At 67.2% G+C, this 56,951-nt stretch carries 50 protein-coding genes (2 of these 50 running past the window's edge); 27 read left to right on the top strand and 23 right to left on the bottom strand.

Annotated features, from left to right (window positions below):
- The 3 genes in view from hemH to ACWPMX_RS14160 are tightly spaced (at most 3 nt apart) and all read right to left on the bottom strand, a layout consistent with a single transcriptional unit that may run on beyond the window.
- On the bottom strand, positions 1–753 hold the 5' portion of the coding sequence (gene hemH, locus ACWPMX_RS14170; protein WP_455700639.1) for a ferrochelatase. Its footprint begins 270 nt before the window's first position; the window shows 753 of its 1,023 coding nt (coding positions 1–753); the start codon lies at positions 751–753; its stop codon lies beyond the left edge, outside the window.
- A complete protein-coding gene (locus tag ACWPMX_RS14165; protein ID WP_455700638.1) occupies positions 750–3,029 on the bottom strand; it encodes a molybdopterin cofactor-binding domain-containing protein in 2,280 nt (759 codons plus the stop codon). Before ACWPMX_RS14165 ends, hemH begins: the two co-directional genes overlap by 4 nt.
- 3 nt (positions 3,030–3,032) lie before the next feature.
- Complete coding sequence (locus ACWPMX_RS14160; RefSeq protein WP_455700637.1) at positions 3,033–4,019, bottom strand: Mrp/NBP35 family ATP-binding protein; 987 nt, start codon at positions 4,017–4,019, stop codon at positions 3,033–3,035.
- 75 nt (positions 4,020–4,094) lie between these two features.
- On the opposite strand from ACWPMX_RS14160, the gene hflK reads away from it, so the two are divergent.
- The 3 genes from hflK (at position 4,095) to ACWPMX_RS14145 (ending at position 7,816) form a co-directional block, all read left to right on the top strand.
- Positions 4,095–5,327, top strand: a complete 1,233-nt coding sequence (hflK, locus tag ACWPMX_RS14155; RefSeq protein ID WP_455700636.1) for an FtsH protease activity modulator HflK — start codon at positions 4,095–4,097, stop codon at positions 5,325–5,327.
- The gene (gene hflC / locus ACWPMX_RS14150; RefSeq protein ID WP_455700635.1) at positions 5,327–6,175 is read left to right on the top strand and encodes a protease modulator HflC; all 849 of its coding nucleotides are present in this window, start codon (positions 5,327–5,329) and stop codon (positions 6,173–6,175) included. Before hflK ends, hflC begins: the two co-directional genes overlap by 1 nt.
- A 99-nt stretch (positions 6,176–6,274) precedes the next feature.
- Positions 6,275–7,816: a Do family serine endopeptidase gene (locus ACWPMX_RS14145; RefSeq protein ID WP_455700634.1), complete on the top strand. Its 1,542-nt coding sequence runs from the start codon at positions 6,275–6,277 to the stop codon at positions 7,814–7,816.
- Positions 7,817–7,891: 75 nt separating this feature from the next.
- On the opposite strand, the gene ACWPMX_RS14140 is transcribed toward ACWPMX_RS14145, so the two are convergent.
- The 7 genes from ACWPMX_RS14140 to ACWPMX_RS14110 form a co-directional block, all read right to left on the bottom strand.
- The gene (locus ACWPMX_RS14140) at positions 7,892–8,344 is read right to left on the bottom strand and encodes a PilZ domain-containing protein (protein ID WP_455700633.1); all 453 of its coding nucleotides are present in this window, start codon (positions 8,342–8,344) and stop codon (positions 7,892–7,894) included.
- Positions 8,345–8,354: 10 nt separating this feature from the next.
- Entirely contained in the window at positions 8,355–8,672 is a 318-nt protein-coding gene (locus tag ACWPMX_RS14135; RefSeq protein ID WP_455700632.1) for a hypothetical protein, read from the bottom strand.
- A 123-nt stretch (positions 8,673–8,795) separates the two neighbouring features.
- Positions 8,796–10,979, bottom strand: a complete 2,184-nt coding sequence (locus ACWPMX_RS14130; protein WP_455700631.1) for a transglycosylase domain-containing protein — start codon at positions 10,977–10,979, stop codon at positions 8,796–8,798.
- Positions 10,980–11,048: 69 nt separating this feature from the next.
- Positions 11,049–11,465: a peptide-methionine (R)-S-oxide reductase MsrB gene (gene msrB, locus ACWPMX_RS14125; RefSeq protein ID WP_455700630.1), complete on the bottom strand. Its 417-nt coding sequence runs from the start codon at positions 11,463–11,465 to the stop codon at positions 11,049–11,051.
- A gap of 46 nt (positions 11,466–11,511) precedes the next feature.
- Positions 11,512–12,183, bottom strand: a complete 672-nt coding sequence (locus ACWPMX_RS14120; protein ID WP_455700800.1) for a glutathione S-transferase family protein — start codon at positions 12,181–12,183, stop codon at positions 11,512–11,514.
- A gap of 69 nt (positions 12,184–12,252) precedes the next feature.
- A complete protein-coding gene (locus ACWPMX_RS14115) occupies positions 12,253–12,678 on the bottom strand; it encodes a hypothetical protein (RefSeq protein WP_455700629.1) in 426 nt (141 codons plus the stop codon).
- Between the two features lie 92 nt (positions 12,679–12,770).
- A complete protein-coding gene (locus ACWPMX_RS14110) occupies positions 12,771–13,124 on the bottom strand; it encodes a hypothetical protein (RefSeq protein WP_455700628.1) in 354 nt (117 codons plus the stop codon).
- A 98-nt stretch (positions 13,125–13,222) separates the two neighbouring features.
- On the opposite strand from ACWPMX_RS14110, the gene ACWPMX_RS14105 reads away from it, so the two are divergent.
- The 3 genes from ACWPMX_RS14105 to ACWPMX_RS14095 all read left to right on the top strand — a co-directional run bounded on the left by ACWPMX_RS14105 (position 13,223) and on the right by ACWPMX_RS14095 (position 15,599).
- Positions 13,223–14,644, top strand: a complete 1,422-nt coding sequence (locus ACWPMX_RS14105) for an NAD-dependent succinate-semialdehyde dehydrogenase (RefSeq protein WP_455700627.1) — start codon at positions 13,223–13,225, stop codon at positions 14,642–14,644.
- Between the two features lie 68 nt (positions 14,645–14,712).
- Positions 14,713–15,087: a VOC family protein gene (locus ACWPMX_RS14100; protein WP_455700626.1), complete on the top strand. Its 375-nt coding sequence runs from the start codon at positions 14,713–14,715 to the stop codon at positions 15,085–15,087.
- Positions 15,088–15,095: 8 nt separating this feature from the next.
- Entirely contained in the window at positions 15,096–15,599 is a 504-nt protein-coding gene (locus tag ACWPMX_RS14095) for a prolyl-tRNA synthetase associated domain-containing protein (protein ID WP_455700625.1), read from the top strand.
- Positions 15,600–15,709: 110 nt separating this feature from the next.
- On the opposite strand, the gene rpoC is transcribed toward ACWPMX_RS14095, so the two are convergent.
- Together rpoC and rpoB are read right to left on the bottom strand one after the other, a co-directional pair.
- On the bottom strand, positions 15,710–20,035 hold the full coding sequence (rpoC, locus tag ACWPMX_RS14090) for a DNA-directed RNA polymerase subunit beta' (RefSeq protein ID WP_455700624.1): 4,326 nt from the start codon (positions 20,033–20,035) through the stop codon (positions 15,710–15,712).
- 67 nt (positions 20,036–20,102) lie between these two features.
- Entirely contained in the window at positions 20,103–24,293 is a 4,191-nt protein-coding gene (rpoB, locus tag ACWPMX_RS14085; protein ID WP_455700623.1) for a DNA-directed RNA polymerase subunit beta, read from the bottom strand.
- A gap of 411 nt (positions 24,294–24,704) precedes the next feature.
- Between rpoB and ACWPMX_RS14080 the strand changes: the two genes are divergently transcribed.
- The 7 genes from ACWPMX_RS14080 to ACWPMX_RS14050 all read left to right on the top strand — a co-directional run bounded on the left by ACWPMX_RS14080 (position 24,705) and on the right by ACWPMX_RS14050 (position 27,809).
- Positions 24,705–24,830: a hypothetical protein gene (locus tag ACWPMX_RS14080; protein WP_455700622.1), complete on the top strand. Its 126-nt coding sequence runs from the start codon at positions 24,705–24,707 to the stop codon at positions 24,828–24,830.
- Positions 24,831–24,859: 29 nt separating this feature from the next.
- Complete coding sequence (locus ACWPMX_RS14075) at positions 24,860–25,405, top strand: DUF2975 domain-containing protein (protein ID WP_455700621.1); 546 nt, start codon at positions 24,860–24,862, stop codon at positions 25,403–25,405.
- Positions 25,405–25,632 carry a helix-turn-helix domain-containing protein gene (locus ACWPMX_RS14070; protein ID WP_455700620.1) on the top strand — a complete coding sequence of 76 codons (228 nt, stop codon included), beginning with the start codon at positions 25,405–25,407 and terminating at the stop codon, positions 25,630–25,632. The genes ACWPMX_RS14075 and ACWPMX_RS14070 overlap by 1 nt, the downstream gene beginning before the upstream one ends.
- Positions 25,633–25,778: 146 nt before the next feature.
- Entirely contained in the window at positions 25,779–26,117 is a 339-nt protein-coding gene (locus ACWPMX_RS14065) for a hypothetical protein (protein WP_455700619.1), read from the top strand.
- A 339-nt stretch (positions 26,118–26,456) separates the two neighbouring features.
- Positions 26,457–26,972 (top strand): 50S ribosomal protein L10, encoded by a 516-nt coding sequence (rplJ, locus tag ACWPMX_RS14060; protein WP_455700618.1) that lies wholly within the window; start codon positions 26,457–26,459, stop codon positions 26,970–26,972.
- 68 nt (positions 26,973–27,040) lie between these two features.
- The gene (gene rplL / locus ACWPMX_RS14055; RefSeq protein ID WP_455700617.1) at positions 27,041–27,415 is read left to right on the top strand and encodes a 50S ribosomal protein L7/L12; all 375 of its coding nucleotides are present in this window, start codon (positions 27,041–27,043) and stop codon (positions 27,413–27,415) included.
- A gap of 244 nt (positions 27,416–27,659) precedes the next feature.
- On the top strand, positions 27,660–27,809 hold the full coding sequence (locus tag ACWPMX_RS14050) for a hypothetical protein (protein WP_455700616.1): 150 nt from the start codon (positions 27,660–27,662) through the stop codon (positions 27,807–27,809).
- A gap of 19 nt (positions 27,810–27,828) precedes the next feature.
- Here ACWPMX_RS14050 and ACWPMX_RS14045 read toward each other — a convergent pair whose 3' ends face one another.
- From ACWPMX_RS14045 to ACWPMX_RS14035, 3 genes are all read right to left on the bottom strand, one after another.
- Positions 27,829–29,586: a monovalent cation:proton antiporter-2 (CPA2) family protein gene (locus ACWPMX_RS14045; protein ID WP_455700615.1), complete on the bottom strand. Its 1,758-nt coding sequence runs from the start codon at positions 29,584–29,586 to the stop codon at positions 27,829–27,831.
- On the bottom strand, positions 29,586–30,032 hold the full coding sequence (locus tag ACWPMX_RS14040; protein WP_455700614.1) for a c-type cytochrome: 447 nt from the start codon (positions 30,030–30,032) through the stop codon (positions 29,586–29,588). The genes ACWPMX_RS14045 and ACWPMX_RS14040 overlap by 1 nt, the downstream gene beginning before the upstream one ends.
- A 63-nt stretch (positions 30,033–30,095) precedes the next feature.
- Positions 30,096–30,629 (bottom strand): acyloxyacyl hydrolase, encoded by a 534-nt coding sequence (locus ACWPMX_RS14035; protein ID WP_455700613.1) that lies wholly within the window; start codon positions 30,627–30,629, stop codon positions 30,096–30,098.
- A gap of 108 nt (positions 30,630–30,737) precedes the next feature.
- Between ACWPMX_RS14035 and ACWPMX_RS14030 the strand changes: the two genes are divergently transcribed.
- The 4 genes from ACWPMX_RS14030 to ACWPMX_RS14015 all read left to right on the top strand — a co-directional run bounded on the left by ACWPMX_RS14030 (position 30,738) and on the right by ACWPMX_RS14015 (position 35,512).
- Positions 30,738–32,129 carry an MATE family efflux transporter gene (locus tag ACWPMX_RS14030; RefSeq protein WP_455700612.1) on the top strand — a complete coding sequence of 464 codons (1,392 nt, stop codon included), beginning with the start codon at positions 30,738–30,740 and terminating at the stop codon, positions 32,127–32,129.
- 155 nt (positions 32,130–32,284) lie between these two features.
- The gene (locus ACWPMX_RS14025; protein ID WP_455700611.1) at positions 32,285–32,572 is read left to right on the top strand and encodes a co-chaperone GroES; all 288 of its coding nucleotides are present in this window, start codon (positions 32,285–32,287) and stop codon (positions 32,570–32,572) included.
- A gap of 53 nt (positions 32,573–32,625) precedes the next feature.
- Positions 32,626–34,269, top strand: a complete 1,644-nt coding sequence (gene groL / locus ACWPMX_RS14020) for a chaperonin GroEL (protein ID WP_455700610.1) — start codon at positions 32,626–32,628, stop codon at positions 34,267–34,269.
- A gap of 223 nt (positions 34,270–34,492) precedes the next feature.
- Positions 34,493–35,512 (top strand): serine hydrolase, encoded by a 1,020-nt coding sequence (locus tag ACWPMX_RS14015; RefSeq protein WP_455700609.1) that lies wholly within the window; start codon positions 34,493–34,495, stop codon positions 35,510–35,512.
- 147 nt (positions 35,513–35,659) lie between these two features.
- On the opposite strand, the gene ACWPMX_RS14010 is transcribed toward ACWPMX_RS14015, so the two are convergent.
- Positions 35,660–35,911, bottom strand: coding sequence for a hypothetical protein (locus ACWPMX_RS14010; protein WP_455700608.1), 252 nt, complete (start codon positions 35,909–35,911; stop codon positions 35,660–35,662).
- A 202-nt stretch (positions 35,912–36,113) separates the two neighbouring features.
- On the opposite strand from ACWPMX_RS14010, the gene polA reads away from it, so the two are divergent.
- From polA to ACWPMX_RS13995, 3 genes are read left to right on the top strand one after another with little or no spacing between them, the layout of a single operon-like run.
- Positions 36,114–38,957 carry a DNA polymerase I gene (gene polA, locus ACWPMX_RS14005; protein WP_455700607.1) on the top strand — a complete coding sequence of 948 codons (2,844 nt, stop codon included), beginning with the start codon at positions 36,114–36,116 and terminating at the stop codon, positions 38,955–38,957.
- Positions 38,958–38,997: 40 nt separating this feature from the next.
- On the top strand, positions 38,998–40,302 hold the full coding sequence (locus ACWPMX_RS14000; protein ID WP_455700606.1) for a sensor histidine kinase: 1,305 nt from the start codon (positions 38,998–39,000) through the stop codon (positions 40,300–40,302).
- Positions 40,303–40,345: 43 nt separating this feature from the next.
- Positions 40,346–41,395 carry a mechanosensitive ion channel family protein gene (locus ACWPMX_RS13995; RefSeq protein ID WP_455700605.1) on the top strand — a complete coding sequence of 350 codons (1,050 nt, stop codon included), beginning with the start codon at positions 40,346–40,348 and terminating at the stop codon, positions 41,393–41,395.
- 7 nt (positions 41,396–41,402) lie between these two features.
- On the opposite strand, the gene ACWPMX_RS13990 is transcribed toward ACWPMX_RS13995, so the two are convergent.
- Positions 41,403–43,748, bottom strand: a complete 2,346-nt coding sequence (locus ACWPMX_RS13990) for a CDC48 family AAA ATPase (protein ID WP_455700604.1) — start codon at positions 43,746–43,748, stop codon at positions 41,403–41,405.
- 319 nt (positions 43,749–44,067) lie between these two features.
- Here ACWPMX_RS13990 and ACWPMX_RS13985 point away from each other — a divergent pair, with 319 nt between their 5' ends.
- From ACWPMX_RS13985 to ACWPMX_RS13960, 6 genes are all read left to right on the top strand, one after another.
- Positions 44,068–44,775, top strand: a complete 708-nt coding sequence (locus ACWPMX_RS13985) for a CoA transferase subunit A (protein WP_455700603.1) — start codon at positions 44,068–44,070, stop codon at positions 44,773–44,775.
- Complete coding sequence (locus tag ACWPMX_RS13980) at positions 44,772–45,650, top strand: hypothetical protein (RefSeq protein ID WP_455700602.1); 879 nt, start codon at positions 44,772–44,774, stop codon at positions 45,648–45,650. The genes ACWPMX_RS13985 and ACWPMX_RS13980 overlap by 4 nt, the downstream gene beginning before the upstream one ends.
- Before the next feature lie 41 nt (positions 45,651–45,691).
- The gene (locus ACWPMX_RS13975; protein ID WP_455700601.1) at positions 45,692–46,327 is read left to right on the top strand and encodes a CoA transferase subunit B; all 636 of its coding nucleotides are present in this window, start codon (positions 45,692–45,694) and stop codon (positions 46,325–46,327) included.
- A gap of 11 nt (positions 46,328–46,338) precedes the next feature.
- Positions 46,339–47,316, top strand: coding sequence for an NAD-dependent epimerase/dehydratase family protein (locus tag ACWPMX_RS13970; protein ID WP_455700600.1), 978 nt, complete (start codon positions 46,339–46,341; stop codon positions 47,314–47,316).
- Entirely contained in the window at positions 47,304–47,981 is a 678-nt protein-coding gene (locus tag ACWPMX_RS13965) for a glutathione S-transferase family protein (RefSeq protein ID WP_455700599.1), read from the top strand. The genes ACWPMX_RS13970 and ACWPMX_RS13965 overlap by 13 nt, the downstream gene beginning before the upstream one ends.
- Positions 47,982–48,072: 91 nt before the next feature.
- Complete coding sequence (locus ACWPMX_RS13960) at positions 48,073–49,308, top strand: spinster family MFS transporter (protein ID WP_455700598.1); 1,236 nt, start codon at positions 48,073–48,075, stop codon at positions 49,306–49,308.
- Here the strand turns inward: ACWPMX_RS13960 and metK are convergent.
- The 6 genes from metK to hisS form a co-directional block, all read right to left on the bottom strand.
- On the bottom strand, positions 49,305–50,522 hold the full coding sequence (gene metK, locus ACWPMX_RS13955) for a methionine adenosyltransferase (RefSeq protein ID WP_455700597.1): 1,218 nt from the start codon (positions 50,520–50,522) through the stop codon (positions 49,305–49,307). The two genes, ACWPMX_RS13960 and metK, sit on opposite strands and share 4 nt — an antisense overlap.
- A 56-nt stretch (positions 50,523–50,578) precedes the next feature.
- The gene (gene lnt / locus ACWPMX_RS13950; protein WP_455700596.1) at positions 50,579–52,165 is read right to left on the bottom strand and encodes an apolipoprotein N-acyltransferase; all 1,587 of its coding nucleotides are present in this window, start codon (positions 52,163–52,165) and stop codon (positions 50,579–50,581) included.
- A gap of 28 nt (positions 52,166–52,193) precedes the next feature.
- Positions 52,194–53,132 (bottom strand): DUF4167 domain-containing protein, encoded by a 939-nt coding sequence (locus ACWPMX_RS13945; protein WP_455700595.1) that lies wholly within the window; start codon positions 53,130–53,132, stop codon positions 52,194–52,196.
- A 248-nt stretch (positions 53,133–53,380) separates the two neighbouring features.
- The gene (gene prmC, locus ACWPMX_RS13940; RefSeq protein ID WP_455700594.1) at positions 53,381–54,202 is read right to left on the bottom strand and encodes a peptide chain release factor N(5)-glutamine methyltransferase; all 822 of its coding nucleotides are present in this window, start codon (positions 54,200–54,202) and stop codon (positions 53,381–53,383) included.
- Complete coding sequence (gene prfA / locus ACWPMX_RS13935) at positions 54,199–55,269, bottom strand: peptide chain release factor 1 (RefSeq protein WP_455700593.1); 1,071 nt, start codon at positions 55,267–55,269, stop codon at positions 54,199–54,201. Before prfA ends, prmC begins: the two co-directional genes overlap by 4 nt.
- Positions 55,266–56,486: a histidine--tRNA ligase gene (hisS, locus tag ACWPMX_RS13930; protein ID WP_455700592.1), complete on the bottom strand. Its 1,221-nt coding sequence runs from the start codon at positions 56,484–56,486 to the stop codon at positions 55,266–55,268. The genes prfA and hisS overlap by 4 nt, the downstream gene beginning before the upstream one ends.
- A 94-nt stretch (positions 56,487–56,580) precedes the next feature.
- Here hisS and ACWPMX_RS13925 point away from each other — a divergent pair, with 94 nt between their 5' ends.
- Positions 56,581–56,951: the 5' portion of a M61 family metallopeptidase gene (locus ACWPMX_RS13925; RefSeq protein ID WP_455700591.1), read on the top strand. 1,552 nt of this gene lie beyond the right edge of the window; 371 of the gene's 1,923 nt are visible here — the first part of the coding sequence; the start codon lies at positions 56,581–56,583; its stop codon lies beyond the right edge, outside the window.

The following is a 56,951-nucleotide window of genomic DNA, read 5'->3' as shown; positions in this document are numbered from 1 at the left end:
GCTCTGGAACGTGGTCACGACCCGCAAGCCTGGCCGCGCGAGCGCCGCCTCGAACAGGCGCGCGGTCTTGCGGCAGTGGCAGTGATAGGGATCGCCGAGGTCGAGCGTGCGCTGCGGCATCCCGTGGAAGCTGAGCAGCAGCACCTCGGGTACGAACGCCAGCGCATCGAGTTGCGCGCCGATATCGCTTGCGAGCGCGGCGATATAGGCGGGGTCGTCGTGATACGGCGGCAGTGTGCGCAGCGCGGGTTGCCAACGCATTGTCCGCAGGGTGTCCGCAGCCTTGTCCACAACCGTCGCGGTCGTCGCGGCGCTGTATTGCGGGTAGAGCGGCGCGAGCAGGATCCGTTCGCACCCTTCGTCCATAAGCGCGCGCAGTTCGGCGTCGATCGCCGGGCGGCCATAGCGCATGGCGTGGCGCACCCGCACCCCGCCGCCGAGCCGCTCCTGCAACGCCTTGGCCTGCGCGGCGGTGATCGCGGCGAGCGGCGATCCCGCCTCGGTCCAGACCTGCGAATAGGCGTGCGCGCTCTTCTTCGGGCGCGTGTTCAGGATGATCCCGCGCAGGATCGGCTGCCACGCGATCGGCGGTATCTCGACCACGCGACGATCGGAGAGGAATTCGGCAAGGTAGCGCTTCACGCTCCGCGCATCGGGCGCGTCGGGCGTGCCGAGATTGACCACGAGCACGCCAACCCGGCCGCTCTGCACCGGCGAGTGGCCCTCGGGCAGCGATTGGGGCGTCCAGGTCATAGTCCCTCCGACAGGAGCGGCAGGCGGCGCAGGCGCAGCCCGGTCGCCGAATGCAGCGCGTTGGCGATCGCGGGCGGGGCAACCGCGACCCCGATCTCGCCCGGATCGGCGGGCTCGCCTTCGCCGGGGATCACCTCCAGCGCGATCTCTGGGCAATCGGACAGGCGCGGCAGGTTCAGGCTGGCGAGACGGCTCGCGGCCGGCAGGCCGGCGGCATACTGCAGCGTCGAACCGGTGGCCAGCGAAGTGCCGAACACCAGGCCGCCCTCGACCTGCTGGCGCACGAGATCGAGATTGACCACGCGGCCAAGGTCGACCGCGACCGAAAGCTTCTCCACGCGCACCCCGCCTTCGCCCGCGCGGGCGGTGGCGACGCAGGCGATCCGCGCGACTGGGCCTCCGCTGGCGGGATCGCCGATCCGCCAGCAGGCGATGCCGTTGCCGCTCTGCCCGGCACCGCCGTCCCACTGGCCGAGCCGGGCGGCGCGCTGCAAGCATTCGGCAAGCCGCGCGTCCTCTCCCAGCAGCGCCATGCGGAACGACAGCGGTTCGCGGCCCACGCGGGTCGCCAGTTCGTCGATGAAGCTTTCGGTGATGAAGGCGAGGTACGCGTGGGCATTGCCGCGCATCCGCCCGCTGGGCAGCCCTACATCGACCGGCACATGGTCGATCGCGATGTCGGGAATGGAATAGGGGCCGAGCGCGCCTTCGAACGCCAGCGGGTCCGGCGCGGAAGCGGCGGCGCGGCGGGCGGCAAGCGCGGTCTTGTTGCCGAACAGCCGGGCGCCGAATTCGGCTGTGGTCGAAGGCATCGCCACCCGCAAGCGCAACGCGGTGGGGCTGCCGTCTTCCTGCGCGGTCCACGCGCTCGCGAGGCAAGCAAGCGGCGCGCGGGAACGACCGGCGACGTGTTCCTGCCAGCGCGACCAGACGAGCTGGACCGGCGCGCCGACCTCGGCCGCGATCACCGCCGCCTCGATCACATGATCGTGCTCGAGCCGCCGGTCGAAGCTTCCGCCCGCCGCGACCGGATAGAGCACGGCATCCTCGGCGGAGAGTCCGACGGCCTTCGCCGCTGCCGCCTTCGCGTGGCCGGGCGCCTGAGTCGCCGCCCAGAGTTCGAGCTTGCCATCGGCGAGGCGCGCGGTGGCGGTCGCGGTCTCGATCGTCGCATGGGTCGCCGGGGCGATCTCATAGCGGAACGTGGCGGCCGCATCTCCCTTGTCGCGGTCGCCCGTGCCGCGCGTTGCGATCCGGCTCGCCTCGCCGTCGGTCAACGCCGCGTCGAGCGCGCCCGCCACGCGGTCGCTGCTCGCCCTCCCGGTCGTCTGCCAGATCGGCGTCATCGCCTTGAGCGCTTCTTCCGCTGCCCACCAGGTATCGGCCACCGCCGCGATCCAGCCGCGCGACCTGACCACGTGGCGAAGACCGCGAACCTGCCCGCCCGCCTCTTCATCGAAGCCCTGCAGTTCGGTATCGCCGATCGGGCCGTGGCGGATTGCTGCATAGAGCATTCCGGGCAGGCGGATATCGCCCGCGAAGGGGAAAGAGCCGTCGACCTTGGCCGGCAGGTCGAGCCGGGGGTAGCGGATGCCCGCGGCCTCCTCGACTGGGTCGGGGACCTCGCCGTAAGGCGCGCTCCGGAGCGGTGGGGGATCGGGCGGATCGTATTCGGCGGCCTCCTCGGCCAGCGACGCAAAGCTCAGCGCCTTGCCCTGGTGGAGCACGAGACCGTCGCGAACCTCGCATTCTTCCCAGCCCACGCCCCAGCGGTCGGCCGCCGCCATGCACAGCATCGCCCGCGCCGCCGCCGCCGCCGCGCGCGCGGGTGCCTCGTAGGCGGGAAGCGTCGTCCCGTCGGCGGTGACGGTGAAGCCCGTTCCCTCGGCCCAGCGGCGCGCGATAAGCTTGCGCGGATCGTCGGCGAGGCCGGGGACCATCGGCATCCACAGCGCCGCCCATTTCGCGGCGAGCGGCACGTTGGGATAGGCGCCCGACACCGGCGCCGGTTCGACCGCGACCTGCCGCCAGTCCGCACCCATCTCCGCCGCGACGATCTGCGGCAGCAGCGTGGTCACGCCCTGGCCCATCTCGAGCTGCGGCACCGCCACCGTCAGCACCCCGTCCCGGCCCAGCTTGAGCCACGCGGAATAAGCCCACTCACCCCGCCCGGCGGCAAGCGGCGTACCGTATTCGCGTGGCCACAAGCCCCAGGCGACCAGCAGGCCGCCGCCCACCGCCGCGCCGGCAAGGAGGCTCCGGCGGCTGACGTGCACAGTCTAGGCCTTAATCCTGTCGAGCCAGTCGGCGACCTGCGCGGCGATGGCCCTGAAAGGCTCCGCCGCCGGACCGTCGCCCGCGGCAGGCGGTTCGCCGGCATCGCTCGCCTCGCGGATGGCGAGGGTCAGCGGGATGCGGCCGAGGAACGGGATGCCGGCGTTCGCCGCGACGTCCTCCACCCCGCCGCGCCCGAACGGGTCGCTCACCTCTCCGCAGTGGGGGCAAGTATAGCCCGACATGTTCTCGACCAGCCCGATCACCGGGACCGGACCCTTGGCGAACAGCTCGGCCGCGCGTTGCGCGTCGATCAGCGCGAGATCCTGCGGGGTAGAGACGATCACCGCGCCCGCAGGACGGTGCTTTTGCAGCATGGTGATCTGCACGTCGCCGGTGCCTGGCGGCAGGTCGAGGAGCAGCACCTCGACATCGCCCCAGTGCGCATCGACGAGCTGGCCGAGCGCGCCCGAGGCCATCGGCCCGCGCCACGCCAGCGCCTTGCCGGGCTCCACCAGGTGCCCCATCGACAGCATCCGCACCCCGAAACGGCTCTCCACCGGAACGAGCTTTTCGCCCTCTGCGGTCGGCTTGCTGCCCTCGGTGTCGAGCAGGGTCGGCTGGCTCGGGCCATAGATGTCGGCATCGACGAGGCCGACCTTGCGGCCCATCCGCACCAGCGCGACCGCTAGATTGGCGGTGAGCGTCGACTTGCCGACGCCGCCCTTGCCCGACCCCACCGCGATGATGACGGGCCCGACGGGAGCAGGCGCCTCGGGCGCCTTGTCGGCCATCACCGCGACGCGAACCTCGCTCACTCCGTCAGCACCGCCGAGCAGATCATTGACCGCCGCTTCGAGGTCGGTGCGGCCCTGCGGGTTGAAACCCGATCCGTCGAGGATGGCGGTGACGACGCCGTCGCGCACCTTCAGCGACCGCACGCGCGCCGCAATCGTTTGGGGCAGGCGGGCCAGAAGCGCGTCGTCGTTCATATACGCGTGCGCCCTAGCAGCAAATTCGGGCCTGCAACCCCTGTTTTTCCGCGTCCGGCTTCCTATAAGTGGCGCATGGATATGAAGGATGGGCCAGAGGATGGTTCGGAACGCGTGATCGGCCTCGCGATGGCTGCAAAGAGCCCGTGGGGCGGCGGGAAGAAGCCGGGCGACGAGCCCGAGCCCGACGTTCCCGCCGACGACGAGCCGCCCGCGCCCACCGAAGAGGAACCCGCCGCGAGCAAACCGCGCACCGTGAAACCGAAGGCGGACAAGCCCACGTCGGACAAACCATCCGGCGAGCCGCCCAAGGGCCCGCGCAATCCGTGGCTGCCGCCGTCGGACGAAACGCGCCGCTCGGCCAGCATCGAGGATATCTTCAAGAACCGCGGCCCCGAAGGTCCGCGCCGCAGCGGCGGCGGGGGCGGTGGCCCGAACTTTCGCCTGCCCCAGCGCCCCGGCGGCAAGAGCTGGTTCCCGCTCGCGATCGGCGCGATCGTGGCGGTGTGGCTGGGCGTGTCGATGGTCCACCAGGTCGGCCCCAAGGAAGAAGGCATCGTCACCACCTTCGGCAAGTATTCGCGCACCCTGACCCCGGGCCTCAACACCACGCTGCCGTGGCCGATCCAGCAGGTCGATATCGAGGAAGTCAGCCAGTTCCGCGACGAACAGTTCCCCGAAGGAACCGCACAGAAACTGATGCTGACGGGTGACCAGAACCTCGTCGACCTGTCGTACAACGTGCGCTGGTCGATCAAGGACCTCAAGCAGTTCCGCTTCCAGCTCGCCGATCCCGAAGGCACGCTGCGCGACGTATCCGAGGCGGCCATGCGCGCGTCGGTCGCGACCAAGAAGCTCGACGACGTGTTGTCGGGCTCGGGCCGTGCCGATATCGAAGGCGCGGTGATGGCGCGGATGCAGGGCATCCTCGACGCCTATCGCTCGGGCATCGCGATCCAGGGCGTGCAGATCCGCAAGACCGACCCGCCCAAGGAAGTCGAGGAGGCGTTCAAGGACGTGTCCGCCGCGCAGCAGGATGCCGACGCGGAGATCAACCGGGCAGAGGCGTACGCCCAACAGATCCTCGCCCGCGCGCAAGGTGACGCGGCGAGCTTCGACAAGATCTACGAGCAGTACAAGCTCGCCCCCGAGGTGACCCGTCGTCGCCTCTATTACGAGACCATGGAACGCGTGCTGCGCAATAACGACAAGACGGTCGTCGAAACCAACGGCGTCCAGACCTACCTGCCGCTTCCCGAACTCAAGCGGCGCGCGGATACCGCCAACCCGCCTGCGGGAGGCCAGTGATGGACACCCTCTGGGATACCTACAAAACCACGATCATCGCGGTCGCGCTCGCCCTCGTGGCGGCGTGGTCGAGCATGGTCGTCGTGCCCGAGACGCAGGAAGCGGTGATCATCCAGGCGGGTCGCCCCGACCGGGTCGCGAACCGCTTCCAGCCCGACGCGCCTTATGGCGAAACCGGCGCGGGCATCATCTTCCGCTTGCCGTTCTACGAGCGGGTCGAGCGGATCGACAAGCGCGTGCTGAGCGTCGACATGGAGACGCAGACCGTCCTGTCGACCGACCAGTTGCGGCTCAACGTCGATGCCTATGCCCGCTACCGCATCATCGATCCGGTCAAGATGGTCCAGACCGCCGGCACGCTCGTCACGGTCGAAAGCCAGCTGTCGCAGATTCTCTCCTCGGTCGTTCGGCAGGAGCTCGGTCGGCGCAGCTTCGCTTCGTTGCTCACCGCGGAACGCGGCACCACGATGAGCAACATTACCCGCAAGCTCGATGCGCAGGCGCGCAAGTACGGCGCGCAGGTGATCGACGTGCGGATCAAGCAGGCCGACCTGCCCGACGGCAGCCCGCTTACGTCCGCCTTCAAGCGGATGGAATCGGCGCGCGCGCAGGAGGCCGCGACGCTTCGCGCGCAAGGGCAGAAGAACGCGCAGATCATCCGCGCCGAGGCCGACGCGCAGGCCGCGAAGATCTACGCCGAAGCCTATGGCAAGGACCCGCAATTCTACGACTTCTACCGTGCCATGCAGAGCTATGACGCCACCTTCGCGCCCGACGGCAAGTCGTCGAGTTCGATCATCCTGTCGCCCGACAACGAGTATCTGCGGCAGTTTCGCGGGGCTCGCTGACGACTACGGCTGTGTTCAAACGCGGTTAAGCCCCTGGAGCGAGAATCCGCGCCCGGGGGACCGCAAGACGAATTACTTTACGAAGAGGACCCAACGCGCGTGCGATATTCCTATGGATTGACCTCTGCGCTGCTGCTCGGCGGCGCTGCCCTTTCGCTGGTGACCGGATTTCCGGCGGGCGCGCAGGTCGCGCAGAACGATGAAGGCCAGATGGCCCGCGTCGTGCCCCGCGCCGGGGCACCGGAAAGCTTTGCCGACCTGACCGCGCAGCTCCAGCCCGCGGTCGTCAACATCTCGACCCGCCAGCGGGTGCAGGTCCAGCAGGGCGGCAACCCCTTCGCCGGCACGCCGTTCGAGGGCCTGTTCGGCAATCGCGGCGGCAATGGCGCCCAGCCGCAGACGCGCGAGGCGCAGTCGCTCGGCTCGGGCTTCATCATCTCGGCCGACGGCTATGTCGTCACCAACAATCACGTCATCGCGCCGCAGGGCCGCGGCGAGGTGGAGGCGATTACCGTAACCCTGACCGACGGCACCGAGCTGCCCGCCAAACTGATCGGCAACGACGCTTCCTCCGACCTGGCGGTGCTCAAGATCGAGCGGCGCGAGCCTTTCCCGTTCGTGAAGTTCGGCGATTCGCGCCAGGCCCGCGTGGGCGACTGGGTGATCGCGATCGGCAACCCGTTCGCGCTCGGCGGCACGGTCACCTCGGGCATCGTCTCGGCGGTCTACCGCAACACCGGTTCGGGCGGCGCGTACGATCGCTACCTGCAGACCGACGCGAGCATCAACCGGGGCAATTCGGGCGGTCCGCTGTTCGACATGCAGGGCAACGTGATCGGCATCAACAACGCGATCTTCTCCCCCTCGGGCGGCAGCGTGGGCATCGGCTTCGCGATCCCCGCCGAGATCGCCGCGCCGATCGTGGACAAGCTGCGCACGGGCCAGGAAATCGCCCGCGGCTACCTCGGTATCCAGATCCAGCCGGTCAACGGCGACCTCGCCGACAGCCTCGACCTGCCGCAGAACCGCGGCGAGTTCGTCCAGTCGGTCGAGCCGGGCCAGGCCGCCGACCAGGCCGGCATCAAGCCGGGCGACGTGGTGACCAAGGTCAACGGCAAGGATGTGACGAGCGACCAGACGCTGTCGTTCATCGTCGCCAATATCGCGCCGGGTACGCGCATCCCGATCGAGCTCTATCGCGAAGGGCAGCGCCGCACCGTCACCGCGACCGTCGGCAAGCGCCCGAGCGAGGAAGAGCTTGCGCAGGCGCAACGGTTCAACAACGACGGCGCGCAAGGGCAGGACGATCGCCCGACGCCCGACGCCAGCAGCGGCGAGGCACTGGCACAAAGCCTGGGGCTGCAAGTGACGCCGCTGACCGCGCGCTACGCCCAGCAGCTCGGCGTCGCGACCGATACCGCCGGGCTAGTGATCCTGGGTGTCGATGCCAATGCGGATGCGGGTCAGAAGGGCCTGCAAGCGGGCGACATCGTCGTCACCGCGAACTACCGCCCGGTCAACGCGGTCGCCGATCTCGAGAGTATCGTCTCGCAGGCGAAATCGGCGGGGCGCGAAAGTGTGCTGCTGCGCATCCAGCGGCGCGGCCGCCCGCTGACCTACGTGCCGGTACGTCTGCGCTGACCTGACACAGGCTAGCCTGACAAAGGAAGACCCCGCCCGGCGCAGGCCACGGCGGGGTTTTTCGTGAAGTCGGTCTCAGGCCGCGCGCTTGAGCAGGCGACGGATCCAGTGGGGGATGAGCTTCGCCGGTCCTACAGGCTCGGGCGGAGGGGCATTCTCGACCTCAACCAGCGCGGCGGGTTCCACGCCCAGCAGAGCGGCCATCGCGCCCGATAGCGGGCGCGCGAATCGCACCCCGGCGGACCGAGGTTCGGTCCACATCACCATGCCGGTGACCTTGCGCCCGGGACCGAATTCCATGTGAACTGTCGAGCCGACCGGCACGTAGAGTCCATCCGAGATGCGGATGCGGCACCCGGTCTTCGACACGTCGATCACTGTCGCGCGATGCGGACTGGCGGGGACGCGGCAAATCGTCGACATGCCGGATTCGATCCGTTCGTGCGCGCGGCGGTCGCGCGGATCGCTCGATGCGCGCGGGTGGTCCGGTTCGTCGGTAGCAAGTCTGCAAGGCATGCTGTCGGCCATGATGGTTGCTTCAATCGCCGCGCGGCTTGTTGCGTTCGACCAGATGATCGAACACCGCCGGGTGCAGCGGCCGTTCGAAGCGGAAGCCCGCGTCGGTCCGGCCCGCCCAGCGCAATTCGGCGCCGAGCGGCTCCAGCCCGCCCAGGTTCACTTCGAACCCCGTCGAATCGAGCACCGCATTATGGCCCAGCTCGGCACTGAAGCCCGCCGTCGACAGATCGACGATGTCGACCGTCATGCGCGATCCCCGGTCCGATTCCAGCGTTCCGCGCATTTCGGTCGGCTTGCGCACTGCATCGCGGCGCTCTTTCTTGCTGTCAGTCAGCATCGTTCGCTTGATCCCATGAGAGGAGATGAAGAACGACCTTGTTGTTATTCCGCTGTTCTGGGCGAAATGTATTTACATAATCTTAGTGCGCGAATGGGCGCAAAACCGGCCAAGTAAAACCGGTCAATTCATCGGGCGCGGCGCCGGGTTGGATTGCGGCGGTAGCGCGGTCTGGCGCGGTCGCGGCTGCGCCGGTGGCGGTGCCGGCGCTGCGGGCCGCTGGCCGGTGGCCCGGTCCAGGAAATCGTCGCTCGCCGCCTGCGAATCCTCCTCGCCGGGATAGCGCCGGTCGGGCTGCTCGCCTTCGACCGGGAACGGATCTTCCCCTGTGCCCTGGCCAGGTGCAGGACGCTGCGGTTCGACCAGGTTGCCCTGTTCGTCGATATAGTAATACTCGTCCGGGTTGCCCTCGAACATGTACTCTTCGTCGGGTTCGAGCTGCCAGTCGGGCAGCTTGAGGTCGGTTTCGAATTCTTCGACCGGACGGTTCTTCACCGCGAACCGCATGTATGCGGCAAATGCACGCGCGGGGGCGGTGCCGCCCTGCAGGCCGGGCACGGCCTTGGCATCGTCGCGGCCCATCCATACCCCGGTGGTGATCCCGCTCGAGAAGCCGAGGAACCAGCCGTCCTTGTTGGACGTGGTCGTGCCGGTCTTGCCCGCGACTGGCCGTCCGATCTGCGCGGCCCGGCCCGTGCCGGTGCTGACGGCGGTCTGGAGAAGATCGGTCATGCCCGCCGCCACGTAATCGGGCACCAGGCGGGTCGGGTTGCGCGCTTCGTGCTGGTAAAGCAGTTCGCCGTCGGTCGTCGTGACCTTGACGATGCCGAACGGCTCGAGGCTGATCCCGCCCGACGACACGCTGGCGAACGCGCGGGTCATGTCGATCACGCGGGTTTCCGAGGATCCGAGCACCATCGACGGATAGGTCGATATCGGCGTGGTAATGCCGAACCGCCGCGCCATCGAGGCGACGGTGCCGAAGCCGACCTCGTTGCCGAGCTGCGCGGCGACGGTGTTCTTTGAGTACGCAAAGGCGCTGCGCACGTCGATTTCGCCGGCGAACCCGCCGCCGTTGTTGCGCGGGCTCCATCCGTCGATCGTCACGGGCACGTCCTTGACCCGGTCCTCGGGCGTGTACCCGGCCTCGAGCGCGGCGAGGTAGACGAACAGCTTCCATGCCGAACCCGGCTGGCGGACCGCCTCGGTCGCGCGGTTGTAGTTCGAGCTGACGTAGTCGGTCCCGCCGACCATCGCGAGGATTGCCCCGTCGCGGTCCATGCTGACGAGCGCGCCCTGCGATCCACGCGGCACGTTCGACTTGATCGAGGCCGCCGCCGCCTGCTGCATCCCGACGTCGAGCGTGGTCCAGACCTCGATCGGCTCGAACGTCTCGGGCAGCAGGATCTCGAGCTGGGGCAGCGCCCAGTCGGTGAAATAGCGGACCGAGTTCTGGCTCTCGTCCTTCTGCAGTTTGACCGTGCCCGGATCGACCGCCGCTTCGCTGGCGCTGATGCGGCCCTGCTCGCGCATGAGCTGGAGCACCACGTTGGCGCGGCCTACCGCCGCATCGACGTCGGCGGTCGGCGAATAGCGGCTGGGCGCCTTGACCAGGCCGGCGATGATCGCCGCCTCGGCCGTCGACAGCTCGGTCGCGTCGTGGCTGAAGAACTTACGGCTGGCGGAATCGACGCCGTAGGCGCCGCCGCCGAAGTAGACCTTGTTGAGGTAGAGCTCGAGGATCTGCTGCTTGGAGAACTTGCTCTCGAGAGCCATCGCCAGCACGATCTCGCGCGCCTTGCGATCGAAGGAGCGGTTGGAATTGAGGAACAGGTTGCGGGCGAGCTGCTGGGTGATCGTGCTGGTGGCCTGCAGCCGCCGGTCGCCGGTAACCCAGACGTAGACCGCGCGGGCAAGGCCGATCGGGTCGACCCCAGGGTGCGAGAAGAAGCGCCGGTCCTCGACCGAGATCATCGCGTCCTTCATCACCTCGGGGATTTCCGAACTCGACAGCCATTTGCCGTAGCTCGGCCCGAGTTCGACGAGCGTGGTGCCGTCGCGCGCGCGCACGACGATCGTCTGACCCGGCGCGGTTGCCTTGAGCGCGCCGTAGCTCGGCAGCGAGCGCGCGGCGAAGATCACCGCGAGGGCGAGGAAGATCACTCCGAGCACGGTCGCCCCGCCGCCCCAGATGAGGCCGCGGCGCAGCCACAGGCGCCAGCCGGTCAGTTCCTCCGCGGGAGCCTTACGGGACTGTTGCCGCCGCTGCTTGTCCGCTGCAGCGCGCCGGCTTCCTCGTTGGGCCATCTAGAGCCACACCCTCACTTCGTTCCGTTGGGTGAGGTGCATAGGGCAGATGTAACCCGGCGTGAACGGCTATTCCTGCGCCTCGCCCTTCGGCGTGAAATCGAGCGAGGCGGAGTTGATGCAATAGCGCAGGCCGCCGGCCTCGCGCGGGCCGTCGGGGAACACGTGGCCGAGGTGCCCGTCGCACTTTGCGCAGGTCACTTCGGTGCGGATCATGCCGTGACTCTCGTCGCGATGCTCGTCGATCGCCCCGCCTTCGGCCGGTGCAGTGAATGCGGGCCAGCCGCAGCCGCTGTTGTACTTGGTGTCGTTGGTGAACAGCAGTTCGCCGCACCCGGCGCAGCGATACTCGCCCTCGGCGTAGTTCTTGTCGTACTTGCCGGTGAACGCCCGCTCGGTGCCCTTCTCGCGCAGGACGTGAAAGCGCTCGGGGCTCAGCTTCTCGCGCCATTCGGCGGCGGTCAGGTTTTTGAAATCGATGGTCATCGGCAGGTCTCCTTGCCGATGGATATGGGGAGCGCGCCCTTTTCCCTCAACCGTCGACCTGGGCATAGTGAACCGGAGGCTGGATCACTTCCATCCGCTCGGTGAGAAGCGGACGGAAGCTCGGGCGGCTCTTGAACACCGCGTACCAGCCGCGCGCTTCCTCATGCCCGGTCCAGTCGATCCCGCCGAGGTAGTCGGCGACCGAGATCTGTGCCGCGGCGGCAAGGTCGGCCAGGCTCATCGTGCTGCCCGCCAGCCAGGCACGCGTCTCGACCAGCCAGTCGACGTATTCGAGGTGTTCGTGCGCCAGCTTCATCGCCTCGCGCAACACGCGGCTGTCGGGTGGCTGGCGCAGGACGAGGCGCTTTTTCATCCGCTCGTGGAGCAGGGGCGCGACGACGTCGCCGTAGAAGTTCTCGTCGAACAGCGCGACCAGCCGGCGGATTTCCGCTCTGTTGGCAGCGGTGCCGTTGATCATCGCCGCCTTGTCGACCGTCTCTTCGAAGAATTCGCAGATCGCCCGGCTGTCGGCGAGGACGATCCCCTTGGCCTTGTCCTCCAGCACCGGGGTCCGCCCGGCAGCATTGAGGCGCCAGAAACCGTCGGACGGTTCCCACGGGTTTTCGCGCCACAGTTCGTAGCCGATGCCCTTCTCGCTCATCAGCAGGCGCACCTTGCGGCTGAACGGGCAAAGGGGGAACTGGTAGAGGCGCCACATGGGCACCGGTCATGCACGAGCGCCGCGCCGGAATCCACCGGTGCGGTAACAATTAAGCGGCGGAAAAGCTCAGTAGCGGCTGCCGGCCACGTCCATCGCGGCGCGCACGCGTTCGGCCATCTCGCGCAGCGCGGGCATCATCGCGCCCATTCCGCCCGCCATCGAACCCATCGCACCCATCATGCGGGGCAGGCTCTCGCGCACCTTGTGCGGCACGTCCTGCGATTCGGGCGAGGCGCGGCGCAGGGTCATGTCGGGATCGACCTCGTCCGGGTTCTCGCCCGCGGCCTGCTTGACCGCGCGCGCCAGCGGGGCGAGCGGCACGTCGAGCAGCGCCTCGCTCGCGGCCGCCATGCCCTCGGCGACGGCGGCCTGCGTGGCGGGATTGCGGAGCGTGTGCTCGATCTCGGCGGCAGACTCCTCCGCGTCCTGCGCCGCGGTGAGCGACGGAGTGACGAGCGCGGTCAGCGCGGCGGTGGCGATCAGGGCACGCATGGCATTGCTCCCGGTTGGTGGAATCACGAACGACCGGAGAGTCTAGGGCCGCGCGCTTGACTCCGAATGAACGAAATCAACGGCCTGCCGCGTCAGAGGCCCGCCGCGTCGAGCAAAAGCAGGCACGGCGGCATCGCGGCGGCGAGCGCCCCGGGAGCGCCCAGCCCCGCCGCTTCGCGCCTGAGGTCGTCCGCCACCTGCTCGCGCGTGCGGCGCGTCTCGTCCATCAGCTGGGCCGATGCGCGGACGAAGAACTCGCGCCCCCGCTCGGCGAGCGGCGGCCAGCCCGCGCCTTGGCCGCGCGCTTGCATCGACGCGCCGAGCGCAAACGCAGCCGAACACTTGAGCGACGTCGCCTGCTGCATGGTAAGCGGTGGCGGAACCGTGGTCTGAGCGGCCGACGGCGCGGCGGTCAGGGAGGAGAGGGCGACGAGGAGCTTGAGCATGGCGCGCCTCTAGCTCGGCCCACCTGAACCGCGCCAGTCCGCATTGACCCAAGCCTGCCCGGGGGCCATCGGGGGGTCAACCAGAGGAGCCTGTCACGATGTTCGATTGCCACCTGTCGATTGCCGGCGAAACACTGTCCGGGGGAGGCCGCGATACGCACCCCGTGCTCAACCCGGCGACCGGCGAAACGGTCGGCCAGGTAACCCACGCGACGACCGCCGACCTCGATGCTGCCCTCGACGCAGCGGCGCGCGGGTTCAAGACGTGGCGCAATACCTCCGCCGACCAGCGCACCGCGATCCTGCTCAAGGCCGCGGGACTAATCCGCGAGCGCGCGGCCGACATTGGCGCGGGCATCACGCGCGAGCAGGGCAAGCCGCTCAAGGAAGCGGTCGGCGAGACGATCTATTGCGCAATGCTGCTCGAATTCTACGCGCAGGAAGTGAAGCGCATCTACGGCCGTACGCTGGTGCGCCCGGGGGGGGCGCGGGTGGAAGTGCAGTACCATCCGGTCGGGCCGGTAGCGGGATTCGCGGCGTGGAACTTCCCCGCGCTCAACGTGATGCGCAAGATCGGCGGCGCGCTCGCGGCGGGGTGCTCGACCATCGTCAAGCCTTCGGAGGAGACCCCCTCCGCCGGGTTCGCGCTGGTGCAGGCGTGCATCGACGCGGGCGTACCGGGCGACGTGGTGCAGTGCGTGTTCGGGGTGCCCGACGCGGTCAGCCGTCACCTGCTCGCCAGCCCGATCATTCGCAAGGTCACCTTTACCGGCTCGACCGCGGTGGGCAAGCACCTCGCCAAGCTTGCCGCCGAGGATCTCAAGATCGCCACGATGGAACTCGGCGGCCACGCGCCGGTGCTGGTGTTCGCCGATGCCGACATCGACAAGGCGCTCGATACGATGACCGCCAATGCCTATCGCAACGCTGGGCAGGTCTGCGTCAGCCCGACCCGCTTCGTGATCGAAGAGCCGGTGTTCGAGCGTTTTCGCGACGGCTTCGTCGAGCGGGTCGGCAAGCTCAAGGTCGGCAACGGCATGGACAAGGACACCGACATGGGGCCGATGGCCTCGCCCCGCGGTCTCGAGCGAATGGAAGGCCTGATCGACGACGCCAAGGGGCGCGGCGGCCAGCTCCTCGCGGGCGGCGAGCGGATCGGCAACCAGGGCTTCTTCCACCAGCCCACCGTGCTGGCCGAAGTGCCGACCGAGGCCGAGATCATGAACGAGGAGCCGTTCGGCCCGGTCGCGATCCTCAACCGCGGCGCGGGGGAGGAGGCGATGATCGCCGAAGCCAACCGGTTGCCCTACGGCCTCGCCGCCTATGCGTGGACGGACAGCCCGGCCCGCCGCCGCCGCCTCGCGGCCGAAGTCGAAACCGGGATGCTGGCGATCGACACCGGTGGCGTCTCGGCGGCCGATGCGCCGTTCGGCGGGGTCAAGTGGTCGGGATACGGCAGTGAGGACGGACGCGAGGGCGTGCTCGCCTGCATGGTGCCGAAGACCGTGCACGAGGGGTGATCGCTGTTGACCGGTGATTTGTCAGGGATATGGCTAGCAAGTAGAAACGCAATCAAGAGGAGAGGGCGATGTATAGCCACATGATGGTCGGTTCGAACGACATCGATCGGTCGAAACGGTTCTACGACGCGACGTTCCAGGCGATCGGCGGGCGCGAAGGGTCGGTCGATCCCAAGGGGCGGCTCCGGTATCTGCATAACGGCGGCGCGTTCTTGGTGACCAAGCCGATCGACGGCGAGGCGGCAACGGCGGGCAACGGCTGCACGATCGGCTTTTCGATGACGCCGGAGCAGGCCGACGCGTGGCACGCCGCGGGCGTCGCCAACGGGGGCACCGCGATCGAGGATCCGCCGGGCGAGCGCCCCGGTTCGGGCATGTACCTCGCCTACCTGCGTGATCCCGACGGCAACAAGCTCTGCGCGCTGCACCGGATCCCGGCCTGACCAGCGCGATGCGCGGCGAGACCGGACTCCGCGCCGACCTCGCCGCGCTCGGCATCGCTTACGCTTCGCACGAGCACATCGCCGTGTTCACCGTCGCCGAGAGCCGCCTGGTCGAGCGTGACTGGCCCGGCGAGGGCACCAAGAACCTGTTCCTGAAGGACACTGCCGGCGCGTTCTGGCTGGTAACCGTCCCGCCCGAGGCCCGGGTCGACCTCAAAGCGCTGCCCGTCGCAATCGGATCGAAGCGCGTGAGCTTCGCCAAGGCCGAGGACATGGAGCGGCTGCTCGGCATCACGCCCGGCTCGGTCACCCCGCTGGCGATGGTCAATGCCGCACCCGGCAGCGTCACGGTCGTCCTCGACGAAGGGCTGGCGGCGGCGGACCGGATGAACGTCCATCCCTTGCGCAACACCGGCACGCTCGGCCTTGCGGGCTGCGACGTATTGCGCCTGCTCCGCCATTGGGGGCATGATCCGGTCGTGGCCGGTATACCGGTCCAGCCGGGGGACTGACGGACCTACCCGTCGACGTCTCGGCGCCGTCCGGCGCACCTGCATAAGCCGAAAGAAAAGCCCCGCCGAATTACTCCGGCGGGGCCAATCTTGTCAGCTGACGAGAGGGCTTATTCCTCGGTCGCAGTGTCCTCGACCGCAGCCTCGTCCGACTGCTGCAGGTAATCGCCTGCATCGGCGTCGGTGCCGTGGGTCTCGCCTTCCATCACCGCCAGCGGATCGTCGCCGATCGCCGCTTCGGGGCCCTGCTCGAGCTCGGCCGCGTGCTCCTCCTCGGCGGTGTTCGCCATGATGAGGTGGTCCTGCGCCTTGCGCCAGGCGGCGCGCAGCGCGGCGTCACGGCTGGAGGCCGCGATGCGCATGCGGTTCATGCCCGCGCCGGTACCCGCCGGGATGAGGCGGCCGACGATGACGTTTTCCTTGAGCCCGATCAGCGAGTCCTTCTTCCCTTCGACCGCCGCCTGCGTGAGCACGCGGGTGGTTTCCTGGAACGAAGCGGCCGAGATGAACGAACGGGTCTGCAGCGATGCCTTGGTGATGCCGAGCAGCACCGGGGTGCCGGTCGCGGGCGTCTTGCCCTTGCCCAGCTTGCTGTTGATCTCGTCCATCTCCTCACGGTCGACCTGCTCGCCCGGCAGCAGCACGGTGTCGCCGCCGCTGGTGATCTCGACCTTCTGCAGCATCTGGCGAACGATCACCTCGATGTGCTTGTCGTTGATCTTCACGCCCTGCAAACGATAGACTTCCTGGATCTCGTTCACGAGATACTCGGCCAGGCTTTCGATCCCCATAACCTCGAGGATATCGTGCGGGTTCGGCGAGCCCGAGATGAGCGTGTCGCCCTTCTTGACGAAGTCGCCTTCCTGAACGTCGATGACCTTGGTCTTCGGGATCAGGTACTCCACCGGATCCCCCTCCTCGGGCACGATCGCGATCTTGCGCTTGGCCTTGTATTCGCGGACGAATTCGACCCGGCCGGAGATCTTGGCGATCACCGAAACGTCCTTCGGCATGCGCGCCTCGAACAGTTCGGCGACGCGCGGCAGACCGCCGGTGATGTCGCGGGTCTTGGCGGCTTCGCGGCTTGCACGGGCGAGAATGTCGCCCGCCTCGACCATCTGGCCGTCCTCGACCGAAAGCGAGGTGCCCGGAGCCAGCATATAGCGCTGGGCTTCGGTTTCTTCGCCCTTCTTGCCCGCTTCCTCGCCCAGCAGGGTCAGGCGCGGACGCAGGTCGTCCTTCTTCTTGCGGCTCGACGCGCGCAACTCGGTCACGACGCGCTGGGCGATGCCCGTCGCATCGTCGACGCGTTCTTCCATGGTCACGCCGTCGACGAGGTCCTGGAAGCGCACGATACCCGACTGTTCGGTGATGATCGGCAGGGTGAACGGATCCCATTCGGCGAGGCGTTCGCCAATCTTCACCTGCGTGCCGTCCTTGTGGATGAGAACGGTACCGTAAGGCACGCGGTGCAGCTCGCGCTCGCGGCCCTCGGCGTCGATCACCACGATCTCGCCGTTGCGGGCAAGGCTGAGGATGCGTCCGCGCTTGTCGATGATGGTCGGCATGTCGCGGTATTCGACACGGCCTTCCGAAATCGCCTCGAGGTGCGAGGTTTCGTTGAGCTGCGCCGCGCCGCCGATGTGAAACGTACGCATGGTGAGCTGGGTGCCCGGCTCGCCGATCGACTGCGCCGCGATGACGCCGACGGCTTCGCCGATGTTCACCGGGGTACCGCGGGCAAGATCGCGCCCGTAGCAGGTGCCGCAGACGCCCTGTTCCGCTTCACAGATCAGCGGCGAACGGATCTTCGCCGACTGCACTTCGGCAGCCTCGATCGACGCGACCATCGGTTCATCCAGCAGCGTGCCCGACTTGACGATGACTTCGCCGGTCTTGGCGTTGACCAAGTCTTCGGCCGTGGTGCGGCCGAGGATGCGCTCCCCGAGCGAGGCGATCACCGAACCGCCCTGCACGATCGCGCGCATTTCCAGCGCCCGTTCGGTACCGCAGTCATCCTGCACGATCACGCAGTCCTGCGACACATCGACGAGGCGGCGGGTCAGGTAACCCGAGTTCGCCGTCTTGAGCGCGGTGTCCGCGAGACCCTTGCGGGCGCCGTGGGTCGAGTTGAAGTATTCAAGAACGGTCAGGCCTTCCTTGAAGTTCGAGATGATCGGGGTCTCGATGATCTCGCCCGAAGGCTTGGCCATCAGGCCGCGCATGCCGGCGAGCTGCTTCATCTGCGCCGGCGAACCGCGCGCACCCGAGTGGCTCATCATGTAGATCGAGTTGATCTGCTTCTCGCGGCCGTTCTCGTCCTTGGGACGCGCGCGGATTTCCTCCATCATCGCGTCGGCCACCTTGTCGCCGGTCCGGCTCCAGGCGTCGATCACCTTGTTGTACTTTTCCTGCTGGGTGATCAGGCCGTCCTGGTACTGCTGCTCGTAGTCCGCGACGAGGGCCTTGGCCTCCTCGATCATCCCTTCCTTGCTGTCGGGGATGATCATGTCGTCCTTGCCGAACGAGATGCCGGCCTTGAACGCGTGGCGGAAGCCCAGCGCCATGATGGCGTCGGCGAACAGCACCGTGTCCTTCTGGCCGGTGTGGCGATAGACCTGGTCGATGACGTCGCCGATCTCCTTCTTGGTGAGGAGACGGTTGATGACCTCGAACGGCACGGTGTGCCGCTTGGGCAGGCATTCGCCGATCAGCATGCGGCCCGGCGTAGTCTCGACACGGAGCATGTACTCCTTGCCCTTCTCGTCCGTCTGCGGAACGCGGCTGACGATCTTCGAGTGCAGCGTGACCGCGCCGACGTGGAGCGCCTGGTGCACTTCGGCCATGTCGGCCAGGATCATGCCTTCGCCGGGCTCACCCTCGCGGTCCATTGAGAGATAATACAGGCCCAACACCATGTCCTGCGAAGGCACGATGATCGGCTTGCCGTTGGCGGGCGAGAGGATGTTGTTGGTCGACATCATCAGCACGCGCGCTTCGAGCTGGGCTTCCAGCGAAAGCGGCACGTGGACGGCCATCTGGTCGCCATCGAAGTCGGCGTTGAACGCCGAGCAGACGAGCGGGTGCAGCTGGATCGCCTTGCCTTCGATGAGGACCGGCTCGAACGCCTGGATGCCGAGGCGGTGAAGCGTCGGCGCGCGGTTCAGGAGAACCGGGTGCTCGCGGATGACTTCGTCGAGGATGTCCCAGACTTCCTTGCGCTCCTTCTCGACCCACTTCTTCGCCTGCTTGAGGGTCATCGACAGACCCTTGGCGTCGAGGCGGGCGTAGATGAACGGCTTGAACAGCTCGAGCGCCATCTTCTTGGGCAGGCCGCACTGGTGCAGCTTGAGTTCCGGCCCGGTCACGATCACCGAACGGCCCGAGTAGTCGACGCGCTTGCCGAGCAGGTTCTGGCGGAAGCGGCCCTGCTTGCCCTTGAGCATGTCGGACAGCGACTTGAGCGGGCGCTTGTTGGCGCCCGTGATCACGCGGCCGCGGCGGCCGTTGTCGAACAGCGCGTCGACAGCCTCCTGCAGCATGCGCTTTTCGTTGCGGACGATGATGTCCGGCGCGCGCAGCTCGATCAGGCGCTTCAGGCGGTTGTTGCGGTTGATCACGCGGCGGTAGAGGTCGTTGAGATCCGACGTCGCGAAGCGGCCGCCGTCGAGCGGCACCAGCGGGCGCAGTTCGGGCGGGATGACCGGGATCACCTCGAGGATCATCCATTCCGGCTTGTTGCCCGAATCGATGAAGCTCTCGACGACTTTGAGGCGCTTGATGATCTTCTTGGGCTTGAGCGTCGACTTGGTAGTCTCGAGCTCCTCGAGCAGCGCATCGCGCTCACCCACGAGGTCGAGATCCATCAACATGGTCTTGACCGCTTCGGCGCCGATCGCGGCGCTGAACGCGTCTTCGCCGTACTCGTCCTGCGCGTCGAGCAGCTCGTCCTCGGTGAGGGTCTGGAACTTCTCGAGCGGGGTGAGGCCGGGCTCGGTGACGATGTAGGCTTCGAAGTAGAGCACGCGCTCGAGCTGCTTCAGCTGCATGTCGAGCAGCAGGCCGATGCGGCTCGGCAGCGACTTCAGGAACCAGATGTGCGCGACGGGAGCGGCGAGCTCGATGTGGCCCATGCGCTCGCGGCGGACCTTGGTCACGGTCACCTCGACGCCGCACTTCTCGCAGACGACGCCCTTGTACTTCATGCGCTTGTACTTGCCGCACAGGCACTCGTAGTCCTTCACCGGACCGAAGATCCGCGCGCAGAACAGGCCGTCGCGTTCGGGCTTGAACGTGCGGTAGTTGATCGTTTCGGGCTTCTTGATCTCGCCGAACGACCAGCTGCGAATGCGCTCGGGCGACGCGATGCCGATCTGGATCTGGTCGAAGGTTTCGGGCTTCGCGATCTGATTGGTGAATTTGGACAGTTCGTTCATGTCTGTAGTCCCTTACGGGTGAATTCGTTGGTGCGGCGATGGGATGGGGGCCGAAGCCCCCGCCCTGTCACTCCGCCGCGATCGCCGTCATGCCGTCGTCGTCATCGCTGTCGAGCGATGAGAGTTCGACGTTGAGGCCGAGGCTGCGCATTTCCTTCACGAGCACGTTGAAGCTCTCCGGGATACCGGCCTCGAACGTGTCGTCGCCCTTGACGATCGCTTCGTAGACCTTCTGGCGGCCGACCACGTCGTCCGACTTCACGGTGAGCATTTCCTGCAGCGTGTAGGCGGCGCCGTAGGCCTGGAGTGCCCAGACCTCCATTTCGCCGAAGCGCTGGCCGCCGAACTGCGCCTTGCCGCCCAGCGGCTGCTGGGTGACGAGGCTGTACGGCCCGATCGAACGCGCGTGGATCTTGTCGTCGACCAAGTGGTGGAGCTTCAGCATGTAGATGTAACCCACGGTCACCTGCCGGTCGAACGCGTCGCCGGAGCGGCCGTCGAACAGCGTCACCTGGCCCGACGTGGGCAAGCCCGCCTTCTCGAGCATCGCCGAAACGTCTGCTTCGCGCGCACCGTCGAACACCGGGGTGCCGAACGGAACGCCGTTCTTAAGCGTGCCCGCCATTTCGACGATGTCGGCGGCCGATCGGCTTTCGATGTCGGCGTGGTACTGCTCGCCGTAGACGTCCTTCAGCTTCTCGATCACCGCGGTCGGCGCTGCCGCCGCCTTGGGATCGGGATTGGCCTCGCGCCACTCCTCGAGCGCTGCAGTGACCTGCTGGCCGAGGCCGCGGGCCGCGAGACCGAGGTGCGTTTCGAAGATCTGCCCGACGTTCATGCGGCTCGGCACGCCCAGCGGGTTGAGCACGATGTCGACCGGAGTGCCGTCTTCCATGAACGGCATGTCCTCGGCCGGCAGGATGCGCGAAATGACACCCTTGTTGCCGTGGCGGCCGGCCATTTTGTCGCCCGGTTGCAGCTTGCGCTTCACCGCGACGAAGACCTTGACCATCTTGAGCACGCCCGGGGCAAGCTCGTCACCCCGTTCCAGCTTCTCGCGGCGGTCCTCGAACCTGTCTTCGATGACCTTCACGGCCTCGTCGTACTGGCCCTTGATCGCTTCGATCTGCTGCTGGCGACCATCGTCGGCGACCGCGAACTTGAACCACTCGAAGCGTTCGACGCCCTCGAGCAGGTCGTCGGTGATCGTCTCGCCCTTCTTGATGCCCTTCGGCGCGGCCGAAGCGACCTGGCCGACGAGCATGTCCTTCAGGCGGTTGTAGGTCGCGCGGTTGAGGATCGCCCGCTCGTCCTGGCTGTCCTTGCGGAGCGCCTCGATCTCCTGGTTCTGGATCGCGCGGGTCCGGTCGTCGATCTCGATACCGTGCCGGTTGAACACGCGCACGTCGACGATCGTCCCGGTGGTGCCTGGCGGCAGGCGGAGCGAGGTGTCGCGCACGTCGCTGGCCTTTTCACCGAAGATCGCGCGGAGGAGCTTTTCCTCGGGCGTCATCGGGCTTTCGCCCTTCGGCGTGATCTTGCCGACGAGGATGTCGCCCGGGTGCACTTCGGCACCGATGTAGACGATCCCCGCCTCGTCGAGGTTGCGCAGGGCTTCTTCGCCGACGTTCGGGATGTCGCGGGTGATGTCCTCGGGCCCGAGCTTGGTGTCGCGGGCCATGACCTCGAATTCCTCGATGTGGATCGAGGTGAACACGTCGTCCTTCACGATGCGTTCGGAGATCAGGATCGAGTCTTCGTAGTTGTAGCCGTTCCACGGCATGAACGCGACGAGGCTGTTCCGACCGAGTGCGAGTTCGCCGTATTCGGTCGAGGGACCGTCGGCGATGATGTCACCCTGCTCGACCACGTCACCCACCTTCACCAGCGGACGCTGGTTGATGCAGGTCGACTGGTTCGAACGCTCGAACTTCTGCAGGCGGTAGATGTCGACACCCGACTGGCCGGGTTCGACATCGCCCACCGCGCGGATAACGATGCGGGTCGCGTCGACCTGGTCGACGACGCCGCCGCGACCGGCGGTGATCGCCGCGCCCGAATCGCGCGCCACGGTCTCTTCCATGCCGGTGCCCACGAACGGCGCTTCGGCGCGGACGAGCGGCACGGCCTGGCGCTGCATGTTCGAACCCATCAGCGCGCGGTTCGCGTCGTCGTTCTCGAGGAACGGGATCAGCGAGGCGGCCACGGAGACGAGCTGCTTGGGCGAAACGTCCATCAACGTGATCTGCTCGTTCGGGAGCATCACGAACTCGCCGCTCTGGCGGGCCGAGACGAGGTCTTCCACGAACACGCCGTCGTCGGTCGTTTCGGCCGAAGCCTGCGCCACCGCGTGCTTCTGCTCTTCCATCGCCGACAGGTAGACGACGTCGCCCGAAACCTTGCCGTCCTTCACCAGGCGGTAGGGAGTCTCGATGAAGCCGTACTTGTTGACGCGTGCGAAGGTGGACAGCGAGTTGATCAGGCCGATGTTCGGGCCTTCCGGCGTTTCGATCGGGCAGATGCGGCCATAGTGCGTCGGGTGAACGTCGCGCACTTCGAAGCCGGCGCGCTCACGGGTGAGACCGCCCGGCCCGAGCGCCGAGACGCGGCGCTTGTGCGTCACTTCCGACAGCGGGTTGGTCTGGTCCATGAACTGCGAGAGCTGGCTGGAACCGAAGAACTCGCGCACCGCGGCCACGGCGGGCTTCGCGTTGATGAGGTCGTTCGGCATCACGGTCGACACGTCGACCGAGCTCATGCGCTCCTTCACGGCGCGCTCCATGCGGAGCAGGCCGACCCGGTACTGGTTCTCGAGCAGTTCGCCGACCGAGCGGACGCGGCGGTTGCCGAGGTTGTCGATGTCGTCGACTTCGCCCTTGCCGTCCTTCAGGCCGACCAGCTCCTTGACCACCGCGAGGATGTCTTCCTTGCGCAGGGTCGTCACGGTGTCCTCGGCGTCGAGGCCGAGGCGCATGTTGAGCTTCACGCGGCCCACGGCCGACAGGTCGTAGCGCTCGCCGTCGAAGAACAGGCCCTCGAACAGCGCTTCAGCAGTTTCCTTGGTCGGCGGTTCGCCGGGGCGCATGACCTTGTAAATCGCCTCAAGGCCTTCCTCGCGGTTCTCGGCCTTGTCGACCTTGAGCGTGTTGCGGATCCACGGGCCGGTGTTGACGTCGTCGATGTCGAGCAGGTCGAGCCGGTCGACGCCCGCCTTGTCGAGCATCTCGAGGTTTTCCGGCGACACTTCGTCGCCCGCCTCGATCCAGATACGACCGGTCTTCTCGTCGATCATGTCGCTGGCGGCGAAACGACCGAAGATTTCCTCGGTCGGGATCAGCAGCGCCTCGAGACCATCCTTGGCGGCCTTGTTCGCGGCACGCGGGCTGATCTTCTGGCCGGCGGGGAACACTTCCTCGCCGGTCTTGGCATCGACCAGCGCGAACGCCGGCTTGGTGCCGCGCCAGGCGTCGGCGGCGAAGGGAACCTTCCAGCCGTCCTTCGCGCGCTCCCACGAGGCGGTCTCGTAGAAGTGATGCAGGATCTCCTCGCTATCGAGGCCGAGGGCATAGAGCAGCGCGGTGACCGGCAGCTTGCGCTTACGGTCGATACGGACGTTGACGATGTCCTTGGCGTCGAACTCGAAGTCGAGCCACGAGCCGCGGTAAGGAATCACGCGCGCGGCGAACAGCAGCTTGCCCGAGGAGTGGGTCTTGCCGCGGTCATGGTCGAACAGCACACCCGGCGAACGGTGCATCTGCGAGACGATCACGCGCTCGGTACCGTTGATGATGAAGGTGCCGTTGTCCGTCATCAGCGGCATGTCGCCCATGTAGACGTCTTGCTCCTTGATATCGAGGACGCTGCGGGTCTCGGTCTCGGTATCCACCTCGAACACGATCAGGCGCAGGGTGACCTTCATCGGCGCGGCATAGGTGATGCCCCGCTGGCGGCACTCGGTGGTGTCGTACTTCGGGTCTTCCAGCTCGTAGTGGACGAAGTCGAGCTCGGCGGTGCCGGCGAAGTCGCGGATCGGGAACACGCTGCGAAGGGTCTTCTCCAGGCCCGAGACGTAGCCGGTGCTCTTGTCCGAACGCAGGAACTGCTCGTACGATTCGCGCTGAACCTCGATCAGGTTCGGCATCTGCACGACTTCGTGGATGTCGCCGAAGATGCGGCGGATGCGCTTCTTCGCGGTGCCGGTCTGCTTGCCACGGGTGGGAGCCGGGTTCTTCGACCCGGAGTTCGCCTTCGTTGCCATGGAGGAGTATCGCCTCTGTAATGTGCCGCGCGAAGGCGGCGTGCCGTCAAATCTCGTGCGCGGGCGAGAATCGCAGGACGCAAAAAGACGCAGGCCAGGCGCACCGATCCCGGTGGCTGCTGCGTTTCGTGCATCGCGATTATGAAATCGCCGCTTCCATCCTGGGTCCGTCGCCGCGCATCGCCGGACCGTGCTCGAAGCGAGCGGTCAGGCGGCCATATAGGGAGCGCGATCCGCCAAGTCAAACGCGGCGGCAGCCGATTCGGGCGTCGACTCGCATCAGCCGATCACGGTCACGCCAGATTTCTCGTTATTCAATCAGTCGCTTATCGTTTTTCGATATTTATCGATTGACGATATGTGGGGTTCTGTTTATCGATAATCGGCATCAGCCTTATTGGAGAACGAGAAATGACCCGCACCGCCAACAACATCTTCGCCACCGCCGCCGCCTTGCTGCTGACGGTCGTCACCTTCCAGCAGACAGTGACCGTCCCGGCCCAGGCCGCGCCGATCGCCACCGCACAGCTCGCCTGATCCCGCCGCGACAACAGGGGAGAAACGCCATGTCCATTCGTCCCAGGGACCCGCTGCTCGCGATCGCCAAGGCCATTATCTGGTTCTTCACGGGAGCTTTCGCTCTCGCTGCCGGACTGGTCGCCTGCGCGATTCCGTTCGTCATCGTCATGCAGGATCGGGTCCTCGCCGAACTGAAGTCCGAAGGCATGACCGCAGACGGCGGAACGATCGGCGCGATACTCTTGCTGCTGGCGTCTGTAGCCGCACTGCTCGGCTTGATGGTCTGGTTCCTCATCAACCTGCGCCGCATCGTCGACAGCGTCCGCGACGGTGACCCGTTCGCACCCATCAACGCCGACCGCCTGGCTCGCATGGGCTGGATAGCGGTGGGCGGACAGCTCGCCGCGATCCCGCTCGGCGCGATGGCGCTCTATCTCGAAAGCACGATCGGGGACGCGAACGACAAGGCCCACGTCAACACCGACTTCGGTTTCGACGGTGGCGGCATCCTGCTGATCCTCGTCCTGTTCATCCTCGCCCGCGTGTTCCGTCTCGGCGCCGCGATGCGCGAAGACCTCGAAGGGACCGTGTGATGCCTGCAGAAGAAGGAACCAGCATCGTGGTCACGCTCGACGACCTGCTCCACGCCCGCCGCATGACGCTCACCGAACTGGCCGAGCGCGTCGGGCTCACCCTCGCCAACCTGTCGATCCTCAAGACCGGCAAGGCCAAGGCGATCCGCTTCTCGACCCTCGAGGCGATCTGCCGCGAACTCCAATGCCAGCCGGGCGACCTCCTCGCCTACAAGGCGGCCCCCTGACCCCCCGACCCGGGCCGGACTTCCCGTCCCCAACCCCCACCGACCCGGGACGACAAGACCCGCTGGACCCGCCCCGCAAGGCTGGTCCGGCGGGAACCTTGTCCAATTGTGGCGATTTAGTGGCAATCCTTTTCGGAGATTAAGTGATGAAGAAGATTGCCCTTATCGCCGCCCTGCCGTTCGCGCTGGGTCTCGCCGCCTGTGGCGACAGCACCCCGGACGCCGCCGATGGCGACATGACCGCAGCCGAGGCCACCGACGATGCGATGGCCGCCGACACCAGCGCCGTCGCCCCGACCGACGGCACTCCGGCCGCCAACGCGACCGCCGGCATGACCGCCGCTCAGCAGGCCGAAATGGCTGACGAGACCGCCGAAGACCTCGAAGAGCGTGCCGACCGCATCGAGGATACCAACGAGGCCGAAGCCGACCGTCTCGAAGCCGAGGCCAAGCGTCTGCAGGAAGAGCGCGACGCCAAGCGTTGATCGCTTCATCCGAAGTCCGTCGGGGTTGACTCCCCGCGACTTTGCTCTAGAGGCCCGCCCCGTCCGGCGGGCCTCTTCGTTTGTGCGAAAGGTGCGCGGGACGTCCGTCCGAGACAGTTGGTGGTCGGGATCTGCCCGACCTTAATGTCCAGCCTAGACGGGGAAACGAGATTCTTTCGGGCCCGGCCATGCGCCGCCGCCCGCTTCGGTGTTTCGGCGCCGCTCCTTCCCCATCGATGGACTCGCCCACGGCACTCCGGTGTCCGTGGCCCCTGTTCCCGCAGGGGAAGCAACGTGAGCCGGTCCTGCGAAGGCAGGGCCATATTGAAGGAGCAAGGCATGGATCGTTCGCAGAAAGCCGAATCGGTCGCCGAGCTGAGCAAGGTCTTCAACGAGGTCGGCGTGGTGGTTGTCACCCGCAACCTCGGCATGTCGGTGGGTCAGTCCACCGACCTGCGCATGAAGATGCGCGACGCCGGTGCGACCTACAAGGTAGCGAAGAACCGTCTGGCCAAGCTGGCAGTCAATGACACCCCCTATGCGGGCCTCGGTGATTACCTCACCGGTCCCACGGGCCTCGCCTGGTCGACCGACCCGGTGGCGGCGGCGAAGGCCGCGGTGGATTTCGCCAAGACGAACGACAAGCTCGAAATCGTCGGCGGATCGATGGGCAGCCAGGTGCTCGACGCGGAAGGGATCAAGGCGCTTGCCTCGATGCCGAGCCTCGACGAGCTGCGTGCCAAGCTGATCGGCCTCGTCAACGCGCCGGCGACCAAGGTCGTCCAGCTCGTCAACGCGCCCGCCAGCAAGCTTGCCCGCGTCTTCGGCGCCTATGCCGCCAAAGACGCTGCGTAAGCGGTTTTTCCTGAAGCAACTTTTCTCGGGGCATCTATCCGCCCCGGCCCAATTTGGAGTGAAACATCATGGCCGATATCGCCAAGCTTGTTGAAGAACTGTCGAAGCTGACCGTCCTCGAAGCCGCCGACCTCGCGAAGGCGCTCGAAGAAGCGTGGGGCGTCAGCGCCGCCGCTGCGGTTGCCGTTGCCGCCCCCGCGGGTGGCGAAGCTGCCCCGGCTGCTGAAGAGCAGACCGAATTCGACGTCATCCTGACCGGTGACGGTGGCAAGAAGATCCAGGTGATCAAGGAAGTCCGCGCCATCACCGGCCTGGGCCTGACCGAAGCCAAGACCCTCGTCGAGAGCGCCCCGAAGGCGGTCAAGGAAGGCGTCAACAAGGCTGAAGCCGAAGAGATCAAGAAGAAGATCGAGGAAGCCGGCGGCACCGTCGAGCTCAAGTAAGCCTGTCGACGCGGCACTGCCGCGTCAGGTTCACGAGCCTCGTCTCTTCGCGAGACACAAGAGGTCGGTCCCGTTCGGGGCCGCCCTTTTTCGTACGCTGCGCCGGATCAGGTACGGTGAAGTTTTCCAAGCGTCCCGACCGAGAATTTGATAGGGGCTGCCATAACGGTTCACCCCGCGTTGCGACGGGCTACTCAATGACGAGAATCGAAATCGGGGCGCCAAAGCGGTCTTGGAGGTTCCGTTGGCGAAAATCATTGTGGCATCGATACTGGTAATCGGCGGGTTGGCCGTCATGCGTTATGCGCGGGGACCTGCCACGATCTTCGGATTTGTCATGTTGCTGGCCGGCATCGTCGGCGGCGTGTCGCTCTACCTCACTCCCGCACCGTAGGCATGCGGCACCTCGGGCATCAATTGCGCGCCGGGCGCTCCGACTGGCGGATGACCATGTCGCGCGCCGCGCGGTAATCGCCCGCTTCGCGCTGGACATCGAGGCGTTCCCGGTCGGTCTTGCGGTAGTGGTCCTCGGCTGCGTCGATGTCCTGTTCGGAATCGCCCAGCGCCTCGAGCGCGGCGCGGCCCATCTTGACCGCCGATTCCATCACTTCGCGGACCGAAAATTCGAACGGAGCGTCCTTGAGATCGATCAGCGTGGTGCGATCGAACGCGCGCAGGAACACGCGCGCCTGCGGAAACGCCTCCTGCACCGCGACGAGCAGTTCGCGCTCGACCTGGTTGCCGTCCATGCAGAAACAGATCACCGCAGCTTCCGCCGCGCCCGCTTGACGCAGCAGGTCGATCCGCGTGCCATCGCCGAAGTAGACCTTGCTGCCGAACTCCCCGGCGACGTCAATCATCTCGGTGTCGGTGTCGATCAAGGTCACTTCGATGTCGTTCGTGATCATCATCTGCGCGACGGTCTGCCCGAACCGGCCGTAGCCGACCACGAGCGCGGCTGCTCCGTCGGAGCGTGGCCCCTCGCGGCCTTCCTTGGAATTCGGGGTGCGGCGCAGCGGTGCCGACAGCATCATCAGGAACGGGGTCGAGGCCATCGACAGCGTCACCACCGCGCCGAACAGACTCGCCGCCTCGGCACTGATAAGCAGGCCCGACTGTGCCTGCGCGAACAGCACGAAGCCGAATTCGCCGCCCTGGCTCAGCAGCAGCCCGAGGCCGAGCGACGCGCGCCAGCCCATTCGCATCAGCATCCCGAGCCCGAAGATCATCGCCGTCTTGATCGCGATCAGTCCGGTTGCCATCGCGAGGACGAAGACGGGACGCTCGGCGATCGCACCAAGGTCGAGCATCATGCCGACCGCGAGGAAGAACAGACCGAGCAGGATCGAGCGGAATGGCTCGACGTCGGTCTCGAGCTCGTGGCGATAAGGCGTATCGGCGAGCATCACGCCCGCGATGAAGGCGCCGAGCGCGGTCGAGAGGCCGAGCAGTTCCATCGTCGCGGCGCTCGCGGCGACGGTGAACAGCGCGGCGACAATGAACATCTCGCGCTCGCCGAAGCGGCCAATCAGGCGGAACAGCGGACGGATCAGGAAGCGACCGGCCAACAACAGCCCGGCGATCGCCGCAATCGTGATCAGGGCGAGCTGCCAGCCGGGCGGACCTGTCTCGTCCGCCGGATTGCGGCTCAGCGCCGCTATCAGAGTGATCATCGGGATGATCGAAAGGTCCTGGAACAGGAGGACCGAGAACGCGCGCTCGCCGAACGGGGTCCGCAGGCGCCCGGCCGATTGGAGCATCGGCAGCACCTGCGCGGTCGAAGACAGCGCCAACGGCAAGCCAAGCGCTAGCGCCGCCGCCCAGCTGAAGCCGGTCGCAAACCCGATCGCCGCCGTCAGCGCGATGCCGCAAAGGGCCACCTGCGCGAGGCCGAGACCGAAGATCTCCTTCTTCATCCGCCACAGGCGCTGCGGCGCGAGTTCGAGACCGACGACGAACAGCAGCAGCACGATGCCGAGTTCGGCGATGGCGATCTTGCCTTCGGCCTCTCCGGTCAGGCCCAGTACCTGCGGCCCGATGATCGCGCCCGCGACGAGGTAACCGAGCGTGGCACCCAGCCCGAGCCGTCGGAACAGCAGCACCGCGGCCAGCGCGAAGCCGAGCATGATCACGCTGTCGCGCAGGAAGTGCGAGGCGGCTTCGTGCTCCATCAGAGCGTCTTCAGGAAGGCGATCACCTCGGCCCGCTTGGCGGGATCCTTGACGCCGGGATAGACCATCTTGGTCCCCGGCACTGCGGACATCGGCTGGGTGAGGAACCTGTCGAGCGTGGCGTCGTCCCACGTCAGGCCCGATGCCTTCATCGCCGGGCTGAAAGCGTATCCGGCCACGTCGCCCGCCTTGGTGCCGTAGATCCCGGCGAGCGAGGGGCCGATGCTCTGCTTGCCGGGTTCGATTTTGTGACAGACCTGGCACTGGGCAAACGCCGCGGGCGGCTTGGCGGCGGCAGTCGTGGGGACCGGGACGGAAGGCAACGCCGGCACCGTCGGCACAGCCGAAGGCGCGGGCGATACACTATTATCCGGGGCCGTACTTTCATCGGCCTGCCCGCATCCTGCGATCAGGAGCAACGGAAGGAAGGCAAGGCTGCGGCGCATCGAAACGGTCCCCTTTGGCGCGGCGCGCCGTCGGGGTTTGCGATAGCCCCGCAGCGCGAGGCGTCAAAGCCGCAAATTCGCCCGCACCCCGATCATGTCGATGCCAGGGTTCTGTTGCGAGTTGAACAGCCGCGCATTGGAGATATGCACCCAGCTCGCCTCGACGCTGACGCGGGGGGCGACATTCATGCCGACCGCGATCTCGGGCTCGAACAGCACGCGGCTGCCGAGGTCGGTGCGCACGCCCGTTGCCGGATCGACCCGCGTGCCGGGCGCATTGTGCACGACGAGCCCGACTCCCGGACGAACGTAAACCGGGCCGAGACCGAACTTGCGGCTCACGCCAACGCCCGCGAAGTCGGTGCCTCCCTCGGCCGAATTGACCGATCCGAACACGTAGGGCTCGATCTTCAGGAGCGGCAGCACCGGGTCCGCCCGATAGCCGAGCTGCAGATCGACGCCCTCCTCGTTGGTGTTGAGCGTGAAAGGCGTATCGATGGCGTGCTTGTATACCCCGCCGTAAAGCTCGCCGGCAGTGGCGGGAACGGCGCTGGCGGCAGCGAGCGCAACGGCGGTCAAGGCGAAGAATCGGATCATGCGCCGCAATTGGCTGTGGCAAGCTTGCCGCAAGCTGAAAGCAAATCGCGGGGGATCGGACCAGCGTTCTTTCCCCCCATCGCCTCCGAGCCTATCCGGGCCGGCTTTATGCCACACACGCAAGGCCCCGAAACCGGAACGGCTTGGCGGCGCGAGATCGCCGCGACGCTGGCGCTCGCCTGGCCGCTGGCGGCGGCGAACCTGCTGCAGATGCTGGTCCACGCAGTCGACGTAATCTTCGTTGCCCGTCTGGGCGAGCGCGAACTCGCCGCCTCGGCGCTTGGGATTGCGCTGTTCGGGCTGCTGATGTGGGCGCTGTCGGGACTGACGGGGATCGTCGCCGCGCTGATCGCAGAGGAGCTCGGCCGCCGCCGTCACGCGGTGCGAGAGGTTCGCCGATCCGTCCGCATGGCGCTGTGGCTGGCGATGGCGAGCGGCATCGTCGGCATGGCGATCTGCTGGCAGGGCGAGGCGATCATGCGCGCCACCGGGCAGGGGGAAGTCCTTTCGGAGCGAGCAGGCGATTTCCTGCGCGTGATCATGTGGGCCATGATTCCGATGGTCGCGGCGAGCGTGCTGCGCAACTTCGTCAGCGCGTTGGGGCGGCCGATCTTCGCGACCGCGATCACCTTCGTCGCGCTCTTCGCGAGCCTGCTGTTCAATTACGCATTCGTGTTCGGCAACCTCGGCGCACCTGCGCTTGGCCTCGAAGGATCCGCGCTCGCAAGCGTGCTGACTGCGCTGGTGCAGTTGGCGAGCTATGTCGTCGCGATCCTCACCGACCGGCGGCTGCGACGCTACCGCATCTTCGGCAACTGGTGGCGCCCGGAATGGAGCCGGTTGCGCGATCTCGTCCGGCTGGGCTCACCGGTGATGGTCATCATCATCGCCGAGGCCGGGCTGTTCAGCGGCGCGGCGATCCTGATGGGCCGGATCGGTGAGGCCGAACTGGCAGGCCACACGGTCGCACTCCAGCTCGCGGCGCTCGCGTTCCAGATCCCGTTCGGCATCGGGCAGGCGGCCACGATCCGCGTCGGCTACCACTTCGGCGCGCAGGACCACGGCGCGATCGGCCGCGCGGGCTGGGTCGGGATAGCGATCGCGGCCCTCTTCATGACGACGACCGCGGCGGCGATGCTGCTCGTCCCTGACCTGCTGCTGCGCATCTATATCGACCCCGCCGCGAAGGCGAACGCGGCGATGGCGGCCTTCGCGATCCAGTTCATGGCGGTGGCGGCGGCGTTCCAGCTGTTCGACGGCATACAGGCGGTCGCCGCCGGCGCTCTGCGCGGCCTGCAGGATACGCGGATGCCGATGCTGATCGCCATCTTCAGCTACTGGATGCCCGGCTTCGGCGTGGCGATCTGGCTCGGCTTCTTCACGCCGCTGGCAGGGATCGGGGTGTGGATCGGCCTCGCGATCGGTCTCGTCTTCTCGGCGGTGCTGCTGACGTGGCGCTGGGCGCGGCGCGAGCGACTGGGGCTCGTCCGCGCAAATTAATCCGCTCGGCCCACCGCGAGCGCACCCCACCCGACGAGATTCTTGCACGCACCCGCTTGACCTCCATCTCGCGCGCATTAAATGCGCCTGCGCTGGCACTCTCCATGCGTGAGTGCCAATCGAACCCGTGAAATACCAGAGAGAGGCAAAGCATCATGGCATTCCGTCCGTTGCACGACCGCGTTCTCGTCCGCCGCATCGAGGCCGACACGAAGACCGCCGGCGGCATCATCATCCCCGATAGCGCGCAGGAAAAGCCGAGCGAAGGCGAAGTCGTCGCAGTCGGTTCGGGCGCCCGCAACGACCAGGGCGTGGTCACCCCGTGCGACGTCAAGGCCGGCGACCGCGTGCTGTTCGGCAAGTGGAGCGGCACCGAGGTCAAGATCGACGGTGAGGACCTCCTCATCATGAAGGAAAGCGACATCATGGGGATCGTCGGCTGATCGCCGCATCCTGACGCTTTTCACAACCCAGACAAATTCCAGGAGAAACGAAAATGGCAGCCAAGGACGTCCGCTTCTCGCGCGACGCGCGCGAGCGCATCCTGACCGGTGTCGATACCCTCGCCAACGCGGTGAAGGTCACTCTCGGCCCCAAGGGCCGCAACGTCGTGATCGACAAGAGCTTCGGTGCCCCGCGCATCACCAAGGACGGCGTGACCGTCGCCAAGGAGATCGAGCTCAAGGACAAGTTCGAGAACATGGGCGCGCAGATGCTGCGCGAAGTGGCCTCGAAGACCAACGACAACGCCGGTGACGGCACCACCACCGCCACCGTGCTCGCGCAGGCGATCGTGACCGAAGGCATGAAGTCGGTCGCCGCCGGCATGAACCCGATGGACCTCAAGCGCGGCATCGATCTTGCGGTCGAGAAGGTCGTCGAAAACCTCAAGGGCCGTTCGAAGGCAGTCTCCGGCTCGCACGAAATCGCCCAGGTCGGCATCATTTCGGCCAACGGCGACAAGGAAGTCGGCGAGAAGATCGCCGAGGCGATGGAAAAGGTCGGCAAGGAAGGCGTGATCACCGTCGAGGAAGCCAAGGGTCTCGAATTCGAGCTCGACGTCGTCGAGGGTATGCAGTTCGACCGCGGCTACCTGTCGCCGTACTTCATCACCAACCCCGACAAGATGACCGTCGAGCTGGATAACCCCTACATCCTGATCCACGAGAAGAAGCTGTCGTCGCTCCAGGCGATGCTGCCGATCCTCGAGGCCGTGGTGCAGTCGGGCCGTCCGCTCCTCATCATCGCCGAGGACATCGAGGGCGAGGCGCTCGCCACGCTCGTCGTCAACAAGCTGCGCGGCGGCCTCAAGGTCGCGGCGGTCAAGGCGCCCGGCTTCGGCGATCGTCGCAAGGCGATGCTGCAGGACATCGCGATCCTGACCAAGGGCGAGATGATTTCCGAAGACCTCGGCATCAAGCTCGAGAACGTCACCGTGGGCATGCTCGGGGAAGCCAAGCGCGTCTCGATCGACAAGGACAACACCACGATCGTCGATGGCGCCGGCTCGCACGACGACATCAAGGCACGCGTGGGCGAAATCCGCACCCAGATCGACGCCACCACCAGCGACTACGACCGCGAAAAGCTCCAGGAGCGTCTCGCCAAGCTCGCCGGCGGTGTGGCCGTGATCAAGGTCGGCGGTGCCTCGGAAGTCGAGGTGAAGGAGCGCAAGGACCGCGTCGACGACGCACTCCACGCGACCCGCGCCGCGGTCGAGGAAGGCATCGTCCCGGGCGGCGGTACCGCGCTGCTCTACGCTTCGAGCGCGCTCGAGGGCCTGGCCGGAGCCAACGAAGACCAGACCCGCGGCGTCGATATCGTCCGTAAGTCGCTGACCGCGCTGGTCCGCCAGATCGCCTCGAACGCCGGCCATGACGGCGCGGTGGTTTCGGGCAAGCTGCTCGACCAGACCGATACCTCGTTCGGCTTCAACGCCGCGACCGACACGTACGAGAACCTCGTGACGGCCGGCGTCATCGACCCGACCAAGGTCGTGCGCACCGCGCTGCAGAACGCGGCCTCGGTCGCCGGCCTCCTGATCACCACCGAAGCGGCGATCAGCGAGCGGCCCGAGGACAAGCCGGCGATGCCGATGGGCGGCGGCGGCATGGGCGGCATGGGCGACATGGGCTTCTAAGCCCGAGTCCATCCGACCAAGCAGACAGAAGGGCCGGGGGAGCGATCCTCCGGCCCTTTCTGCATGCGAATGAAGCGCTTGATCGGTCGCATTTGGTGTTCCGACAACGATGAAGTTCCCGCGCCGTACCGCAGGACCCTCACCATTCGTCGCGCGAGGCTTGCGCAAAATTTCTCGATCCCGTTAATTCAATACAAAGCATGACGGGATTATTGAGGGGGTCATGGTATTGGGACGCATAGGACGGCTCGGCGCCGCAATCGCTCTTGGTCTGGCGAGCCTTTCGGGCACCGCGCAGGCGGCTGAAACCAGCGAATTCAACAATCTCTTCGATGCCATGCTCGGCACCGAGGCGCGCAAGCCGCAGAGCTTCCAGACCGTTCAGGATTTCCCGCTCGCCCAGACCGTGGCGCGGATCGCCGACGGGTCGGCGGGGCGCATCGGCGTTTACGCGGTCGACCTCGCGTCGGGCCGCGAAGTGTCGGTCCTCGGCGACCAGCGCTTTCCGATGGCCTCGACCAGCAAGATCGCCATCGCCGCGACTTTCATGGAAGGCGTCGAGAAGGGCCGCTGGACGCTGTCGAGCGAGTTCCCGCTGATGGTGCCGGTCGCCTCGGCGCGGTTCTCGGGCAGCAAGGCCCCGGTCAAGCCCGGCCAGTACATGAAAGCCGTCGATCTGATCGAGATCATGATCACCCGCTCGAGCAATCCGGCGACCGATGCCCTGCTCGCGGTCGTCGGCGGTCCGGCGGCGGTCAATAGCTGGGCCAGCCGCAACGGCATTTCCGATTTCAACATCACCCGCGACATCGCCACCCTCGTCCGCGACGATGGCGAGGTCGATCCGGCCAAGCGCATCGACGTGCGCGACAGCGCCACGCCGCAGGCGATGGTCCAGCTCCTGTCGGGCCTCTACCAGGGCAAGTTCCTCAAAGATTCGAGCCGCCGCGTCATCCTCGGTGCGATGGAGCGCTGCCGTACCGGCACACGCCGCATTCCCGGCATGTTGCCCGACGGCGCCCGCGTTGCCCACAAGACCGGCACGCTGAGCAACACCGCGAGCGACATCGGTATCATCCACACGCCCGACGGCCGTGCGATCGCCGTGGCGATCTACGTCACCGGGCAGGGATCCAAGCCTGCGCGCGATGCCAAGATCGCCAGCATCGCCCGCGCGCTCTACGATGGCTACCAGACCCAGCCGCAGGTTGCCGGCCGCGCCTACGCCACCGCGACCTACTGAATTTCTTCGCAGTTCCGCTCCCATCCGCGCGGTTCGCGCAGCGTGAACGTGCGCCTTCGATCACTCGTCGCGCGCCAGCGGCGGGCAAACGAAAAGGGCGGCGCCTTGCGGCACCGCCCTTCTACGTTTTTCGCTTGTAGCGAAGGCTCAGTCGGCCTTGGCTTCGGCGGTCGACTCGTCCTGCACTTCGGCTTCGGCAGCGGCAGCAGCTTCGGTCGTCGCGGCAGCGGCTTCGGTCGCGGTGGCTTCGACGGCTTCGCCAGCGGCTTCAGCGTTGGCTTCGGTGTCGGCCATCGCCGAATCAGCGGTCTCGGCAGCGGCGTCTTCGGTCTTTTCCGAGCAGGCGGCGAGGGTGAGGGCGGCGCCGGCAGCGGCGGCGGCGAGAATGATCTTACGCATAACAAGTTGTTCCTTTGAACGAGCCCGGCGGTATCCGCCGTGCCCCGCCTAAATAATGGCGACTTTGTGGCATCGCAAGCGAATTTGCACATTTTCGCCGCAATTCGGCCGCAAATCGCCTTGAAGTCGCCGGATTTCCGCCATTTTTGGCGTGCGCCGAATCCGGCTGACCAAGCCGTGCGCGGCTGCTAGCAGGGCGACGATGGCAGACAAGCAGCACCTCTACCTGGTCGATGGATCGGCCTATATCTTTCGCGCCTACCACCGCCTGCCGCCGCTCACGAACCCCGCGGGAACGCCGGTCGGCGCGGTCTATGGCTACACCACGATGTTGTGGAAGCTGGCCGACGACCTCCACAAGGCGGACGGGCCGACGCACCTTGCGGTCATCCTCGACGCCGGGGCGACAAGCTTTCGCAACGAGATCTACGATCAGTACAAGGCGCATCGGCCCGACCCGCCGGAAGATCTCGTCCCGCAATTCCCGCTGATTCGCGATGCGACCCGGGCCTTCAGCCTGCCGTGCATCGAGGTGCCGAACCTCGAAGCGGACGACCTCATCGCCAGCTACGCGCGCGAGGCGACGCGCAAGGGCTGGGATGTGACGATCGTCTCGTCCGACAAGGACCTGATGCAGCTCGTCGGCAAGTGCGCTGAAGGCGGCGGCTGCATCGACATGCTCGACACGATGAAGAACCAGCGGATCGACATTCCCGAGGTCGTCGAGAAGTTCGGCGTGCTGCCAGAACTCGTCGGCGACGTGCTCGCGCTGATGGGCGACAGTGTCGACAACGTGCCCGGCATCTATGGCGTCGGGCCGAAGACCGCGACCAAGCTGATCCAGGAATACGGCAACCTGACTGCCGCGCTCGACGCGGCGCTGGACATGAAACCGTCGAAGCTCAAGGACCGACTGATCGAGGGCCGCGAGATGGCCGAGCTGTCGCGCGTACTCGTCCAGCTCAAGGAAGACTGCGATCTGCCGGTTCCGATCGACGACATGAAGTTGGAAGGCGTCCCGCCCGAACCGCTCGCGGCGTTCCTTGCCGAGCACGGCTTCACGAGCCTGCTCAAGCGGCTCGATGGGGGCAAAGGCAGCCCCGACCGGCCGACCCAGCTCAACCCGGCCAAGCCGCAGACCGCGGGCGCGCCCGCCAGCGCGTCGGGCAATCGCCAGCCCCTGCCCGACATGCCGCCGGTCGATCGCAGCGCCTACGAGTGCGTGACGACCATGGAGCGGCTCGACCACTGGATCGCACGCGCCTTTGCCGCCCGGGTGGTCGCGGTCGATACCGAGACCAGCAGTCTCGACGCCATGCGCGCCGAACTCGCCGGGATCAGCCTCGCGCTCGGCCCCAACGACGCGTGCTACATTCCGCTCGGTCACGGCGGGTCGGACATGTTCGCCGAGAAGCCGCAGCAGGTGGACCGGCAGGCCGCCTACGACGCGCTGCGCCCGCTGCTCGAGAGCGATGCGGTCCTCAAGGTCGGGCAGAACATCAAGTACGACCTCAACATCCTGTCCCGCTGCGCGAAGATCCAGGTCGCGCCGATCGACGATACGATGATCGTTAGCTTCGCGCTCGACGCCGGGCGCAGCCTCGACGGGATCGGCGGCGGGCACGGGATGGACGAGCTGAGCGAACGCCACCTCGGCCACACCACGCTGGCGTTCAAGGACATCTGCGGGACCGGCAAGAAAGCGATCCCGTTCGGGGAGGTGCCGCTCGACAGGGCGACCGAGTACGCCGCCGAGGATGCCGATGTGACCTGGCGCCTGTGGAAGACGCTGCGGCCGCGCCTTGCCGAGGAAGGCGGCACGCAGGTCTACGAGCGGGTCGACCGGCCCCTGATTCCGGTGGTCGCATCGATGGAGCGCCACGGCATCAAGGTCGACCGTGCGCGCCTCGCCCGGCTGAGCGAAGAATTCGCCACCGAGATCGCCCGCATCGAAGACGAGATCCACGCCGATGCGGGGATGAAATTCACCATCGGCAGCCCCAAGCAGCTTGGCGACGTGCTGTTCGACAAGATGGGTTACAAGGGCGGTCGCAAGGGCAAAAGCGGCCAGTATTCGACCGACCAGGCGATCCTCGAAGGGCTGGCCGCACAGGGGGCCGAGGTCGCCACGAAAGTTCTCGAATGGCGCCAGCTCGCCAAGCTCAAGAGCACCTATACCGACGCTTTGCAGGCGGCGATCAACCCCGATACCGGGCGCGTGCACACCAGCTATAGCCTCGTCGGTGCGCAGACCGGGCGGCTGTCCTCGACCGACCCCAACCTGCAGAACATCCCGATCCGCACCGAGATCGGCCGCCAGATCCGCGAAGCGTTCGTGGCCGAGCCGGGCAACGTCCTCCTCGCGGCCGACTATTCGCAGATCGAACTGCGCCTCGCCGCGCACATGGCCGACGTGCCGCAGCTGAAGGAGGCCTTCGCCGCGGGCGAGGACATCCACGCGCGCACCGCGCTGGAGATGTTCGGCGAGGTCAACCGCGACACCCGCGCCCGCGCCAAGACGGTCAACTTCGCGATCCTCTACGGTATCAGCCGCTGGGGCCTCGGCGGGCGGCTCGGGATCGAGGCGGACGAGGCGCAGGCGATCATCGACACCTACTTCGATCGCTTCCCCGGCATCCGGAACTACATCCACTCGACGCTCGAGAGCGTGCGCGAGAAAGGCTATTCGCAGACCCTGTTCGGCCGCAAGACGTGGTTCCCGCGCATCCGCTCGGGCAACCAGGCGGAGCGGCAGGGCAGCGAGCGCGCGGCGATCAACGCGCCGATCCAGGGCACCAGCGCGGACATCATCAAGCGCGCGATGGCGCGCATGACACCAGCGCTGGAAGACGCGGGCCTCGGTCACGTGCGGATGCTGCTGCAGGTACACGACGAACTTGTGTTCGAACTGCCGGAAGGCGACGTGGCCGCCGCATCGCCGGTGATCGAGCGGATCATGGCCGAGGCCGCGCTGCCCGCAGTTGCGCTCGACGTGCCGCTGGGGATCGAGATCGGGCACGGGGTAAGCTGGGGCGCCGCGCACTAGTCCTTGTCGCTGGCGCGATCCGGCCCTAGTTCCCGCCCCCGTGGACGCGACCAGCACCTCGACGGGCAAGACCCCCGCGCGCTTCGGCCTGCCGCGCTCACGCGGAAGCTGGAGCACGCTGGCGACCTTCGGCGTGGTGGCAGCGGCGCTCCTGACCGCGATCTTCCTGATCTTCCAGACCGTCGAGGCCGAGCGCGTCGAACGCGCGCAAGTCCAGCGGACCAACGCGATCCTGCTGGAACTCCGCAACGTCAGCCGCTCCGCGCTCAATGCCGAGACCGGCCAGCGGGGCTATCTCATCACGCTCGACCGGCGATACCTGCAATCGTACCATCTCGGGCGCGAGACCTACCGTCCGGCAATGGACCGTTTGCGTGAATTGCTGGGTGACGATCTTACCGCTCGCCAGCGCGAACTGGTCGACGAGATCGAGAACCTTGCCGACACGAAGTTCGCGGAGATCGACCAGTCGCTCCGCCTGATCGGGCAAGGCGACATCATCTCCGCCCGCCGGCTCGTGCTCACCGATGAAGGGCAGGAGGCCATGGAACGCCTGCGCCATTCGGTCCGCGAGATGGAGGACATCGAGCGCGGCGTTCTGCTCGAGGCATCGACCGACGCCGCCCGCGCCGAGGGACGGGTTCTTCCGCTTCTGTTCGGCCTGCTAGGGCTCATCCTGATCGCGTTGTGGCTCGGGCTTCGCCTGTCGGTGCGCGCGGCGAAGGCTGAGACGGAGGCCGCGCAGGCGGCGGCGCTTGGCGAAGCGCGCGACCGTGCCGACCTGCTCGCGCGCGAGCTCAACCATCGGGTCAAGAACCTGTTCGCGGTGATCCTCGCGATCGTCCGCATGAGCGCCAAGGACAGCCCGGAGGCCAAGCCCGTCACCGACCGCATCGCCGAACGCATCCATGCCCTGCTGACCGCGCACGAGGTGACCCAGGGGACGCTCGACACCCCGGTCGCCTCGTTGAAGGCGCTGCTGGACACGACGTTCCGGCCCTATCTCACCGCGGATCGCACGGTGGTGCTGGAAGGGCCGGAGGTATTGTTGCCCGCCAAGCAGGTGACCCCGCTCGGCCTCGTTCTCCACGAACTGACCACCAATGCCGTGAAATACGGCTGCTGGTCATCGGGCGGCGAACTCAAGGTGACATGGCGGCGCGCCGACGCAGAGCTGGCGATTGACTGGATCGAGGACTGTCCGGCCGAGGGAATCGAGCCCGAGCGGCACGGCTTCGGCAGCATGCTGATGACGGGGGCGTCCAAGCAGCTGCGCGGCTCGATCGAACGCAAGTTCACGCGCGAGGGTGTGCGCGTCGCCATCCGCCTACCCGCGACCGACTAGGCAGCTTGCCTTGGCGGCCTGCGCTCCACTAGGGCACGCAGCCATGTTCCGCGAACTCGACCCTTCCCGCTATTCGATCGACTGGGCGGCGGCGATGCACGCCGCGATCTATGTCGGCGGCGCCCTTCTCGTAGCGGCCCTGTTGCACCGCCTGTTCTTCATGATCCTGGCACCCATCGTCCGGCGGACCGAGACCACCGTTGACGAGATGGTGCTCGACAGGCTGCGCAATCCCTCGCGATGGGCGCTGGGCGCGCTGGCGCTCGCCGGGGCCGCGCAGGGCGATCCGTGGGTGGCGATCGTCTGGAGCGCAATCGCTCCGTTCGCGGTCCCGGCGCTGGTCGGATGGATGGCCTACGCGCTCGTCCGCGCCTTTGCCGCCGCGCTGGAGCTGCGCGCCGACGCGACGGCGGACCTTGCCGCCGCGCGCAGCCGCCGGACGCGCATTGCGATCCTCTCGCGCACGGCGGTCTTCGTGGTGATCGTGGTGACGGTCGGGATGATGCTGCTCGCGATCCCGGTGGTCCGGCAGGTCGGCGTGACCCTGATGGCATCGGCGGGTATCGCCGCGCTGTTCGTCGGCGCCGCGGCCCAGCCCGCGCTCAAGTCGCTGATCGCGGGTCTGCAGATGGCGATCACCGAGCCGATCCGCATCGGCGACCTCGTGGTAATCGACGGCCAGACCGGCCGGGTCGAGGAAATCCGCATGAGCTTCGTCGTCCTGCGCCTGTGGGACGAACGCATCGCGATCGTGCCGACGAGCCGGTTCCTCGACAACACGTTCGAGAACTGGTCGCGCGCGAGCGAGATGCTGTCGGGCGCGGTCCTGCTCCAGCTCGACCCGGCGACCGACGTCGCGCCGGTCCGCGCCGAGTTCGAACGTTTCCTCGCCACCCAGGCCACCTGGGACAAGCGCATGGCCCGCGCGGTCGTGACCGAGGCGCGGGCGGGATCGATCGAACTGCGCCTCGCGATGAGCGCGGCGACGATCGCCGACCTCGGCGACCTGCGCTTTGCGGTGCGCGAACACATGCTCGACTGGCTGCGGACCGAGCAACCCGCCGCACTGCTGCACGGCGGGGACCCGGCCTAGCCAGCCGTTACTGGTCGTCCCGCCGGTCGACCGCTGCGGGGGCGTGCTTGTGCTCCCGCGTCGGCGTAAGCATACCTTCGGATACGAAGCCGATACCGGTCGCCGCCTCGACGACGCGCTTCTTCAGCTCGCCGCGCATCTTCTTGTATTCCTCTTCCATGGCCGGAGTGACGGTGGCGCGCGAATCGTCGAGCGCCTCGGCGAAGTCGGCCGCGGTCACTTCGGACACGTCACCCCCCAGACGGCGCAGCGCCGTCAGGCCTGCACGGCGCACCACGTCCTCGAGGTCCGCCCCCGTGAACCGCTCGGTATCGGCCGCCACCTTGCCAAGGTCGACGTCCTTGGCGAGCGGCATGTTGCGGGTGTGGATGCCGAGAATTCGCTCGCGGCCGGCCTTGTCGGGTGTCCCGACATAGACGAGTTCGTCGAACCGGCCCGGCCGGAGCAGCGCCGGATCGACCAGCGTCGGCCGGTTGGTCGCGCCGATGACGACGACCGACTGCAGCTCTTCCAGCCCATCCATCTCGGCGAGGATCGTGTTCACGACCCGGCCCGTCACCTGCGGTTCGCCCTGCCCCGACCCGCGCGCGGGTACGAGGCTGTCGATCTCGTCGATGAAGATCACGCACGGCGCCACCGACCGCGCCCGCTGGAACAGCCGCGCGATCTGCTGCTCGCTTTCGCCGTACCACTTCGACAGGAGGTCCGAACTCTTCATCGAAATGAAGTTGGCTTCCGCTTCCTTGGCAACGGCTTTGGCAAGCAAAGTCTTGCCCGTCCCCGGAGGCCCGTAAAGCAGGAAGCCCTTGGCCGGCCGGATGCCCAGTCGGCGGAAGGCATCTGGGTTCTTCAGCGGTAGCTCGACCCCTTCCTTGAGCTTGTCGATCGCGTCGGTCACGCCGCCGATGTCGGACCAGCCGACGTTGGGGACCTGCACCATCACTTCGCGCATGGCGCTCGGTTGGACGCGCTTCAGTGCTTCGACGAAGTCCTCGCGGCCCACGTAGAGCTCCTCCAGCACCTCCGCCGGGATCTCGCGCGCGTCGAGGTCGAGCTTGGGCATGATTCGGCGCACCGCCTCGATCGCCGCTTCGCGGGCGAGCGCGGCGAGGTCGGCACCGACGAACCCGTGCGTCGTGCGCGCCAGTTCGTCGAGATCCACCTTGTCGCCCAGCGGCATCCCGCGGGTATGGATCGACAGGATTTCGCGGCGGCCCTTCTCGTCGGGCACGCCGATCACGATCTCGCGGTCGAAGCGGCCAGGGCGGCGCAGCGCCTCGTCGATCGCATCGGGCCGATTGGTGGCCGCGATGACGACGATGTTGGAGCGCGCCTCCAGCCCGTCCATCAGCGTCAGGAGCTGGGCGACGATGCGCTTCTCGGCTTCGCCCGACACCTGGCTGCGCTTCGGCGCGATCGAATCGATCTCGTCGATGAAGATGATCGCGGGCGAGTTCTTCGCGGCCTCCTCGAACACCTCACGCAGGCGCTTTTCACTCTCGCCATAGCCCGAGCCCATGATCTCGGGCCCGTTGATGGTGATGAAGTGCGCGTCGCTCTCGTTGGCGACGGCCTGGGCAAGGCGCGTCTTGCCGGTGCCCGGCGGGCCGTGGAGCAGCACCCCCTTCGGCGGATCGACCCCGAGTCGGGTGAACAGCTCGGGATAGCGAAGCGGCAGCTCGACCATCTCGCGCAATTGCTGGATGGTATCGCCGATCCCGCCGACATCGTCGTAGTTCACGACCGCGCGGCCGTCGCGCGGCTCCTCGAACTCGGACCGCAGCTCGACCTCGGTGTTCTCGTCGATGTGGACGATGCCCTTCGGCGTCGTCGACACGACCGTGAGGCGAATCTGGGTAAGCGCATAGGCCGGTTGGTTGAACATCCGGCTGACCTGCGGCGGCATGTTCTGGACCGGTTGCTGGCCGGTCGTCGCCACGACGTCGCCAGCGACCAGAGGCTTGCGAAAGAAATTGCGCTGGAGCGCCTGGGTCGGACCCTGAAGACGCATCTCGCGTTGGGCGGGCGCGAACACCACGCGGGTGGCGGGCCGCGATTCGGCGGCGCGGATCGTCACATGCTCGCCCGAGCCGATCGCGGCATTGCTGCGCTGGAGGCCGTCGAGCCGCACGACCTCAAGCGACTGGTCCTCGTCATAAGCGGGGACGGCGATGGCCACCGTCGTCCGCTTGCCGGTGATTTCGATCACATCGCCCTCGGTCACGCCGAGCGCCTGGAACGCCGCGCGCGGCATGCGAGCGATGCCCTGGCCGCTTTCCTCCTGCCGGGCTGCCGCCACTTGCAGGCGGATCGTATTGTCGGTGGTTGCCGTGTCGGCGTCCGCGTCGGCCATGAAGGGCCCTTCCTCTCGTCATTCGCTGGAGTGCCCACAACAGCTAGGAAGTGGACCGCCATTTGCCAATGAACGGGGAGCGATTCGGTGCCGGAACGCGGGCGGCGGACGAAAAGAAGGCCCGGAGGAATGAACCGCCGGGCCTTGGAAAGTCTTGGGAGAGGATGCCTGAAAGGCAGGGGCATTTATGTTGCGGTGCAGCGCTTTGTGCAAGTGCGAAAAGAACATTCTCAGTTGCGCTTTATGCAACTTCGCCCACCGATAACTCACCGAGTTGGCCTCGTGACACGGTTTGAGTGCCACGCTAGACCGCCTCACGATGAACAAGCTCTATCCTTCCGCCGCTGCGGCCCTTGACGGTGTCCTGCGCGATGACATGCTGATCGCGAGCGGAGGCTTCGGCCTGTGCGGAATACCCGACCGGCTGCTCGACGCGATCCGCGACAGCGGGGTGAAGGGCCTCACCTTCGCGAGCAACAACGCGGGGATCGACAACGAGGGTATCGGCAAGCTCCTGCGCACCAAGCAGGTGACGAAGATGATCTCGTCCTATGTCGGCGAGAACAAGGAATTCGAGCGTCAGTATCTCTCCGGCGAACTCGAGGTCGAATTCTGCCCGCAGGGCACCCTCGCCGAACGCATGCGTGCTGGCGGTGCGGGCATCCCGGGCTTCTATACCAAGACCGGGGTCGGCACGCAGGTGGCCGAGGGCAAGGAGGTAAAGGTCTTCGACGGCGAGGAATATGTCCTGGAACGCGGCATCTTCGCGGATCTCGCGGTGGTCAAGGCGTGGAAGGCCGACGAAACCGGCAACCTCGTGTTCCGCAAGACCGCGCGCAACTTCAACCTGCCTGCCGCGACCTGCGGCAAGGTCTGCGTGGTCGAAGTCGAAGAGATCGTGCCCGTCGGCAGCCTCGATCCCGACTGCATCCACCTGCCAGGCGTCTACGTCCAGCGGATGATCGTCGGCGCGCCCTACGACAAGAAGATCGAATTCCGCACGGTGCGCGAGCGCGAACCGGCGTGAAGTCGGCGCGGGCCATCCTTGCCCTGTCGACGGCGGCTCCGCTGCTGTCCGGCTGCATCGCAGCCGCGGCCCTTCCGGTGCTGGCCGCGGGCGGCGTGGTGAAGACCCGCATGGACGAGCCGTCCGAGTCAGCGACACCGAGCCCGCGGGTGGCGATTCCGGCCGACCAGGCACAGGCCATCCCCGCTCCCGCTTCAACGACATCGCCGCCGGGTTCGCCGACCGCGGTCGCGGTGGTCAGGGGCAGCTTCGAAGACTTGATCGACACTCCCGGCGCCTACGCCGCGGCGCCGTTGCCCTCGCCCGTCCGCTCGCCGACGGGAACCGGCAGTTACGCTGCATTCACCGATTTCGCCGCCAGGCAGGCCGCCATTCCCGCGATCGGGTCCGAGCGGCAATCCGCCTTGCTCGTGGACCCCGGGTCGATGCAGGCCAAGACGCGCACGTGTTCGATCCATCCGCCGGCGGTGCTGATCGATGTCGACCCGGCCGGATCGACCTTCGATGCCGCGCAGGTGCCGGTGGCGGACGCCGACTTCGCAGGCCGCCTCGCCGCTCTGCGCACCGACGGCGTTACGATCGGCTGGGTCTCGGCCCGGACCGCCGACCGTGCGGGCGACCTGCGCCGCGTCCTCCGATCCTCGGGCCTCGACCCGGCGGGTCGCGACGAACTCGTGCTCCTTCGCTTTCCCGAAGAGCGCAAGCAGACCCGACGCGACGATTTCGCCAAGGCCTATTGCGTGGTCGCCCTGGCGGGTGACGAACGCGCCGATTTCGACGAACTGTTCAAGTACCTGCGCGATCCGGCGCTGGCGCTTTCGCTCGACACCCTGATCGGCAAGGGCTGGTTCCTCGTGCCCTCGCCTCTCAACTAGCGCGCCCGCAGCGCCGCCCCATCAACGGAGACTTTCCACTCATGCCCTGGACCCGCGACGACATGGCCGCCCGCGCCGCCCGCGAGCTGAAGGACGGCTATTACGTCAATCTCGGCATCGGCATCCCGACGCTGGTGGCGAACCACATCCCCGAAGGCATGCAGGTGACGCTGCAGAGCGAGAACGGGATGCTTGGGATCGGCCCCTTCCCGTACGACGACGAGGTCGACCCCGACCTGATCAATGCCGGCAAGCAGACGATCAGCGAACTCGCCCACAGCGCCTATTTCGACAGCGCGGCGAGCTTTGCCATGATCCGCGGCGGCCATATCGACCTGACCGTGCTCGGCGCGATGGAGATTTCGCAAGGCGGCGACATCGCCAACTGGATGATCCCGGGCAAGATGATCAAGGGCATGGGCGGAGCCATGGACCTTGTCGCCGGGGTCAAGAAGATCATCGTCGTGATGGAGCACACCGCCAAAGACGGCAGCCCCAAGTTCATCCCCGAATGCACCCTGCCGCTCACGGGCAGGAACGTGGTCGACATGATCGTGACCGATCTCGCGGTGTTCCAGCGGCCCGACCATGACAGTCCCTTCCGGCTGCTCGAGACGGCTCCCGGAGTCACAGCCGACGAAGTCGCGGCCAAGACTACGGCGCACTACACGGCCTAGGCGAACCGCCGATGCGCGTCCTGCTGACCGGATCGTCGGGCTGGCTGGGGCGGCACCTCGCCCCGCGATTGACCGCGGCGGGACATGACGTCGTCGGGCTCGATGTCGTCCCGTCGGATTGCACGCATGTCGTGGGCACTGTGGCAGACCGCGATCTCGTCGACCGGACGGTCGCGGCGCATGGCATCGAGGCGATCGTGCACGGCGGGGCCCTGCACAAGCCCGATATCGTGCGGCATCCGCGGCAGGCGTTCGTCGACGTCAACGTCAACGGGACGCTCAACCTGCTCGAGGCGGCGATCGCGGCGGGGCACGACCGGTTCGTGTTCACCTCCACCACCTCGCTAATGGTGCGGGCCGACGTCCGCGCCGGCGCGGATAACGCTGGCGCGTGGTGGATGGACGAGGACTTCGGCCCGCTCGCCCCGCGCAACATCTACGGGGTGACCAAGCTCGCCGCCGAACAGCTCTGCCGCCTCGCCCACCGCGACAGCGGCTTGGCGGTCCTGATCCTGCGCACGAGCCGCTTCTTCCCCGAAGACGACGACACCCACGCCGTGCCGAGCGGACCCAACCTGAAGGCCATCGAGCTGCTTCATCGCCGGTTGACCGTCGAGGATGCGGCGGAGGCGCACCTGGCGGCACTGGAACGGGCTCCGGAGATCGGCTGCGACACTTTCATCGTCTCGGCCCCGCCGCCGTTCGCGCGATCCGATGCAGCCGAACTGGCCCGCGACGCGGCGTCCGTGGTCGCGCGGTATTACCCGCAGGCCCCGGCGCTGTTTGCCCGGCACGGCTGGATCCTGCCGCAAACGATCGAGCGCGTGTACGATCCCGGACGAGCCGAGCGGCGCCTCGGATGGCGCGCAAAGACCGACTTCGCGGCAGTCCTCGCAGCACTGGCGCAAGGCGCGCCGTTGCCGTTTGCGCACGATCCGTCCTACGTTTCGCCAACCGTCGCCCGTGAGCCCGATCGATGTACGAACTGATCACCGCCAACCGCAACTATTCGAGCTGGTCGTTGCGGCCGTGGTTGCTGATGAAGGCGCTCGGCATTCCGTTCGCCGATCGGATCGAGCCCTTCACGAAGCCGTCGAACTACGATGAGTTTCGCGCCTTCTCGCCGACCGGGCAGGTGCCGGTTCTCCGCGACGGCCCGCGATCCGTGTGGGATTCGCTGGGTATCGCGCTCTATCTGGCCGAGCGGCACGCGGGCATCTGGCCCGCAGATGAGGAAGCACGCGCCTTCGCCCAGAGCGCGGTGGCCGAGATGCACGGCGGCTTCTCGGCGCTGCGCAACGACTGCACGATGAACGTCGGCGTCCGGGTGACACCCAACACGATGCGTCCGGCGCTCGAACGCGATGTCGCCCGCATCCGCGAACTGTTCGAAACCGCGCTGGACCGCTTCGGTGGTCCGTGGCTGGGCGGGACAGCGTTTACGGCGATCGATGCGTTCTACGCCCCGGTCGCCTTCCGGGTGCGAACCTACGGGCTCGATGTGGGCGGCGGTCAAGCGTGGGTCGACCATGTGCTCGCCCACCCCGCGATGCTGGAATGGGAGGCGGCGGCGCTGGCGGAGACATGGCGCGAGGCGAGCCACGAGGAAGAGCTTGCCGCAGCAGGGCGAATCGTCGCAGACTATCGCGCCTGAGAGGAGCCGCCTTGCCCATCGCCGACTGCCGCCTGCCCGGCGGCGCCTGCCCTTGAAGCGGTTCCGCAGCCATTCGCCAAGACGGGCGCTCGTGCTGCTCACGGTCATCGGCACGATCGGCTTCGTCGACCGGATCGTGGTCAATGCACTGGTCGAGCCGCTCAAGGCGGAGTTCGACCTCAGCGACGCGCAGATCGGCCTGCTCGGATTTGCCTACGCTGCACTCAACATCTCCATCGGGGTGTTCATCGCGCGGCTCGCCGAGAGCCGCCGCCGCCTGACCTTTACCGCGGTGGGCACGTTCCTGTGGTCGCTCGCCGCAACCGCCAGCGGGCTGGTGACGACCTGGGGCCAGCTCCTTGCCGCACGCATCGCGGTGGGGGTGGGCGAGGCGGTCGGGCTGCCCGCGAACCAGTCGCTCGTCGCCGACTATTATCCGCCCCAACGCCGCGCGAGCGCGATGTCGATCCTGCTGCTCGCCCCGCCGCTCGGCGCGTTCATCGGCCTCGCCGGTGGCGGTTACGTCGCGCAGGTGTGGGGCTGGCGCTGGGCCTTCATCGTCACCGGCGTGCCGGGACTGCTGCTTGCGATCCTGGCGTGGTTCCTGCTCGAAGAGCCGGGGCGCGGGGTTCACGATGCGCACGCAGACGACGGCAACGTGCCCTCGACCTGGGCGGTTGTACGGAGGCTGTGGGACATTCCCAGCTCGCGCCACCTGGTGGCCGGATCGGCGCTCGCAGCGGTGCTCGGCTTCGGCCTGCTGGCATTCGTCCCCGCGCTGCTCAGCCGCCGGTTTGGGCTGTCGACGGGAGAGGCAGGGCTGACCACTGCGCTGATGGCGGGCATCCCCGCCGCGATCGCGATCGGCGGCGGCGGGATCCTGGCCGACCGGCTCGCGGGCCGCTTTCCGCGCATCTACGCGTGGCTACCGGCGGTAAGCCTGCTGCTGTCGTTCCCGCTCTACGCGTTTGCGATCACGCGCGGCGACCTGTGGACGCTGGTCGCGCTCGTGGTGGTTTCGACCCTGCTGCAGTTCAACTATCTCGGGATGACCACCGGGACGGTCGCGAACCTGATGCATCACCGGATGCGCGCCACTGCGAACGCCCTGACGAATGTGCTCGGCGGGATCGCCGGTGGAGCCGGTCCGCTGCTGATCGGGCTGGGCAGTGACGGCTTGTCTGCGGCAGGCTACGAACCCGGCCTCGCGCTTGCGCTATCGATGGCGGCGTGCAGCGCGATCTACCTGTGGGCGGCGGCGCACTATTTCCTCGCCGTGCGCACGATCGCGCACGACATGGCCGACGTGCGTAAGGGCAGGGTCTAGGCGATCGCCGCCTTCAGCGCGTCGCCAAGGTCGGTCTTCTCCCACGGGAAGTCGTCGCCCGTCGCCTTGCGGCCGAAGTGGCCGTAGGCCGCCGTCTTGCGATAGATCGGCTTGTTGAGGCCGAGCCCTTCACGGATGCCGCGCGGGGTCAGCCCGCCGAGCTTGTCGGCCGCGACCCTGGTGATCGCCGCTTCCAGCTTCTCGTCGGCGACGCTGCCGGTGCCGTGGGTGTCGACGTAGAGCGACAGCGGCTGCGACACCCCGATGGCGTAGGCGATCTGGATCGTGCAGCGGCGGGCGAGACCCGCAGCGACGACGTTCTTGGCGAGATAGCGGGTGACGTAGGCGGCCGAGCGGTCGACCTTGGTCGGGTCCTTGCCGCTGAATGCGCCGCCCCCGTGCGGGGCAGCGCCACCGTATGTGTCGACGATGATCTTGCGGCCCGTCAGGCCTGCGTCGCCGTCGGGCCCGCCGATCTCGAACGAGCCGGTCGGGTTGATGTGGTAGACGGTCTCGTTGGTCAGCAGTTCGCGCGGCAGCACGTCGGCCACGACACTGCGGACGTAGTTGTGCAGCTCGGCTTCCTTTGCGCCCTCGTCATAGCCCTTTGCGTGCTGGGTCGAGACGACGATCGCGGTCGCCGCCGCCGGCTTGCCGCCCGCGAAGCGCAGAGTGACCTGGCTCTTCGCGTCGGGCTCGAGGAACGGCGCCGCTCCGCTCTTGCGGTCGGCGGCCATGCGCTGGAGGATCTTGTGGCTGTAATCGAGCGTCGCCGGCATCAGGTCGGGCGTCTCGTCGCAGGCGAAGCCGAACATGATGCCCTGGTCGCCCGCGCCCTCGTCCTTGCTCTCGCCCGCGTCCACGCCCTGCGCGATGTGCGCAGACTGCGGATGCAGGTTGTTCGAGAAGTCGAGGGTCTGCCAGTGGAAGCCAGTCTGAGCGTAACCGATATCGCGCACGACCGCGCGGACGGTATCCTCGATCTCCTGCTCGACGCCCGGTGCCCAGTTGCCCTCGGTATCCATGATCCCCTCGCCGCGAATCTCACCGGCGAGGATCACCGTCTGCGTGGTGGTCAGCGTTTCGCAGGCCACCCGTGCGTGCGGGTCCTTCGACAGGAACAGGTCCACGATCGCGTCCGAAATCTGGTCGGACACCTTGTCGGGGTGCCCTTCGGAAACGGATTCGGACGTGAACAGGAAGTCGGAACGCATGGTCTTGGGAATCCCGATATAAGGAAAGCTTTATGTCTCGTTTCTGGTGCGCGGACCTAGCTGCCCCGCCGCCGCCTGACAAGCAGCGAAAGCGCGATCAGCAGCCCGGCCCACGCCAGCGCAAGCGGATTTCCGAAGCGGGCGAACAGCGTCGGCTCGAGCGGCGGCGGCACCTTCGCGTCGATCCGACCGCCGGTGAAACTGGTCGGCAGATGCGCGCGCACGACGCCGTGCCCGTCCACCACCGCGCTGATCCCGCTCACGGTCGCGCGGAGGACCGGCAGACCTTCCTCGATCGCCCGCATCCGTGCCTGGGCTAGGTGCTGGGGCGGGCCGAAAGTGCCGAACCAGCCGTCGTTTGACGGATTGAACAGGAAGTCGGGCCGGTTGGCGCGGTCGATCACCTGGCCCGAGAATACGATCTCGTAGCAGATCTGCACGCCCGCACGCCCGTAGGGGCCGAGATCGATCGTCCGTGGGCCGGGGCCGGGGATGAAATCGATCGTTCCGGCCACCAGCCGCGTCGCGCCCAGCGGCTCGAGCAACCAGCGCAGCGCGAGGTACTCGCCGTAGGGGACGAGGTGTGCCTTGTAGTAGCTGCCGACGAACTGGCCCTTGTCGCCCAGCGCGGTGACCGCGTTGTAGGCGCCGACAGCGCGGCCGCCTGCGATCTTGAGATCGACCGCGCCGGTCAGCAGCACGGTGCCCTGTCCGATCGTCTCGCCGATTCGCTTGCGCGCATAGGCAGGGTCGGCGGCGGCCGTCGTGGCGAGGTAGTAGCGCTTGGGATAGCCCGGCCGCAGGTAATCGGGGAGGCCCGATTCCGGCCACAGCACCAGCCGCCGGCCGCCATCGCGGCGCGGTGCGGTCAGGCGGGCCAGGGCAAGGAACTGTTCCTCGTATTTCGCCGGATCGTCGAGGTCGACCTGTCGAAAGCCGGGCTGGATCAGGGTGACGTCGCGACTGCCTTCCTGCGTGCCGGGACCGGGCAGGACCATGCCGACCGCAACGAGGGCGAAGATGGCGATTGCCCGCCACCACGCCTTCCGCGCGACGAGGAAGGCAACGCCTCCCGCGATGAGCCCCACGAGGCCCGAGAGGCCGTAGGTACCGAGCCACGGCAGCAGCGCGGCAAGGCCGGGGCGATCGAACGGGCCGAGCAGCATGAGGCCGAGCGGGTCCCAGGCGTAACCGGTGAAGACCCAGCTGCGCAGCCACTCGGCCACCGCCCAGCTACCGCCGAATGCGAACGCCAGCGCGAGGCGATTGGTCCCGGCGAGCGCCCGCGCCACCCCCGCCGCGATGGCGGGATAGACGGCGAGGTAGAGCGCCAGCAGCGGTACGGCGAACCAGCCGAGGAACTGCGGCATCTCGCTCTGGTGCGTGAAGGCCGCGGCGATCCAGTTGTTGGCGAAGGTGAAGTGCCCGACGCCGAATAACCAGCCGAGCGCCGCGGCACGGCGCCAACCGCTCGCTTCGGCTATCAGGCCGACAAATGCGGCAAGCCCGACGATCGCGACCGGCCATAGACCGAGCGGCGGGAAACCGGTCGCGGCCAGTACGCCGAAGACCAGCGCAGAGAGGCGCGGCCAGCGGCGAGCCAGCGACCACGCGCGGGAAAGCCGATCGTTGCCCACGCGCATCGCGCCGCTACCGCTCGCTACTGGAAAATCAGCCGACCGCCTTCAGGCTTTCGCCGCCCTCATCCGTCTCATCGGCGGCTGCACGGCGACGGCGCGGCGGGAGCTTGCGCTTGGCAGGCGCCTCGCCTTCTTCGTCCAAGACAGGCTCGCTGGCGGAGAACGACGGCGGCAGCGCCGCGATGTCGATCTCGCCTTCGTTGCCCACCGGGCTTTGGTTCTCGACACGCTGCTTGCGCGGGCGACCGCGGCCACGGCGCGGCGGCTCGGCATCGCGCTCGGCCGACTGTTCGGGCGCCGCTTCGCTGTCGCGGTTGCGGCCGCGTTCGCGATTGCCGCGAGTAAACGGGTTCTGGACCGGTTCGTACTCGGACGCTTCGTCGCCGCCAGTGTCCTGCCCGATTTCGTCCTGGTGGCCGTAGTCGTCATCGCGGCGGTTGCTGCGCTGGCGCTGGCGGTCATTGGGGCGTTCAGCGGCCCGGTCGCCAGGGCGATCGTACGGGCGGTCGCCCGTACGATCATTGCCCCGATCGTTGCTCCTATCGGTCTGGCGATCGTCGCCGCGATAGTTGCCCCGGTCGCCCTGTCGGTCGCTGCCACGGTCATTCGGACGATCGCTCTGGCGAGCCTGCGGCTGGCGCAGCGCGTCGAAATCGTCATCGTCGCCGTATTCGTCCGCCTGGTAGTCGCGGTCGTTCGGGCGCGGCCCGCCGCGCTGTTCGTCCTGGCGCGCCTTGTTGTCGGCGATGACCCGGAAATAGTGATCCGCGAACTGCAGGTAGTATTCGGCCTGCACCCGGTCGCCGTTATGGGCGGCGTCCTGCGCGAGCTTCTTGTACTTGTCGAGCAGCTGCGGCGCGTTGCCCCGCGCGCGGCTATCGATCCGGTTCTGGTTCGCCCCGCCGCCGCCTTGCTGGCGATTACCGCGACCGCGGCGACGGTTGTTGTTGTTGTTACGATTGTTGTTCAAGGAAAAACTATTCCTTCTAGGTGGCCTGCCGGACATCGTCGGTCCGGTCCAGGCCGCATGACCCCTTGCACATCCCGGGGGCCGCGCTTCCCGGAAGGAGAGCGGAGCCCCATTTGCCCTGTCCAGCGGGTTGCGCACCCGGACGGCCCTAGCAAATGTCGGAGCAGACCCTGCCGGGAGGCTTCACGCCGTATCCGGTAGGTCTGCATCGGAGTTAGCCATCGCCGGGCGTTTCGGCAACCCCTAAGTCAGTTTTGGCGGAGGATAAGCGCGCGCGGCCGCCCGCCGAGATCACGGCGCAGTTCGATTGCGAAGCCCGCGGCCGCGGCAATCGCCGCTACCGGGTCGGCCTGCTCGTGCCCGATTTCGATCACCGCGACCCCCTCCGGCTCGAGCAGCGCCGGCAGTTGCGGCACGAGGCTGCGGTAGTCGTCGAGGCCATCGAGGCCGGCGAACAGCGCGCTCGCCGGTTCGTATTCGCGCACGTCGGGATCGAGCGCGGCACCCTCCTCGACATAGGGCGGATTGGCGATCACGAGGTCGAAGCGGCCGAGATCGCTCGCCCAGCCCGGCTCGTGCCAGTCGCGGCGCACGAATTCGCAATCGAGGTGAAGCGCGAGCGCATTGCGGGCGGCGATTTCGATCGCCGGATACGATCGGTCCATGCCGATTCCATGCGCGCCGGGGCATTCGGCGAGGACAGTCAGCAACAGCGCGCCCGATCCCACGCCGCAGTCGAGCACCTGCCGCGGTGAAGGACAGGCTTCGAGAGCCGCGACGACGACCGTTTCGCTGTCGGCGCGCGGTATCAGAACCGCGGGCGAGACCTCGAACATGCGCCCGTAGAACTCCGTATGGCCGAGGATGTACGCCACAGGCTCATGGCGCATCCGCCTCTCGACAGAGTCCGCGAAGGCCGGCGGCACGACCCGGTCGAGGTGCCGCAGGAGAAGCTCGCTGCGACTCACCCCCAGCACACCCGCCATCAGCAGCTCGGCATCGAGCCGGGCGGTGTCGCTGGTCGCGGCGAGCGCGGCCGCTGCTTCGGCGATCGCGGCGCGGACGGTCATTCGCCCAACGCGGCGAGCCGCTTGGCCTCGTCCTCGGCAATCAGCGCATCGACCAGCTCGGTGAGGCCCGGCCCGGCGAGCACTTCCTCGAGCTTGTGGAGCGTCAGCCCGATGCGGTGGTCGGTCACGCGGCCTTGCGGGAAATTATACGTGCGGATGCGTTCAGACCGGTCGCCCGAACCGACCATCGCCTTGCGCGCCTCGGCCTCGGCCCCCTGCGTGGCCTCGCGCTGCTGCTCGAACAGCCGGGCGCGCAGGACCTGCATCGCCTTTTCCTTGTTCTTGTGCTGGCTGCGGCCGTCCTGGCAGGTGACGATCGTGTTGGTCGGCAGGTGGGTGATGCGCACCGCGCTGTCGGTGGTGTTGACGTGCTGCCCGCCCGCGCCGGACGCGCGATAGACATCGATCTTGAGGTCCTTGTCCTCGATCTGCACATCGACCTCGTCCGGTTCCGGAAGCACCGCCACGGTCGCCGCCGAGGTATGGATGCGGCCCCCGCTTTCGGTCACCGGCACGCGCTGGACGCGGTGGACACCGCTTTCGAACTTGAGCTTGGCAAACACGCCCGACCCGGCGACGTTGGCGACGATCTCCTTGAAACCGCCGATGTCGCTCGCGTTCATGCTCACCGGCTCGACCCGCCAGCCCTGCTCGGCGGCGAAGCGTTCGTACATCCGGTAGAGGTCGGCGGCGAACAGGGCCGCCTCGTCGCCCCCGGTGCCGGCGCGGATCTCGAGTATAGCGGGCTTGGCATCGGCGCTGTCGCGCGGGAGCATGGCGATCGACAGCGCCCGCTCGGCAGCGGGAAGCTCGTTGCGAAGACGCATGATCTCTTCTTCGGCGAGCGCCTTCATGTCGGGATCGGCGTCGTCGAGGCTTTCGAGCTCGGCCAGCTCGCCGCGCATGGTGCGGACCGCCTCCGCCACCCGCACGACCGGTTCGAGCTCGGCATAATCGCGGCTCGCGGCGACGAACTCGCTCCCCTCGAGCGTGCCCGAAGCCAGCCGCGCCTCGAGCTCGGCGAACCGGTGCGCGATCTGGTCGAGCCTTTCGGCGGGGATGATCAAGTCAGTCTTTCCAACAGCTCAGCGAGACGGGAAGTGGCTTGACCATCAATGCTCAAACCGTGCCCGTTAGCGGAGCATTTGAAGATTGCATGAGCTCCCCGCTTCACCGCCTTGTCGTATCGCTTACGAGGCGATCCTGTGGCGATCATTTCGGCTGCAAATCCTTCGCTTCGAAGAGTTCGCAGAACAAACCAAGCGTGCGCTAGTGCGTTGGGTGAATTGTCCTCGACAACCACGATCACATCTGTGTTCGCCTCGCCCCGCTCCCCCACCAGCATGGCCAGCCGTTCAATGCCCGCCGCCCAGCCGACCGCAGGTGTGGGCGCACCGCCGAGCGATTCCATCAGCCCGTCGTAGCGCCCGCCGCCCAGCACGGTGCCTTGCGCGCCCAGCCGGTCGGTGACGAATTCGAACGCGGTGTGGCGGTAGTAGTCGAGGCCGCGAACGAGCGCCGGGTTCCGCTCCCACGCGACGCCGGCCGCGTCGAGTCCGGCGGTGACCCTGGCGAAGAATTCCTGCGCTTCCGCCGAAAGGTAGTCGTCGATCTTCGGTGCGTCGGCCACGAACGCCTTGTCGCGCGGGTCCTTGCTGTCGAGGATGCGCAGCGGGTTCTTCTCGAGCCGCTCCTGCGAATCCTCGCTGAGCTCGCTCCGCACCGCGCGGAAATACTCGACCAGCGCCGCGCGCCACGCTTCTCGGCTGTCGCCGTCGCCCAGCGTGTTGAGGTGCAGCGTCACGCCGTCAGCGATGCCGAGTTCCTTGAGGAGCTGGTCGGCCATCGCCAGCAGCTCGACGTCGGCCTGCGGCTCGCCCGCGCCGATGATCTCGGCGTCCAATTGGTGGAACTGGCGGTAGCGGCCCTTCTGCGGCCGTTCGTAGCGGAACAGCGGGCCGTGGGTCGCGACCTTCAGAGGCGCGTGCTGCTGCCAGCCGTCGGTGATGAACGCGCGCGCGATCCCGGCGGTGAACTCGGGCCGCAGGGTCAGGCTCTCGCCGCCGCGATCCTCGAACGAATACATTTCCTTCGAGACGACGTCGGTCGTCTCGCCGATGGCGCGGCTGAACACCTCGGTGCGTTCAAACACCGGCATCTCGACACGGCGGAAGCGGTAGAGTTTTCGAATACGCTCGAAGGTCTCGACCACGAATGCGAAGGCCTCGGCCTCGGGGCCGAAGATGTCCTGGGTGCCTCTGATCGCCTGCGGGGTCTTGCTCATAGTGGCGGCCCGTTAGCGCGTTCCGCTGGCACGCGAAAGTCGCTCGTCGAGCGGTGGGTTGCGCGCGGTGGACCGATGCCCCAAGGCGGCGGCCATGCACATCCGGTCGCTGGTCGCGCTCGCCGCCCTTTCGCTGTCCCTTCCCGCCCATGCCGAACGGTCGCTGCCGCCGATCGGCACGAACGCGCCTGCGCCCGCGCTGCCGCCGTCGGCCGACACGCCGTGGCCGGGCGGCACGATGACGCTGACGGTCGATGCCAGCGACACGCTGTCGCGCGCGTTCAAGGCGACGCAGGCGATCCCCGTGCCTGCGGGGACACGCGAGATCGTGCTCGTCTATCCCAAGTGGCTGCCCGGCAACCACGGCCCGACCGGGCAGATCCACCGCCTGGGCGACGTGCGCTTCACCAGCGGCACGCGCACGCTGGACTGGGCCCGCGACGAGGGCGAGCCCTATGCCTTCCG

It is taken from the genome of Tsuneonella sp. HG094 (assembly GCF_053819285.1).
Note: the sequence above shows the minus strand (reverse complement) of the source record. Positions and strands in the feature narration are given on the sequence as shown.

Bases quoted from the DNA above. Each gene is read 5' to 3' on its own strand.
- ACWPMX_RS14160 (WP_455700637.1), bottom strand. From the start codon at position 4,019: ATGAACGACGACGCGCTTCTGGCCCGCCTGCCCCAAACGATTGCGGCG.
- hflK (WP_455700636.1), top strand. From the start codon at position 4,095: ATGGATATGAAGGATGGGCCAGAGGATGGTTCGGAACGCGTGATCGGC.
- hflC (WP_455700635.1), top strand. From the start codon at position 5,327: ATGGACACCCTCTGGGATACCTACAAAACCACGATCATCGCGGTCGCG.
- ACWPMX_RS14140 (WP_455700633.1), bottom strand. From the start codon at position 8,344: ATGGCCGACAGCATGCCTTGCAGACTTGCTACCGACGAACCGGACCAC.
- ACWPMX_RS14135 (WP_455700632.1), bottom strand. From the start codon at position 8,672: ATGCTGACTGACAGCAAGAAAGAGCGCCGCGATGCAGTGCGCAAGCCG.
- ACWPMX_RS14130 (WP_455700631.1), bottom strand. From the start codon at position 10,979: ATGGCCCAACGAGGAAGCCGGCGCGCTGCAGCGGACAAGCAGCGGCGG.
- msrB (WP_455700630.1), bottom strand. From the start codon at position 11,465: ATGACCATCGATTTCAAAAACCTGACCGCCGCCGAATGGCGCGAGAAG.
- ACWPMX_RS14120 (WP_455700800.1), bottom strand. From the start codon at position 12,183: ATGTGGCGCCTCTACCAGTTCCCCCTTTGCCCGTTCAGCCGCAAGGTG.
- ACWPMX_RS14115 (WP_455700629.1), bottom strand. From the start codon at position 12,678: ATGCGTGCCCTGATCGCCACCGCCGCGCTGACCGCGCTCGTCACTCCG.
- ACWPMX_RS14110 (WP_455700628.1), bottom strand. From the start codon at position 13,124: ATGCTCAAGCTCCTCGTCGCCCTCTCCTCCCTGACCGCCGCGCCGTCG.
- ACWPMX_RS14105 (WP_455700627.1), top strand. From the start codon at position 13,223: ATGTTCGATTGCCACCTGTCGATTGCCGGCGAAACACTGTCCGGGGGA.
- ACWPMX_RS14100 (WP_455700626.1), top strand. From the start codon at position 14,713: ATGTATAGCCACATGATGGTCGGTTCGAACGACATCGATCGGTCGAAA.
- ACWPMX_RS14095 (WP_455700625.1), top strand. From the start codon at position 15,096: ATGCGCGGCGAGACCGGACTCCGCGCCGACCTCGCCGCGCTCGGCATC.
- rpoC (WP_455700624.1), bottom strand. From the start codon at position 20,035: ATGAACGAACTGTCCAAATTCACCAATCAGATCGCGAAGCCCGAAACC.
- rpoB (WP_455700623.1), bottom strand. From the start codon at position 24,293: ATGGCAACGAAGGCGAACTCCGGGTCGAAGAACCCGGCTCCCACCCGT.
- ACWPMX_RS14080 (WP_455700622.1), top strand. From the start codon at position 24,705: ATGACCCGCACCGCCAACAACATCTTCGCCACCGCCGCCGCCTTGCTG.
- ACWPMX_RS14075 (WP_455700621.1), top strand. From the start codon at position 24,860: ATGTCCATTCGTCCCAGGGACCCGCTGCTCGCGATCGCCAAGGCCATT.
- ACWPMX_RS14070 (WP_455700620.1), top strand. From the start codon at position 25,405: ATGCCTGCAGAAGAAGGAACCAGCATCGTGGTCACGCTCGACGACCTG.
- ACWPMX_RS14065 (WP_455700619.1), top strand. From the start codon at position 25,779: ATGAAGAAGATTGCCCTTATCGCCGCCCTGCCGTTCGCGCTGGGTCTC.
- rplJ (WP_455700618.1), top strand. From the start codon at position 26,457: ATGGATCGTTCGCAGAAAGCCGAATCGGTCGCCGAGCTGAGCAAGGTC.
- rplL (WP_455700617.1), top strand. From the start codon at position 27,041: ATGGCCGATATCGCCAAGCTTGTTGAAGAACTGTCGAAGCTGACCGTC.
- ACWPMX_RS14045 (WP_455700615.1), bottom strand. From the start codon at position 29,586: ATGGAGCACGAAGCCGCCTCGCACTTCCTGCGCGACAGCGTGATCATG.
- ACWPMX_RS14040 (WP_455700614.1), bottom strand. From the start codon at position 30,032: ATGCGCCGCAGCCTTGCCTTCCTTCCGTTGCTCCTGATCGCAGGATGC.
- ACWPMX_RS14035 (WP_455700613.1), bottom strand. From the start codon at position 30,629: ATGATCCGATTCTTCGCCTTGACCGCCGTTGCGCTCGCTGCCGCCAGC.
- ACWPMX_RS14030 (WP_455700612.1), top strand. From the start codon at position 30,738: ATGCCACACACGCAAGGCCCCGAAACCGGAACGGCTTGGCGGCGCGAG.
- ACWPMX_RS14025 (WP_455700611.1), top strand. From the start codon at position 32,285: ATGGCATTCCGTCCGTTGCACGACCGCGTTCTCGTCCGCCGCATCGAG.
- groL (WP_455700610.1), top strand. From the start codon at position 32,626: ATGGCAGCCAAGGACGTCCGCTTCTCGCGCGACGCGCGCGAGCGCATC.
- ACWPMX_RS14015 (WP_455700609.1), top strand. From the start codon at position 34,493: ATGGTATTGGGACGCATAGGACGGCTCGGCGCCGCAATCGCTCTTGGT.
- ACWPMX_RS14010 (WP_455700608.1), bottom strand. From the start codon at position 35,911: ATGCGTAAGATCATTCTCGCCGCCGCCGCTGCCGGCGCCGCCCTCACC.
- polA (WP_455700607.1), top strand. From the start codon at position 36,114: ATGGCAGACAAGCAGCACCTCTACCTGGTCGATGGATCGGCCTATATC.
- ACWPMX_RS13995 (WP_455700605.1), top strand. From the start codon at position 40,346: ATGTTCCGCGAACTCGACCCTTCCCGCTATTCGATCGACTGGGCGGCG.
- ACWPMX_RS13990 (WP_455700604.1), bottom strand. From the start codon at position 43,748: ATGGCCGACGCGGACGCCGACACGGCAACCACCGACAATACGATCCGC.
- ACWPMX_RS13985 (WP_455700603.1), top strand. From the start codon at position 44,068: ATGAACAAGCTCTATCCTTCCGCCGCTGCGGCCCTTGACGGTGTCCTG.
- ACWPMX_RS13975 (WP_455700601.1), top strand. From the start codon at position 45,692: ATGCCCTGGACCCGCGACGACATGGCCGCCCGCGCCGCCCGCGAGCTG.
- ACWPMX_RS13970 (WP_455700600.1), top strand. From the start codon at position 46,339: ATGCGCGTCCTGCTGACCGGATCGTCGGGCTGGCTGGGGCGGCACCTC.
- ACWPMX_RS13965 (WP_455700599.1), top strand. From the start codon at position 47,304: ATGTACGAACTGATCACCGCCAACCGCAACTATTCGAGCTGGTCGTTG.
- metK (WP_455700597.1), bottom strand. From the start codon at position 50,522: ATGCGTTCCGACTTCCTGTTCACGTCCGAATCCGTTTCCGAAGGGCAC.
- lnt (WP_455700596.1), bottom strand. From the start codon at position 52,165: ATGCGCGTGGGCAACGATCGGCTTTCCCGCGCGTGGTCGCTGGCTCGC.
- prmC (WP_455700594.1), bottom strand. From the start codon at position 54,202: ATGACCGTCCGCGCCGCGATCGCCGAAGCAGCGGCCGCGCTCGCCGCG.
- hisS (WP_455700592.1), bottom strand. From the start codon at position 56,486: ATGAGCAAGACCCCGCAGGCGATCAGAGGCACCCAGGACATCTTCGGC.